The 57,409-nt window shown below is 58.3% G+C and carries 50 protein-coding genes, 1 pseudogene and 1 riboswitch (1 of these 52 cut by a window edge); of the genes and pseudogenes, 26 read left to right on the top strand and 25 right to left on the bottom strand.

All coding sequences use genetic code 11. From position 1 onward, the window contains the following. The 4 genes from EKL29_RS15430 to EKL29_RS15415 all read right to left on the bottom strand — a co-directional run. Positions 1-631 carry the 5' portion of a LacI family DNA-binding transcriptional regulator gene (locus EKL29_RS15430; RefSeq protein WP_120457764.1) on the bottom strand. Its footprint begins 395 nt before the window's first position, so the window shows 631 of its 1,026 coding nt (coding positions 1-631); the start codon lies at positions 629-631; its stop codon lies off the left edge, out of view. Between the two features lie 67 nt (positions 632-698). Further along, positions 699-1,685 carry a LacI family DNA-binding transcriptional regulator gene (locus EKL29_RS15425; protein WP_120457850.1) on the bottom strand — a complete coding sequence of 329 codons (987 nt, stop codon included), beginning with the start codon at positions 1,683-1,685 and terminating at the stop codon, positions 699-701. A 162-nt stretch (positions 1,686-1,847) separates the two neighbouring features. Continuing rightward, a complete protein-coding gene (locus EKL29_RS15420) occupies positions 1,848-2,510 on the bottom strand; it encodes an OmpA family lipoprotein (RefSeq protein ID WP_120457766.1) in 663 nt (220 codons plus the stop codon). Between the two features lie 109 nt (positions 2,511-2,619). Further along, positions 2,620-3,180 (bottom strand): DNA-3-methyladenine glycosylase I, encoded by a 561-nt coding sequence (locus EKL29_RS15415; protein WP_126690130.1) that lies wholly within the window; start codon positions 3,178-3,180, stop codon positions 2,620-2,622. A 139-nt stretch (positions 3,181-3,319) separates the two neighbouring features. Here EKL29_RS15415 and EKL29_RS15410 point away from each other — a divergent pair, with 139 nt between their 5' ends. The 5 genes from EKL29_RS15410 to EKL29_RS15390 all read left to right on the top strand — a co-directional run bounded on the left by EKL29_RS15410 (position 3,320) and on the right by EKL29_RS15390 (position 7,431). Further along, the gene (locus EKL29_RS15410; RefSeq protein WP_120457769.1) at positions 3,320-4,009 is read left to right on the top strand and encodes an autotransporter; all 690 of its coding nucleotides are present in this window, start codon (positions 3,320-3,322) and stop codon (positions 4,007-4,009) included. Positions 4,010-4,085: 76 nt separating this feature from the next. Further along, positions 4,086-4,763, top strand: a complete 678-nt coding sequence (locus EKL29_RS15405) for a hypothetical protein (protein ID WP_126690129.1) — start codon at positions 4,086-4,088, stop codon at positions 4,761-4,763. 103 nt (positions 4,764-4,866) lie between these two features. Next, positions 4,867-5,403, top strand: coding sequence for a primosomal protein DnaT (dnaT, locus tag EKL29_RS15400; protein WP_126690128.1), 537 nt, complete (start codon positions 4,867-4,869; stop codon positions 5,401-5,403). Further along, complete coding sequence (gene dnaC, locus EKL29_RS15395) at positions 5,403-6,143, top strand: DNA replication protein DnaC (RefSeq protein ID WP_120457773.1); 741 nt, start codon at positions 5,403-5,405, stop codon at positions 6,141-6,143. Before dnaT ends, dnaC begins: the two co-directional genes overlap by 1 nt. A gap of 154 nt (positions 6,144-6,297) precedes the next feature. Beyond that, positions 6,298-7,431, top strand: a complete 1,134-nt coding sequence (locus tag EKL29_RS15390) for an ROK family protein (RefSeq protein ID WP_126690153.1) — start codon at positions 6,298-6,300, stop codon at positions 7,429-7,431. Positions 7,432-7,596: 165 nt separating this feature from the next. Here the strand turns inward: EKL29_RS15390 and EKL29_RS15385 are convergent, their stop codons facing one another. The 5 genes from EKL29_RS15385 to xylF form a co-directional block, all read right to left on the bottom strand. Continuing rightward, complete coding sequence (locus EKL29_RS15385) at positions 7,597-9,213, bottom strand: malate:quinone oxidoreductase (RefSeq protein ID WP_126690127.1); 1,617 nt, start codon at positions 9,211-9,213, stop codon at positions 7,597-7,599. Positions 9,214-9,578: 365 nt separating this feature from the next. After that, positions 9,579-10,757: a D-xylose utilization transcriptional activator XylR gene (gene xylR, locus EKL29_RS15380; RefSeq protein WP_120457776.1), complete on the bottom strand. Its 1,179-nt coding sequence runs from the start codon at positions 10,755-10,757 to the stop codon at positions 9,579-9,581. Positions 10,758-10,849: 92 nt separating this feature from the next. Further along, positions 10,850-12,025, bottom strand: coding sequence for a xylose ABC transporter permease XylH (gene xylH, locus EKL29_RS15375; protein WP_120457778.1), 1,176 nt, complete (start codon positions 12,023-12,025; stop codon positions 10,850-10,852). Then, complete coding sequence (locus EKL29_RS15370) at positions 12,018-13,538, bottom strand: xylose ABC transporter ATP-binding protein (RefSeq protein ID WP_120457780.1); 1,521 nt, start codon at positions 13,536-13,538, stop codon at positions 12,018-12,020. Before EKL29_RS15370 ends, xylH begins: the two co-directional genes overlap by 8 nt. A gap of 28 nt (positions 13,539-13,566) precedes the next feature. Continuing rightward, a complete protein-coding gene (gene xylF, locus EKL29_RS15365) occupies positions 13,567-14,559 on the bottom strand; it encodes a D-xylose ABC transporter substrate-binding protein (RefSeq protein ID WP_126690126.1) in 993 nt (330 codons plus the stop codon). A gap of 337 nt (positions 14,560-14,896) precedes the next feature. Between xylF and xylA the strand changes: the two genes are divergently transcribed. The 4 genes from xylA to EKL29_RS15345 all read left to right on the top strand — a co-directional run bounded on the left by xylA (position 14,897) and on the right by EKL29_RS15345 (position 19,269). After that, complete coding sequence (gene xylA, locus EKL29_RS15360) at positions 14,897-16,219, top strand: xylose isomerase (protein WP_120457783.1); 1,323 nt, start codon at positions 14,897-14,899, stop codon at positions 16,217-16,219. Positions 16,220-16,237: 18 nt separating this feature from the next. Continuing rightward, complete coding sequence (gene xylB / locus EKL29_RS15355; protein WP_126690125.1) at positions 16,238-17,680, top strand: xylulokinase; 1,443 nt, start codon at positions 16,238-16,240, stop codon at positions 17,678-17,680. 99 nt (positions 17,681-17,779) lie between these two features. Next, positions 17,780-18,319 (top strand): isochorismatase family protein, encoded by a 540-nt coding sequence (locus EKL29_RS15350; protein ID WP_126690124.1) that lies wholly within the window; start codon positions 17,780-17,782, stop codon positions 18,317-18,319. Between the two features lie 17 nt (positions 18,320-18,336). Continuing rightward, on the top strand, positions 18,337-19,269 hold the full coding sequence (locus EKL29_RS15345) for a GlxA family transcriptional regulator (RefSeq protein WP_120457789.1): 933 nt from the start codon (positions 18,337-18,339) through the stop codon (positions 19,267-19,269). Here the strand turns inward: EKL29_RS15345 and EKL29_RS15340 are convergent. After that, entirely contained in the window at positions 19,254-20,249 is a 996-nt protein-coding gene (locus EKL29_RS15340) for an acyltransferase (RefSeq protein WP_120457791.1), read from the bottom strand. The two genes, EKL29_RS15345 and EKL29_RS15340, sit on opposite strands and share 16 nt — an antisense overlap. Positions 20,250-20,441: 192 nt before the next feature. Between EKL29_RS15340 and glyQ the strand changes: the two genes are divergently transcribed. The 4 genes from glyQ (at position 20,442) to EKL29_RS15320 (ending at position 24,317) form a co-directional block, all read left to right on the top strand. After that, positions 20,442-21,353, top strand: a complete 912-nt coding sequence (gene glyQ, locus EKL29_RS15335; RefSeq protein WP_120457793.1) for a glycine--tRNA ligase subunit alpha — start codon at positions 20,442-20,444, stop codon at positions 21,351-21,353. Positions 21,354-21,362: 9 nt separating this feature from the next. Then, positions 21,363-23,432: a glycine--tRNA ligase subunit beta gene (gene glyS, locus EKL29_RS15330; RefSeq protein WP_126690123.1), complete on the top strand. Its 2,070-nt coding sequence runs from the start codon at positions 21,363-21,365 to the stop codon at positions 23,430-23,432. A gap of 185 nt (positions 23,433-23,617) precedes the next feature. After that, the gene (locus EKL29_RS15325; protein ID WP_126690122.1) at positions 23,618-24,007 is read left to right on the top strand and encodes a type II toxin-antitoxin system RelE/ParE family toxin; all 390 of its coding nucleotides are present in this window, start codon (positions 23,618-23,620) and stop codon (positions 24,005-24,007) included. After that, the gene (locus EKL29_RS15320; RefSeq protein ID WP_126690121.1) at positions 24,000-24,317 is read left to right on the top strand and encodes a DNA-binding transcriptional regulator; all 318 of its coding nucleotides are present in this window, start codon (positions 24,000-24,002) and stop codon (positions 24,315-24,317) included. Before EKL29_RS15325 ends, EKL29_RS15320 begins: the two co-directional genes overlap by 8 nt. Before the next feature lie 184 nt (positions 24,318-24,501). Here EKL29_RS15320 and EKL29_RS15315 read toward each other — a convergent pair whose 3' ends face one another. The 5 genes and pseudogenes from EKL29_RS15315 to fdnG all read right to left on the bottom strand — a co-directional run bounded on the left by EKL29_RS15315 (position 24,502) and on the right by fdnG (position 30,652). Continuing rightward, positions 24,502-25,113 (bottom strand): glutathione S-transferase, encoded by a 612-nt coding sequence (locus tag EKL29_RS15315; RefSeq protein WP_126690120.1) that lies wholly within the window; start codon positions 25,111-25,113, stop codon positions 24,502-24,504. A 26-nt stretch (positions 25,114-25,139) separates the two neighbouring features. Beyond that, positions 25,140-26,066 (bottom strand): formate dehydrogenase accessory protein FdhE, encoded by a 927-nt coding sequence (gene fdhE, locus EKL29_RS15310; protein WP_126690119.1) that lies wholly within the window; start codon positions 26,064-26,066, stop codon positions 25,140-25,142. Continuing rightward, a complete protein-coding gene (fdoI, locus tag EKL29_RS15305) occupies positions 26,066-26,707 on the bottom strand; it encodes a formate dehydrogenase cytochrome b556 subunit (protein ID WP_126690118.1) in 642 nt (213 codons plus the stop codon). Before fdoI ends, fdhE begins: the two co-directional genes overlap by 1 nt. After that, on the bottom strand, positions 26,704-27,588 hold the full coding sequence (gene fdxH, locus EKL29_RS15300) for a formate dehydrogenase subunit beta (RefSeq protein ID WP_126690117.1): 885 nt from the start codon (positions 27,586-27,588) through the stop codon (positions 26,704-26,706). Before fdxH ends, fdoI begins: the two co-directional genes overlap by 4 nt. Positions 27,589-27,600: 12 nt before the next feature. After that, positions 27,601-30,652, bottom strand: a pseudogene (gene fdnG, locus EKL29_RS15295) (formate dehydrogenase-N subunit alpha). Positions 30,653-31,055: 403 nt separating this feature from the next. Here fdnG and fdhD point away from each other — a divergent pair. The 4 genes from fdhD (at position 31,056) to EKL29_RS15280 (ending at position 33,942) form a co-directional block, all read left to right on the top strand. Continuing rightward, on the top strand, positions 31,056-31,871 hold the full coding sequence (fdhD, locus tag EKL29_RS15290; RefSeq protein WP_126690152.1) for a formate dehydrogenase accessory sulfurtransferase FdhD: 816 nt from the start codon (positions 31,056-31,058) through the stop codon (positions 31,869-31,871). A 16-nt stretch (positions 31,872-31,887) separates the two neighbouring features. Beyond that, on the top strand, positions 31,888-32,022 hold the full coding sequence (locus tag EKL29_RS23335) for a hypothetical protein (protein WP_269949709.1): 135 nt from the start codon (positions 31,888-31,890) through the stop codon (positions 32,020-32,022). A 157-nt stretch (positions 32,023-32,179) separates the two neighbouring features. Beyond that, the gene (gene sodA, locus EKL29_RS15285) at positions 32,180-32,797 is read left to right on the top strand and encodes a superoxide dismutase [Mn] (RefSeq protein ID WP_120457808.1); all 618 of its coding nucleotides are present in this window, start codon (positions 32,180-32,182) and stop codon (positions 32,795-32,797) included. A gap of 182 nt (positions 32,798-32,979) precedes the next feature. Then, a complete protein-coding gene (locus tag EKL29_RS15280) occupies positions 32,980-33,942 on the top strand; it encodes a VirK/YbjX family protein (protein WP_126690116.1) in 963 nt (320 codons plus the stop codon). A gap of 8 nt (positions 33,943-33,950) precedes the next feature. Here EKL29_RS15280 and EKL29_RS15275 read toward each other — a convergent pair whose 3' ends face one another. The 7 genes from EKL29_RS15275 to argE all read right to left on the bottom strand — a co-directional run bounded on the left by EKL29_RS15275 (position 33,951) and on the right by argE (position 43,597). Further along, positions 33,951-34,313 (bottom strand): YibL family ribosome-associated protein, encoded by a 363-nt coding sequence (locus EKL29_RS15275; RefSeq protein ID WP_120457812.1) that lies wholly within the window; start codon positions 34,311-34,313, stop codon positions 33,951-33,953. 87 nt (positions 34,314-34,400) lie between these two features. Then, positions 34,401-34,934 (bottom strand): MltR family transcriptional regulator, encoded by a 534-nt coding sequence (locus tag EKL29_RS15270; protein WP_120457814.1) that lies wholly within the window; start codon positions 34,932-34,934, stop codon positions 34,401-34,403. 82 nt (positions 34,935-35,016) lie between these two features. Continuing rightward, on the bottom strand, positions 35,017-36,165 hold the full coding sequence (gene mtlD, locus EKL29_RS15265) for a mannitol-1-phosphate 5-dehydrogenase (RefSeq protein ID WP_120457816.1): 1,149 nt from the start codon (positions 36,163-36,165) through the stop codon (positions 35,017-35,019). A gap of 94 nt (positions 36,166-36,259) precedes the next feature. After that, positions 36,260-38,194, bottom strand: a complete 1,935-nt coding sequence (locus EKL29_RS15260; RefSeq protein ID WP_120457817.1) for a PTS mannitol transporter subunit IICBA — start codon at positions 38,192-38,194, stop codon at positions 36,260-36,262. A gap of 447 nt (positions 38,195-38,641) precedes the next feature. Continuing rightward, positions 38,642-39,358 carry a DUF3053 domain-containing protein gene (locus EKL29_RS15255; RefSeq protein ID WP_120457820.1) on the bottom strand — a complete coding sequence of 239 codons (717 nt, stop codon included), beginning with the start codon at positions 39,356-39,358 and terminating at the stop codon, positions 38,642-38,644. A 153-nt stretch (positions 39,359-39,511) separates the two neighbouring features. After that, entirely contained in the window at positions 39,512-42,163 is a 2,652-nt protein-coding gene (gene ppc / locus EKL29_RS15250) for a phosphoenolpyruvate carboxylase (RefSeq protein WP_126690115.1), read from the bottom strand. Positions 42,164-42,448: 285 nt separating this feature from the next. Continuing rightward, positions 42,449-43,597 (bottom strand): acetylornithine deacetylase, encoded by a 1,149-nt coding sequence (argE, locus tag EKL29_RS15245; protein ID WP_126690114.1) that lies wholly within the window; start codon positions 43,595-43,597, stop codon positions 42,449-42,451. 168 nt (positions 43,598-43,765) lie between these two features. On the opposite strand from argE, the gene argC reads away from it, so the two are divergent. The 4 genes from argC to argH all read left to right on the top strand — a co-directional run bounded on the left by argC (position 43,766) and on the right by argH (position 48,265). Beyond that, complete coding sequence (gene argC / locus EKL29_RS15240) at positions 43,766-44,770, top strand: N-acetyl-gamma-glutamyl-phosphate reductase (RefSeq protein WP_120457825.1); 1,005 nt, start codon at positions 43,766-43,768, stop codon at positions 44,768-44,770. A gap of 15 nt (positions 44,771-44,785) precedes the next feature. Then, positions 44,786-45,562, top strand: coding sequence for an acetylglutamate kinase (argB, locus tag EKL29_RS15235; RefSeq protein WP_120457827.1), 777 nt, complete (start codon positions 44,786-44,788; stop codon positions 45,560-45,562). Positions 45,563-45,585: 23 nt separating this feature from the next. Then, positions 45,586-46,803, top strand: a complete 1,218-nt coding sequence (locus tag EKL29_RS15230; RefSeq protein ID WP_120457829.1) for an argininosuccinate synthase — start codon at positions 45,586-45,588, stop codon at positions 46,801-46,803. A gap of 88 nt (positions 46,804-46,891) precedes the next feature. Further along, complete coding sequence (gene argH, locus EKL29_RS15225) at positions 46,892-48,265, top strand: argininosuccinate lyase (RefSeq protein WP_126690113.1); 1,374 nt, start codon at positions 46,892-46,894, stop codon at positions 48,263-48,265. Between the two features lie 118 nt (positions 48,266-48,383). On the opposite strand, the gene EKL29_RS15220 is transcribed toward argH, so the two are convergent. Beyond that, complete coding sequence (locus tag EKL29_RS15220; RefSeq protein WP_126690112.1) at positions 48,384-49,118, bottom strand: glutathione peroxidase; 735 nt, start codon at positions 49,116-49,118, stop codon at positions 48,384-48,386. A gap of 126 nt (positions 49,119-49,244) precedes the next feature. On the opposite strand from EKL29_RS15220, the gene oxyR reads away from it, so the two are divergent. Continuing rightward, positions 49,245-50,162, top strand: a complete 918-nt coding sequence (gene oxyR, locus EKL29_RS15215) for a DNA-binding transcriptional regulator OxyR (protein WP_120457836.1) — start codon at positions 49,245-49,247, stop codon at positions 50,160-50,162. Here the strand turns inward: oxyR and sthA are convergent. Beyond that, entirely contained in the window at positions 50,145-51,545 is a 1,401-nt protein-coding gene (sthA, locus tag EKL29_RS15210; protein WP_120457837.1) for a Si-specific NAD(P)(+) transhydrogenase, read from the bottom strand. The two genes, oxyR and sthA, sit on opposite strands and share 18 nt — an antisense overlap. Before the next feature lie 191 nt (positions 51,546-51,736). Here sthA and fabR point away from each other — a divergent pair, with 191 nt between their 5' ends. Both fabR and EKL29_RS15200 read left to right on the top strand, forming a co-directional pair. Further along, the gene (gene fabR / locus EKL29_RS15205; protein ID WP_120457839.1) at positions 51,737-52,381 is read left to right on the top strand and encodes an HTH-type transcriptional repressor FabR; all 645 of its coding nucleotides are present in this window, start codon (positions 51,737-51,739) and stop codon (positions 52,379-52,381) included. Between the two features lie 16 nt (positions 52,382-52,397). Continuing rightward, positions 52,398-52,754 carry a YijD family membrane protein gene (locus EKL29_RS15200; RefSeq protein ID WP_081140612.1) on the top strand — a complete coding sequence of 119 codons (357 nt, stop codon included), beginning with the start codon at positions 52,398-52,400 and terminating at the stop codon, positions 52,752-52,754. Between the two features lie 135 nt (positions 52,755-52,889). Here the strand turns inward: EKL29_RS15200 and trmA are convergent, their stop codons facing one another. Next, the gene (trmA, locus tag EKL29_RS15195; protein ID WP_126690111.1) at positions 52,890-53,999 is read right to left on the bottom strand and encodes a tRNA (uridine(54)-C5)-methyltransferase TrmA; all 1,110 of its coding nucleotides are present in this window, start codon (positions 53,997-53,999) and stop codon (positions 52,890-52,892) included. 110 nt (positions 54,000-54,109) lie between these two features. Continuing rightward, a riboswitch (cobalamin riboswitch) is annotated at positions 54,110-54,291 on the top strand. 69 nt (positions 54,292-54,360) lie between these two features. Between trmA and btuB the strand changes: the two genes are divergently transcribed. Next, positions 54,361-56,241 (top strand): TonB-dependent vitamin B12 receptor BtuB, encoded by a 1,881-nt coding sequence (gene btuB, locus EKL29_RS15190; RefSeq protein ID WP_126690110.1) that lies wholly within the window; start codon positions 54,361-54,363, stop codon positions 56,239-56,241. After that, complete coding sequence (gene murI / locus EKL29_RS15185; protein ID WP_120457845.1) at positions 56,186-57,037, top strand: glutamate racemase; 852 nt, start codon at positions 56,186-56,188, stop codon at positions 57,035-57,037. The genes btuB and murI overlap by 56 nt, the downstream gene beginning before the upstream one ends. Positions 57,038-57,409 lie beyond the last annotated feature (372 nt).

The following is a 57,409-nucleotide window of genomic DNA, read 5'->3' as shown; positions in this document are numbered from 1 at the left end:
CGAGCCGCTGGCGGAAAGCCTGCAGGCGTTCGCGGCGCGTGTTGACGCTGCCCAGCGGCTCGCTCAAAAACAGCAGCGCCTCATAGCCGTTGTCGAGCAGATGCTGCGTGGCGATCTCGGCAGCTTCGGCGTTATTCAGGCCGACCACATCGCAGGCGAAGTCGGGGATTTTTCGATCGATCAGCACCATTGGCAGCAGCGACTGCTGCAGACGGCTCAGTGCTTCTTCGCGCATGCCGACGGCATTTACCACCACGCCCTCGACCTGATAGCTGCTCAGCAGCTGAAGATAGTGCTGCTCCAGATCCACTTCATTGTTGGTGTTGCACATCAGCAGCGTAAAGCCGCGTTCGCGGCAGGCGGCCTCGATACCGCACATGACGTCGACCGAATAGGGGTTGGTGATATCCGCGATAATCAGCCCGATCAGACGCGTGCGGCCGCGCTTCAGCCCGCGCGCCATCTGGCTGGGACGGTAGTCGAGCTCGGCTATCGCCTGCTCAATACGGGCTTTTAAATCAGCGGAAAGAAGATGCTGCTCGCCATTGAGATAGCGAGAGACGCTGGTTTTACCGGTTCGCGCGCTGCGAGCGACATCGCTGATGGTGGCGCGAGGCGGTCTGTTCTTCATGTCGATACCTGTAAAAAGAGAAACAGGCAGAGACTAGCACAGCCGCTGGCCGTCGCAAAAAGGGCGATCAGCGCGCCGCGCTGTCCAGCCAGGGCTGACGCAGCAGCTGCAGCTGGTCCAGCGGCGCGCCATTAAGCATCTGCACTACCATATCAGCGAGCTGCTCGCCGGTTTCGCGGTCCGAGGCCTGGCGGATTGCGATGACCGGCGCCTCGACGATCGCTTCGCGCGGCAAGCCCTCCCAGGCATACAGGCGAACCGCCTCACTACCGTAAAGCCGGTTCGCCTGCTGTACCGCCAGCGCCGCGCCTTCCGCCAGCGCGCTGCTGTCGGCGATAATCGCCTGAAGCGGCTTCCCCTGCGCCAGCCAGGCGGCGCACTGCTGATAGCCGGCGCGGCGCGACGGCGGCACAGCCACCATATCGACAGGCGTGACGGTGCCCATGGCGTCGAGAAAGCCCTGGCGGCGGTCGCGGACGAAGGTCGTCGCCTCATCGCTGCCCAGCCAGGCGATACGCGTCAGTCCCTGTTGCAGGCAGGCTTCCACCGCCAGGCGCGAGCCGAGGTGATTATCGACGTCAAGCCAGGCGTAGGGCTGCGGCAGGTCGCTGCGACCGAGCGCCAGAAAGCGAAAGTTTTTTTGCTGCAGGCTCAGCAGGCGTTCATCCTGCGGAAGGGTGTGGGTGACGATCAGCGCATCCAGCACCCGGCTACGCAGCAGTCGGGTCAGGGTGCGCGGCCCGTCCTGGGGCTTATCGACGAGCAGCAGCAGATCGATCTCCAGCTGCGCAAGGCGCTGATCGAACGTCAGCAGCATTTCGCTGAAACGGCAGTCGCTGACAGGCGACGTACTCGCGGGAAAGACTAAACCCACCGCATTGGCGCGGCCGGTCTTCAGACGGCGTGCGGCAGAATTGGGACGATAGCCGCGACGCTGCGCTTCTGCTTCGACACGTTTGCGGGTCTCCTCCGCCACATCCTCATAGCCGTTTAATGCCCGGCTAACCGTGGTGACGGACAACCCTAATTCGCTGGCGATGGCCTTTAGTGACATGCTGGACGACTCGCTGAACACGTTTATTTTCACGCTAACATAAAGTCTGTTTTGGCACTACAGAATGCATGTCGGCTGAGCGCTTTTGTCGAAATAAGCGCGTAAAAATGCCAGAAAAATAGCAGAGTGATAAAAGGCGCCCCATTGCGGGGCGCTTTCGCATCAGCCAGTGGGGCTGAGGGTGATTTCCACGCGGCGGTTTTGCGCCTTGCCTGCCTCGGTGCTGTTGGTGGCAACCGGGTTATCAGGTCCCAGCCCCTGCGTGCGCAGACGGCCCGCCGCGACGCCCTGCGTAATCAACGCGCTGGCGACGCTCTCCGCACGCTGCTGAGAGAGACGCATATTCAGCGCGCGCGAGCCGGTGCTGTCGGTATAGCCCACCACGTTTACCGCGGTTTTCGGATACTCTTTTAGTACCATGGCGACGCCGGTCAGCGTATTGGCGCCCGCCGCTTTCAGGCTGCTGCTGCTGGAGTCGAAGGTGACGTTATTGGGCATATTGAGCACGATATTATCGCCCTGGCGCGTCACGCTGACGCCGGTGCCGCGCATTTTTTCACGCAGCTTGGCTTCCTGCACATCCATGTAGTAGCCGATGCCGCCGCCCAGCGCCGCGCCGGACGCTGCGCCAATCAGGGCGCCCTTGCCGCGATCTTTTTTCGATGAGGAGAGAACGCCGACGCCGGCGCCCATTAACGCGCCGATTCCCGCGCCGATGCCCGATTTACCGGCCTGCGATTCGTTGGTGTATGGATTAACGGTACAACCTGACAGCGCAAGGCTGCCGCTCAGTAACAGGCAAAGCGTAAGTGATTTTTTATACATGCTCATTCCCTAAATCAAATAAAGACATAACGTCTTTAAAGCGGCGAGATTATGCCGCTTATAATCAGAGAAAGGGTGAGGGAAACTCTTATTTTGCTGAGGTTAAGCGTTAAAGGTTGTCAGGATGGCAAAAACAGTCTGTCTGATGATCGCTAATCAACCCGCAGGCCTGCATAAACGAATAGCAGATTGTCGGGCCGACGAATTTAAACCCACGCTGCTTTAACGCCTTCGACAGCGCTATGGCCTGGTCTGACGTCGTAGGCGCTTCTTTATAATGTGCGAAGTGGTGCACAATCGTTTGGTTATCGACAAACCCCCACACGAAACGCGCAAAATCCTCTCCTTTTGCCTCCATTGCCAGGTAAGCGCGCGCATTAGTGATAACAGCGGCGAGTTTGCCGCGATGGCGTATCAGGCCGCTGTCCATCATCAGGCACGCCAGATCGTTTTCATCCATCAAACCCACCGTCTGAGGATCGAAGGCGTGAAAAGCGCGACGATAGTTTTCGCGTTTTTTCAGCACGGTAATCCAGGAAAGGCCGGCCTGCTGACCTTCCAGACAGAGCATCTCAAACAGCGCCTGCTTATCGGTTTGCGCAATGCCCCACTCCCGATCGTGGTAGGCCAGGTAAAGCGGGTCCTGAGTGACCCAGCCGCATCGTTGCATGTTCAGTATCCCGAAGAAGAGAAAATTTTATGGCGACGCTTGATCTTACGTTCAGCCGGTTAATAGTTATACAGCAGGCGCGATAAAACAGCCCCTTAATAGCGCCGAGTGTTCTCTTCAGCGTCGTCTGGAGTTTTTCATGTTGCAGAAAAGTCAGTGTGCCAGCCAGCGCCTTGCGGCGTTGGGGCTGAGTAGTGCGTTGCTTTTTTGTTCTGCAACGCCCCTGTTTGCCTGGAGCAGCGAGACGTTGTCATCAACGGATGACGGCGCGCGCACGCGTCCCGATTACAACACTATCCTTGCTGAAAAAATTTCCCGAAATCACCTGATTGTCGGTAACGATGCCGATATGAATTTCCTGGACGCGGCGCTGAACCCGACTCAGGGGGCGTTCACGCTGCGCGTCGAGCCTGTGCCGACCGGCAAGCGCTATAGCGCGGGCTGGGATATGCCGCTGGGCGCTTCGCTGACCACCGGACCGGTGGCACAGTATGCGACAGCGCTCGCGCCGCTCAGCTGTCCGCAGTGCGATTTTAGCCGCGACGCCGTAGCGACGCTGGGCTGGCGCGTTGATTCCCGGCTGGGCTGGATCGCGCCCTACGCGCAGCTTAGCTATAGCTACCAGCCGGGCGAAAGCTTTACAGGCGAGGCGCGCGATCGCCTGCCGGATGACGCGGCCGCACGCGAAGAGAGCCGGCTGGACGTCAGTGTCGGCGCAAATATACCGTTAAATCAGAATGTTGCAGCCTTTGCGGCCTTTTCGCAAAGCAGCGCCATTAACAATGGGGAGGAGTTGATTTACAGCCTTGGCGTCAGCGCCAGCTTTTAGTCCGGGGCATAAAATGAGAAAGGGCGAGCAGGCAGCGCCATATAATAAGCGCGCTAATCAAAAAAGTGGTGATAAAATGCGCGAAAATCTCTCAATACTTGGCCGTGAATGCGCGGCTTTTTTATTTGCAACACTCTTCATTGTGCTGATGATGTCGGCTATCTATATCGACGTTAACTGGATGAACAATGCCGTGCACGAGACCTCGCTGACGGAGACGCTACAGGAGATCATGCTCGCCTCCATCGCGGTGATGTTCTTCTGGTCGGCGTACAGGCGTCCCGACCTGCGCGGCGCGCTTATCCTGATCGGTGGCTTCTACAGCTGTATGTTGATCCGCGAGCTGGACTTTGTGTTCGACGTGATTAAGCACGGCAGCTGGGTATGGTTCGCGCTGGCGACCACTGCCGCCTGTCTGGCGCTGGCGCTGCGTTCGCCGCGCGGCACGCTGGACGGGCTGGTCGCTTTCATGACGGATCGCTGCTGGCTGATGACCGTCAGCGGCATGCTAATCGTACTGGTGTTCTCCCGCCTGTTCGGCATGCATCAGCTCTGGCAGCACCTGATGCTGGATGGTTACAACCGCGTGGTGAAAAACATCGCGGAAGAGGGCACCGAGCTGCTGGGCTACAGCCTCTGCTGGCTCGCCTCTACGCGCTATCTGTGGCAAACGCGTCCGGCGCGCATCAGGGCAGCGGCTGCTGAGCCGCTGCAGACGCCGCTTTCCACCAGGACCGCTTCATCCTCCTCGTAACATGCGCCTTTTTTGGCGATCCAGGGCGCTAAAAAAGGTACAATAGAGACTTGTGCGCCGGTGCTCTGCCGGCGCAACGTGCAGGTCAACGTCAGGTTTCATCATGTCAGTCAAAATACTTACTTCTACGCTTATTGGCCTGGATGCCTTTCGTCAGGATCCACGCCAGGCGCTGCAGCAGGCGGAAAACGGCACGCTGGCGGTGCTGGATAATTACGTTCCGGCATTTTACGCCGTGACGCCCGAGCGGCTGGCGCATCTGCTGGCGCTGGAGGCGGCGACGCAGCAGCCCAGCGATGTGACGCTGGATGACAGTTTATATGACGACCTGCCAGCCGCCTTGCCGACGCCGGTCGGCAAGTTTGCCATGTATTCAGGCTGGCAGCCCGACGCCGACTTTCAGCGCCAGGCCGCTATCTGGGGCGTGGCGCTGAGCGAGCCGGTCACGCCTGCCGAGCTGGCCGCCTTTGTTGCCTACTGGCAGGCGGAAGGCCGCCTGTTTCACCATGTGCAGTGGCAGCAGAAGCTGGCGCGCAGCGTGCAGATGAACCGCGCCGCCAGCGGCGGCCAGCCAAAACGCGACATTACGCAAATCAGCAATACTGATTACAACATTCCCGATGGGTTCCGAGGTGAGTAATGAAAACGCCGACCGATCTGTTCAGCCGTTTGAAAAAGATGATGCCCGCCAACGTACAGCCGAAGTTCACCAGCGGTGAAGAGCTGCTGGCCTGGAACCAGGAGCAGGGGCGCCTGCGTTCGGAATCTATCGTGCGTGAAAACCGCGCGATGAAAATGCAGCGCGTAATGGGGCGATCCGGCATTCGCGAGCTGCATATGAACTGCTCGTTCGATAACTATCGCGTCGAGAACGAAGGCCAGCGCAGAGCGCTGACAATGGCGCGTCAGTATGCGGACGATTTTGAGGGCAGCATCGCCAGCTTCGTTTTTTCTGGCCGTCCGGGCACCGGCAAAAACCACCTGGCGGCAGCTATCGGCAACGATCTTATCCTGCGCGGTAAAAGCGTGCTGATCGTGACCGTCGCGGACCTGATGTCCAGCATGAAAGGGACCTTTAGCGGCGGCAGCGACATTACCGAAGAGCGACTGCTGCAGGATCTCAGCACCGTCGATCTGCTGGTGATTGACGAGATCGGCATGCAGAGCGAATCGCGCTATGAAAAGGTGATTATCAACCAGATCGTCGATCGCCGCTCATCCTCGAAACGCCCGACCGGTATGCTCTCTAACCTCGATCCCGCAGGCATGAATACCCTGCTGGGCGAACGCGTAATGGACCGCATGCGTCTCGGCAACAGCATGTGGGTGCGCTTCGACTGGGAAAGTTATCGCAGCCGCGTGCGCGGCGACGAATATTAATCTTCTCTTTTTTGTAGAAAACCGGGCGCGACCCGGTTTTTTTACGCCTTTCGCATTGTGCTGCGACTTGTGTGAAACAGCGCGCAAAAGTGCCAGATAAGGCATGACAATGGGCTGTTACACTGAAAGATACGTTGCCTGTCAGATGAGCGCTATAAAGAACATGAGTAAAGGCCCAGCACTACTCAGACTTAACAATCAGAAGCGCGTGATGACGCAGCTCCGCCGGTTGCGCGTTACCTCGCGTCAGGATTTAGCCCATATATTGTCGCTCAGCAAAAATACGGTTTCGCTGATCGTGGATGAACTGCTGGAAAAGTCGCTGCTTCGGGAGATAGGGCCGATCAGCGTGGCTGCCGCCGGACGGCCGAAGATTGAGATCGCTCTCTGTCCGGAAAAGTTAAAAAGCGCAGGCATTATGGTGGAGCGCAACGCGATTTACTGGCGCGTCTGCGACTACTTTTCGCAGGTAATGGTGGAACAGACGCGTCGCGTCGATACCACGAACCCTAAAAAGCTGCTGGATGAGGTGGCGAACCTGTGCAGCGACCTGGCGGAGAAGCATCCGCAACTGCTGGGCATCGGGCTGGGCTTCCCCGGCATTGTTGATCCAGAGCGCGGCTGGATGCATCTTTCAAGCCAGCTAGGTTGGCAGGATGTCGATCTGCTGACGCCGGTCAGACAAAAGGTGGGTTTGCCGCTGCGCGTGATGAATAACGTTAAGGCGTCGGCGCTGCTGGCGGTTCAGCAGCTTGGGTTGAAAACAGAAAGCAGCCACTTCTATTTGCGTATTGCCGAAGGAACAGGCGGCGCGCTGGTGCAGCAGGGCGAGGTAGTGACCGGCCACAGCTGGACCGCGGGCGAGGCGGGGCATCTTAATGTGCAGCCGGACGGCCCGCGCTGTCGCTGTGGACGTCAGGGATGCGTTGAGGCGCTGATTAGCAAGCCGGCAATAGAGCAGCAGCTGGCGCAGCGCCGTCCCGGTTTAAGCTGGCAGACGCGCAATGAGGCGCCAAAGGTCGTGGATGAGGTGATGCAGCAGGCGGGCAGCTTCCTCGCCAGAGCGATCGGCCAGATTATTTTGCTGCTGAACCCGGCCAGCGTCATTATCGACGCGCCCTGGAATACGCACACGATGTTTTGCGACACGGTGCGCAAACGTATCGAAACCAGTACGCCCGCCTTCACCTTCCAGAACACGGCGCTGCATTTTTTGCAGACGCGTCTCGATCCGGCGGTGGGGCTGTCGCTGGCGGTGATTGAGCAGTTTGAACAGAGGCAGGATTAGAGGGCGGAAGAGGCTGACTGCAGGTTTGGATGTAGGTGGCGGGGAGCGATCGCAATGTTACTCAGGGCTTCCTTGCCCGCTCGTCCCGCGACGCTCCTGTCGCGGGACGCTTTGCTCTTCGCTCCCCGTCGCCTGCGTATCGGCTTTGTCAGCCGTTTGCTGCGGTTACTGCGCGGCGGCTACCGGCGTCGCTGCCGGGGCGCTGTTCGCCGCTGGCGTCATCGGCGTGTAGTCGAGCTGCAGTACGCGGCTGGTTTCCGACAGCTCTTTCTCTGTCGCCGCCACGTTGCCGTTCAGCTTCTGACCGTAAGAAGGGATGATCTCCTTCAGCTTGCTCTGCCAGGCGTCAGACGCCACTTTGTCTTTAAAGACTTTTTCCATCAGCGTCAGCATGATAGGCGCAGCGGTTGATGCGCCCGGCGAAGCGCCCAGCAGCGCGGCGATAGAGCCGTCTTTCGATGCGACCACTTCAGTGCCGAGACGCAGCACGCCGCCTTTCTCCGCATCTTTCTTGATGATCTGCACGCGCTGGCCTGCAATCGCCAGACGCCAGTCCTCTTTCTTCGCCTCAGGGAAGTACTCTTTCAGCGCCGCGAAGCGATCGTCGTCCGACAGCATCAGCTGGCCAATCAGGTATTTCACCAGATCGAAGTTATCCAGGCCGACATGCACCATCGGCATGAAGTTGGAGGTAGTGGTCGCGCTGAACATATCCCACAGCGAACCATTTTTCAGGTACTTGGTAGAGAAGGTCGCGAAAGGTCCAAACAGCAGCACGCGCTTGCCGTCGAGCATACGGGTATCAAGGTGCGGCACCGACATCGGCGGCGCGCCAACGGAGGCCTTACCGTACACTTTCGCCAGGTGACGCTGCACCACGGCCGGGTTATCGGTGACGAGGAATTCGCCGCCTACCGGGAAGCCAGCGTAGTTATCCGCTTCCGGAATGCCTGACTTTTGCAGCAGCGGCAGCGCCGCACCGCCTGCGCCGATAAACACGAACTTCGCGTGCACCACATGCTCGGCGTTGTTGTTATGCAGATCGGCGATGGTCACGTTCCAGCCGCCATTATCGGCGCGTTTGATATCGCGCACTTCGTGGCCGGTCTCCAGCGAGAAGCGATCGCTTTTCTGCAGCGAAGCCACCAGCTGACGCGTGATTTCGCCGAAATTCACGTCGGTGCCGATAGGAATACGCGTTGCCGCGACTTTCTGCTTAGGATCGCGGCCTTCCATTACCAACGGGATCCACTTCTCGATCTGCGCGTGGTCTTCTGAATATTCCATGCCGCGGAACAGCGTGCTTTTCTGCAGCGCTTCATAACGCTTATGCAGGAAGTTGACGTTGTCGTCTCCCCATACAAAGCTCATATGTGGCGTGCTGTTAATAAAGCTTTTCGGGTTGGTCAATACGCCGCGATTTACCTGGTAAGTCCAGAACTGGCGGGAAATCTGAAAAGATTCATTAATTTCGACAGCCTTGCTGATATCGATGCTGCCGTCATCTTTTTCCGGGGTGTAGTTCATTTCCGCCAGCGCGGAATGGCCGGTGCCTGCGTTATTCCAGCCGTTGGAGCTCTCTTCAGCGACTTTATCGAGACGCTCAACCATCTCAATATTCCACTGTGGCTCCAGTTCCTGCAAATAGGTTCCCAGTGTGGCACTCATTACGCCGCCGCCAATCAGCATGACGTCGACATTTTTCTGCTCGTCGGCCCAGGCCGCGTGTTGCGCGACCAGCAGCGGCGCGCAGAGAGCCAGAAGTTGTACAATTTTACGCATGAAAAACTTCTCCAACGGCTATCTGTCGATAACCGGCAAGTGACACCGCGCGCCTTCTGCGGAGGCGCTGCGATCTCCATTCAAATTTCAACTCACATCCAGCACGAGCGGTAGTGTGTTAAGTTACAGTTAAAAGCGCGGCGGAATATAACATTCGCAACACATGTTTTAAAAAGAATTACAAATATTGTAACTATTGTAACTTTTGAAAGCGGAAAAAAGCGGAGAAGCAAACGGGCTTATTTAACAGGCAGGGTAAGAGAGAAAAAACAATATTAACCACAAGGCTAAACCGCCCGGCTGCAATAAATAGCCGTTTATTTTATGCTGGTGCGCGGCTTAGCCTTGATAAATCAGCGGTCATTTTACATCACGCTTTCACCATGATGCTGTCGATACTCCTTCGGCGTGGTGGCATAGCTTTTCTTAAATACCGAATAAAAATACTGCAGTGAAGGGTAGCCGCACATCTGAGAAATTTCGTTGATGTTCAGAGAGGAGGAGGCCAGCAGCTCGCGCGCTTTTTCCAGCTTCTCGCGGTGGATCATGGCGTGAATAGTATCGCCGGTTTCATCGCGGAAGCGTTTCTCCAGGTTAGAACGCGACAGGCCGATAGCGTCCAGCACCTGCTCCACCTTGATACCTTTACAGGCGTTGAAGCGAATATAGTGCATGGCCTGAATCACGGCCGGATCGCGCAGCGAGCGGAAGTCGGTGGAGCGGCGGGCAATCACCTTAATCGGCGGCACCAGAATGCGCTGGAGCGGCAGCGGCTGCTTGTCCAGCAGGCGATGCAGCAATTTGGCGGCCTGATAGCCCATCTGCCGCGTGCCCTGCGCCACCGACGAGAGCGCCACGCGCGACAGATAGCGCGTCAGCTCTTCGTTATCGATGCCGATAACGCTTAGCTTTTCCGGCACCGGGATTTTGAGATATTCGCAGGCCTGCAGCAGATGGCGCGCGCGCGCGTCGGTGACGGCGATAATGCCCGTCTGCTGGGGCAGGGTTTGCAGCCAGTCGGCCAGTCGGTTCTGCGCGTGCTGCCAGTTTTCCGGCGCGGTATTCATGCCCTGATAAACCACGCCCTGATAGCGCTCGCGCTGCACCAGCTGACGAAACGCGTGTTCGCGCTCCTGCGCCCAGCGCTTGCCGCTGGAGGCGGGCAGCCCGTAAAAGGCGAAACGGTTAATGCCCTTCTCTTTAAGGTGAAGAAAGGCGCTCTCTACCAGCGCCGCGTTGTCGGTGGCGATATAGTGCACCGGCGGATAATCCTGCTGGCGATGGTAAGAGCCGCCGACGCCGACAATCGGCACCTCGACGTTCGCCAGCAGCCGCTCGATAGAGCTGTCGTCATAGTCGGCGATTACGCCATCGCCCAGCCATTCCCGGATATTGTCGATGCGGCAGCGAAAATCCTCTTCGATAAAAATATCCCAGTCGGTCTGCGACGCCTGTAAATATTCGCCGACCCCCTCCACCACCTGGCGGTCATAGACTTTATTGGCATTGAACAGCAACGTAATGCGATAGCGTTTTTCATGCATAGTGGCGCGCTCTCCTGAATCCCAGCGCAATGCATAGCATGGCCGGATGAACAGCAGAAATTGTTTGCGCCAGGTTGTGATCGTCGACGCGATTACACCCGGCGGCGCGTGGCGGTGTCCATCCACACCGCCAGCAGCAAAATTGCTCCTTTAACGATGTACTGCCAGAAGGTGGGTACATCCATCATGCTCATGCCGTTATCCAGCGAGGCCATAATAAAGGCGCCCATCACCGCGCCCGCGACCGAACCCACGCCGCCCGCCAGACTGGTGCCACCGATCACGCAGGCGGCAATCGCATCCAGTTCGGCGATATTGCCCGCCGATGGCGAGCCCGCGCCGAGGCGCGAACTCAGGATCAAGCCGGCGATCGCCACCATCACGCCGTTAATGGCGAATACCGCCAGCTTGGTGCGCGCCACGTTAATGCCCGACAGTCGCGCGGCGTCCAGGTTGCCGCCGATAGCATAGATACGTCGGCCAAAAGCGGTGCGCGTCGCCATAAACATACCGCCCAGCAGCAGCAAAGCCAGCAGCAGTACCGGCGTCGGCACGCCTCGATAGTCATTCAACAGCCAGATCGCACCCAGCACCAGGACGGCGGTCAGCGCCTGACGCGCCACCGTACTGCCGGCGGCGGACTGGGTCAGTCCGAGCTGCTGACGGCGCAGCCGCAGCCGCCACTGCCACAACATAAAGAGCGCCAGCCCGGCGATGCCGAAACCGAAGCCGACGCCGTCGGAGAGATAGCTCTGCCCGATCTGCGACATCGCAGGCGTGGTCGGCGCAACCGTTGTGCCGTTGGTGATCCCCACCAGAATGCCGCGGAACGCCAGCATTCCGGCCAGCGTGACGATAAACGACGGCACTTTGCGGTAGGCGACCCACCAGCCGTTCCAGGTGCCCAGCAGCAGCCCCATCAGCAGCGTCACCGCTATCGTCAGCGGCAGCGGCCAGCCGAGCCAGACGTCGAAAATCGCCGCCGCGCCGCCCAGCAGGCCCATCATCGATCCAACCGACAGATCGATCTCCGCTGAAATAATCACGAACACCATGCCGACCGCCAGAATTCCGGTGATCGCGGTCTGACGCAGCAGGTTAGAGACATTGCGCGGGCTGAGCCAGGCGCCGTCGGTGGTCCAGGTAAAAAACAGGGCGATAACCACAATTGCGCCCAGCATTACCAGCACCTGTAGATTAGGCAGCGAGAATTTACCCGGCGACGGCGCGCCCGGCAGCGTGCCCTGACGACTTTCGGTTTTAAGCATAATGTTCACTCCGCAGGGCCGCTTCCATAACTTGCTCCTGAGTCAGGTTGTTATTAATCAGATCGGCTTTGATCCGCCCTTCATGCATCACCAGAACACGATCGCTCAGGCCCAGCACTTCAGGGAGTTCAGATGAGATAACGATCACGGCGATCCCCTGCTGCACCAGACTGTTGATCAGCAGATAGATCTCCTGACGCGCGCCCACGTCGATGCCGCGCGTCGGTTCGTCGAGGATAAGAATTTGCGGGTTCAGCAGCAGACATTTGGCGATAATCGCTTTTTGCTGGTTGCCGCCGCTCAGTCGGCCGATCGCCAGCTCCGGCGAAGAGGTTTTGACCCGCAGTCGCGCGATCGACGCGTTAATAACGTGCTGCTCGCGCGTCTCATCAAGCGGCGCAAAGCGGTGGCTGAACTGGTCCAGCGCCGCCAGGGTAATATTTTTCCCGACGCCCATCAGCGGCACGATGCCATCTTTTTTGCGGTCCTCCGGCACCATCGCGATGCCCTGCGCAATCGCCTGCTGGCAGTCGCGGATCTGCACCTTTTTTTCGTTTATCCAGATATCGCCCTGCCAGCGGCCGGGCCAGACGCCAAACAGGCACTGGACTGTTTCGGTGCGGCCCGCGCCGACCAGCCCGGCAATGCCGAGGATTTCGCCACGCTTCAGGCTGAAGGAGACATCGTTGACGCGGCGCACCTGACGGTTAACCGGATGCCAGGCGGTCAGATGTTCGACGCGCAGCACCGTTTCGCCGATAGTGTGTCGCTGATGCGGATAGAGCGCGGTCAGCTCGCGTCCCACCATCATGGTAATGATGTCATCCTCGCTGAGTCCGGCGGCTGGCCGGGTGGCAATATGCTTGCCGTCGCGGATCACGCAGATGGTATCGGAGATCGCTTTGACCTCGTTCAGCTTGTGCGAGATATAGATGCAGGCGATGCCGTGATCGCGCAGGTTGTGAATAATGCTCAGCAGCACTTCGGTTTCACGCTCGGTAAGCGAAGAGGTCGGCTCATCAAGGATCAGCAGCCGCACCTGCTTGTTCAGCGCGCGGGCGATCTCGACCAGCTGCTGCTGTCCCAGCCCCAGGTCGCCGACCCGGGCGTCGGGCGAGACGTCGAGCTTCACCCGCGCCAGCAGCTGCTGGCAGCGCAGCGTCATGGTTTCGTCATCGACAATGCCGAAGCGGCCCAGCTCTGCGCCGAGAAAGATGTTCTCCATCACCGTCAGCTGGCGCACCAGCGCCAGCTCCTGATGGATAATCACAATGCCCTTGCGTTCGGTATCGCGAATGGTCTGCGCCTGAATCTTCTCCCCGGCGAACTGGATCTCTCCGTCGAACTCGCCGTGTGGGTAAAGCCCGCACAGGATTTTCATCAGCGTGGATTTACCCGAGCCGTTTTCGCCGCACAGCGACATGACTTCGCCGCTCTCCAGCCGCAGGCTGACGTTATCCAGCGCCTTCACCGCGCCGAAACGCTTGGTGATATTGTTCATTTCCAGCAGCATCGATCTCTCCTCTTCGCGGCGCGCGCGCTCAGAGCTCGCTCTGTTTATGGAAACCGTCTTTCACCACGGTGCTTTCGATATTCTCTTTATTGACCTGAATCGGCGTCAGCAGGCGAGAGGGCACCTCTTTCAGGCCGTTGTTCAGCTTGCCGTTGCTGGCGGGCGTTTTGCCGTTGCCCAGCTCAATAGCGATATTGGCGGCTTCGGTGGCGAGCTGGGTGATGGGTTTATAGACGGTCATGGTTTGCGTGCCGTTAATAATGCGCTTGATGGCGGCGAGATCGGCGTCCTGGCCGGAGATGGCAACTTTGCCCGCCAGTCCCTGAGCGCTCAGTGCCTGAATCGCGCCGCCTGCGGTGGCGTCGTTGGAGGCGACCACGGCGTCGATATGGTTGCTGTTGGCGGTCAGGGCGTTTTCCATTATTTTCAGCGCGTTTTCCGGCAGCCAGGCGTCGACCCACTGATCGCCCACTATTTTAATGCTGCCGTTGTCGATGTAGGGTTTTAACACCTTCATCTGACCGGCGCGGAACAGGTGCGCGTTATTATCCACCGGCGATCCGCCCATCAGGAAATAGTTTCCTTTCGGCACCTGCTTAACAATACTTTCCGCCTGAAGTTCGCCGACTTTCTCATTATCAAACGATATATAAAAATCGATATCCGCGTTATTTATCATGCGGTCATAGGCCAGCACTTTAATCCCTTCGCGTTTCGCCTCGGCGACGACGTTGCTTAATACCTGGCCGTTATAGGGAATGATCACCAGCACATCGACGCCGCGGTTGATCATATTTTCAATTTGCGACATTTGCGTCTCTTCATTGCCGTTGGCCGACTGCACGAACACTTTCGCGCCCTGCGACTCCGCCTGCCTGACGAAGATGTCGCGGTCTTTTTGCCAGCGCTCAAGGCGCAGGTCGTCAATCGCCATACCGATCTTTACTTCTTTCGCTATGCCGGCATGAGTGAAGAGCGCCAGCGCGGCGCAGGCGGCTAACAGCGTAAGTTTCATTTTCATGATTTTTATCCTGTAGGTAGAGGCTGTTGTCGTTATCGCATTGGTCCAGGCGAATGAATTGTTGACCTGAGCTTCCGCCAACTTCAATTACTGATTTTTATCCGGCGATTACGTTTTTTGGTTTATTTCCATTTTTATGAGCGGGATCGAGATTTAACGTTTTTAAGAGGAACGGAGAGCAGATTTAGCGGAAGTTGTTATTAATTTGCGAGCAGACGCACAAATAATAATTATCTCAATCTGGGTGTGAAATATCGTAATTGAGCCAGCGGAAAAGGCGCAAGCAATATAAAGGCTCACGGCCGACTGTCCGGATTTTCACGCTGAGGAGCGAAACATGCACGCCTATTTCGACCAGATCGAACGCGTTCGTTTTGAAGGGGTAAAAAGCACCAATCCACTGGCTTTTCGTCATTACAATCCTGACGAAGTTATTCTTGGCAAAACCATGGCCGAGCACCTGCGTTTCGCCGCCTGCTACTGGCATACCTTCTGCTGGAACGGCGCGGATATGTTCGGCGTCGGCGCTTTTGACCGCCCGTGGCAAAAGAGCGGCGACGCGCTGCAGCTGGCGAAGCTGAAGGCGGACGTGGCGTTTGAGTTCTTCCACAAGCTGAACGTGCCTTACTACTGCTTTCACGACGTCGACGTCGCGCCTGAAGGGGACTCGCTGCGCAGCTATCAGGAAAATTTTGCGGTGATGACCGACAAGCTGCTGGAAAAACAGCAGGAGAGCGGCGTGAAGCTGCTGTGGGGCACCGCCAACTGCTTTACCCATCCTCGCTACGGCGCGGGCGCGGCGACCAGTCCCGATCCGGAAATCTTCGCCTGGGCGGCGAGCCAGGTTTGCAGCGCCATGCAGGCGACGCAGACGCTGGGCGGCGAAAACTACGTGCTGTGGGGCGGACGCGAAGGCTATGAAACCCTGCTCAATACCGATCTGCGCCAGGAGCGCGAACAGATTGGCCGCTTTATGCAGATGGTGGTGGAGCACAAACATAAAATCGGCTTCCAGGGCACGCTGCTCATCGAGCCGAAACCCCAGGAGCCGACCAAACATCAGTATGATTATGACGTAGCGACGGTTTACGGCTTTCTGAAGCAGTTTGGCCTGGAAAAAGAGATCAAGGTGAACGTCGAGGCGAACCACGCCACGCTGGCGGGCCACTCGTTTCATCATGAGATCGCTACCGCCATCGCGCTGGGTATTTTCGGCTCGGTGGATGCCAACCGCGGCGACATACAGTGCGGCTGGGATACCGACCAGTTCCCGATCAGCGTCGAAGAGAATGCGCTGGTGCTGTACGAAATTATTAAAGCGGGTGGCTTCACTACCGGCGGGCTGAACTTCGACGCCAAAGTGCGTCGCCAGAGCACCGACAAATACGATCTCTTCTACGGCCATATCGGCGCAATGGATACGATGGCGCTGGCGCTGAAGGCAGCGGCGCGCATGGTAGAAGCGGGCGAGCTGGACAAGCGCGTGGCGCAGCGTTACAGCGGCTGGAATGGTGAGTTCGGCCAGCAAATCCTGAAAGGGGAGTTTTCGCTTGCTTCGCTGGCGGCGCATGCTCAACAGCAGCAGTTTAATCCGCAGCATCGCAGCGGTCGCCAGGAGCAGCTGGAAAACCTGGTAAACCACTATCTTTATGATTTCTGAGATAACCGGGAGTAAGGCATGTATATCGGGATCGATTTAGGCACGTCCGGGGTCAAGGTAGCGCTGCTGGACGCGCAGGGGCAGGTGGCGGCGGTAAGCAGCGCGCCGCTGCAGGTGTCGCGTCCGCACGCGCTCTGGAGCGAGCAGGATCCCGAAAGCTGGTGGCTGGCGACCGATCGGGCGATGCAGGCGCTGGCGCAGCAGCACAGCCTGAGCGAGGTCAGAGCCATCGGCCTGAGCGGTCAGATGCACGGCGCGACGCTGCTGGACGCCGGGCATCAGGTACTGCGCCCGGCCATTTTATGGAATGACGGACGCAGCGGCGAACAGTGCCGCGAGCTGGAGCAGCGCGTGCCGGAATCGCGCCAGATCACCGGCAACCTGATGATGCCTGGCTTTACCGCGCCCAAATTGCTGTGGGTGCGGCAGCATGAACCGGAGATTTTTCAACGGGTGGCGAAGGTGCTGCTGCCGAAAGATTATCTGCGCTGGCGGCTGAGCGGCGATTTCGCCAGCGACATGTCCGACGCGGCAGGCACGATGTGGCTGGATGTGGCGCGGCGCGACTGGAGCGACGTTATGCTCGACGCCTGCGGCCTGACGCGCGACCAGATGCCGCAGCTGTTCGAAGGCAACGCCGTAACCGGCTCGCTAAGCCGCGAGATTGCGGCGCGCTGGGGCTTGCCGCCGGTGCCGCTGGTGGCGGGCGGCGGCGACAATGCCGCGGGCGCGGTAGGCGTCGGGATGACCGAGCCTGGGCAGGGCATGCTGTCGCTCGGCACCTCCGGCGTCTATTTCGTGGTAAGCGACGGCTACCTGAGCAACCCGCAGCGTGCGGTGCACAGTTTCTGCCATGCGCTGCCGCAGCGCTGGCATCTGATGTCGGTCATACTCAGCGCCGCCGCCTGCCTCGACTGGGCCGCAGCGCTGACCGGCTGCGCAGACGTGCCGCAGCTGCTGGCGGAAGCGGCGCGCGCCGATGAAAGCGCACCGCCGCTGTGGTTTCTGCCCTATCTTTCCGGCGAGCGCACGCCGCACAACAACCCGCAGGCGACAGGCGTCTTTTTCGGCCTGACGCATCAGCACCGTCGGCCGGAGCTGGCGCGGGCGGTGCTGGAAGGAGTCGGCTATGCGCTGGCGCAGGGCATGGATGCGGTGCACGAGTGCGGCGTCACGCCCTCCAGCATTATGTTGATTGGCGGCGGCGCACGCAGCGCGCTGTGGCGGCAGATGCTGGCCGATATCAGCGGTCAGACGCTCGATTACTGTCAGGGCGGCGAAGTCGGTCCGGCGCTGGGCGCGGCGCGTCTGGCGCAACTGGCGATCGAACCGCGGGCGACGCTGCCCGTCTTAACGCGGGTGCAGCGCCACCAGCCTGATGCGGCGAGCCATCAGCGCTATCAGCCGCTGCGCGACACCTTTGCTCGTCTCTATACGCAGCTTGCGCCGCTGATGCAGTAAGCCTGTCCCGCGCTGTCGCTATCCTGTCCCGATTTGGCCTTCCTGCTGCGCTCCAGGCCCGTCATGATGGGCCTGGGTTCATATCTCAGGAGGCGCAAAATGGCGCAGGCAGCTTTGTTGGTCATTGATGTTCAACACTCTTTTCTACACCGTGATTTCTGGCAGGAAGATGACTTTCCGGCGTTTCAGCGCCATATCAGCACGCTGATCGCAGGCTGCCAGGCGAAAGGGATCCCGGTGGTGGACGTGTTTCACGTCGCGCCGGAAGGCCCCTTCTCGCTGGCGTCCGGCTGGGTGAAGCGAATGGAATTTTTGCAGCACAAGGCGACGCTGAGCGTCCAGAAACGGGTTCACAACGCCCTGACCGAATCGGGTCTGCTGCCCTGGCTGAACGAGCAGGCGATCGATACGTTGATTATCAGCGGCATTCGCAGCGAACAGTGCTGCGAAACCACCGCGCGCGTGGCGTCCGATCTCGGTTTTAAGGTACTGTTTGTCAGCGAAGCGACCCTGACTTTCCCGATGACGCATAACGGCATTACGCTCAGCAGCGCCGAGCTTATTCACCGTACCGAAACCGTGCTGGTCAACCGCTTTGCCGAGATCGTGAGTGTGGAAGCGTGCCTGGCGCGCGTCTGACAACAAGGAATGCCGTAATGCCGCAAACCGTCCTCTTTCTTACCCTGCCCGGCGTGATGGCGCTCGACCTGACCGGACCGGCGGAGACGTTGCGGCTGGCGGGAGATCGCTTCACGCTGCGCTATATCGGTCCGCAGGAAGCCGTTTTAAGCTCCACGCAGATGACCATCGCCGGCATCGAGCCGCTGCCGGAAAGCCTGCCGCCCGACAGCCTGCTGGTGGTGCCGGGGGTTTATGATTCTGCGATTTGGTTCGCTACGCCGCAGGCGGAGATGGCGCGGCGCTGGCTGCAACGACAGCAGCCGCTGCTGCGCGCGCAGCAGTTTTCCCTTATCTGCGTCTGTTCCGGCGCGCTGCTGGCAGCAGAGGCCGGTTTGCTCGACGGCGTGCAGTGCACGACCCATCACGATGTGCTGTCGCGCCTGAAATCTGCCGCGCCCGCCGCGCTGGTAAAGGAGAATCGCGTCTTTGTCGATGACGGCAATATCTGGACCAGCGCAGGTATCACCGCCGGGATCGACCTCTCCCTACACCTGATTAACCGGCTGTGTGGCGCGCAGATCGCGCTGGAGGTCGCGCGTGACATGGTGGTGTGGTTCCGCCGCTCCGGCGACGATCCGCAGCTGTCGCCCTGGCTGCGCTATCGCAATCATCTGCATCCGGCGATACACCGGGCGCAGGACGTGATGATCGCGCATCCCGAACGCGGCTGGTCGCTGGAGGATCTCGCCGCGCGCGTTCACGTCAGCGGCCGCCATCTGGCGCGCCTGTTCCGGCAGCATCTGGGCATCAGCGTGCGTGAATACCACGAGCAGCTGCGGCTGGGCATCGCGCGCCAGCGCCAGCAGCAGGGCGAAGGCGCGGAAAAAGCGGCGCTGGCGGCGGGTTTCTCTTCGGCGCGCCAGCTGCGACGCGCCCGTGACCGCTGGCGCGATCAGCTTACCCAGTGACGCTTATCGAGACGCTGAAGCCCCATCGCCAGCAGCAGACTGCCCGCCAGCGTCACGCCGAACACCCAGGGGAGATCGAGCAGCGGCCGCGACATATCGTCATAGTGGCGGGTGCGCAGGAAGTGGATAAAGAGCGCGTGAAAGCCGTAGATCGGCAGCGAATAGCGAGAAAGCGTGCCGAGCACCGGCAGCGTCCGGGCGTTCAGCGCATTTTTGAACAGCACCAGCAGGCTGATGGCGGCGATAAACACCAGCGGGCCGCAGTAGAGATACCAGCGATCGTTGAACGCGCCGTTGGCAATCAGCGCCTGTTTTGTTCCTAACGTAATGCCGATGACGCAGGCGATGAACAGCCCCGCCGCCAGCGGCGTCACGCCGCGTTTTCCGGTTTCCATGGTGCCGATAGCGCGTCCCAGCAGGGCGTAGAGCAGGTAATAGATACTGTCGCCACTGACGTAGAGATTCACCGGCAGCCAGTGAAAGGGGCCGACCGCCTGATCCACCGTGTTCGGGTTCGCCAGCACCGCCAGCACCAAAACCAGCAGCGTCACATAGCGCGCCTGCACCGCTTTCACCTGAATCAGCGGCGACAGCAGATAGATGCCAATCAGCGCAAAGAAAAACCACAAATGATAGAACACCGGCTTTTGCAGCATTTTCAGCAGCGAGCGCCCCTCGCTGATGGGCGTCAGCCAGGTGATATAGGCCAGCGCGACCGCGCTGTAGAACAGCAGACAGAGCACCAGCCGCAGCAGATGGCGCGGCTGCGCGCTGCGTTCGCCGAAGAACAGGTAGCCGGAGATCATAAAAAAGAGCGGCACGCAGACGCGCGACGCAGAATTAAGCAGGTTGGCGATATCCCACCAGTGACCGGTCACCGCCATCGGGCCGGTGATATACCAGGTGGTGGTATGGATCACGATCACCATCAAACAGGCGACCGCGCGTAAATTGTCGATCCAGCAAATCTTTTGCGACATCGGGTCCTCTTGCGCATCACATTAATGCGAAGAAGGGTAGACAGTCGCGATGCGCGCGACAACTTTTCGCGTCAGGATTCGGAGCCGTCTGGCGACGCGACGCCCGGCAGGATTTCCGGCTGCACATCGCGCGGTCAAAGGGTATACTGTCGCACTCTTTTTTCATCTACCCGACTCGCGTGCGAAATCATCATGCAAAAGTTTGATACCAAAACCTTTCAGGGCCTGATCCTGACATTGCAGGATTACTGGGCGCGTCAGGGCTGCACCATCGTTCAGCCGCTGGACATGGAAGTGGGCGCTGGCACTTCACACCCTATGACCTGCCTGCGCGCACTCGGACCAGAGCCGATTGCCGCAGCCTACGTGCAACCGTCGCGTCGACCTACCGACGGCCGCTACGGCGAAAACCCGAACCGCTTACAGCACTACTACCAGTTCCAGGTGATCATCAAGCCATCGCCGGACAACATTCAGGAGCTGTATCTCGGATCGCTGAAAGAGTTAGGCATCGATCCCACCGTGCATGATATTCGCTTCGTGGAAGATAACTGGGAAAACCCAACGCTGGGCGCCTGGGGCCTCGGCTGGGAAGTGTGGCTCAACGGCATGGAAGTGACGCAGTTCACCTACTTCCAGCAGGTGGGCGGCCTGGAGTGTAAGCCGGTGACCGGCGAGATCACCTACGGCCTCGAGCGTCTGGCGATGTATATCCAGAGCGTCGACAGCGTTTACGATCTGGTCTGGAGCGACGGCCCGCTGGGTAAAACCACCTATGGCGACGTGTTCCATCAGAACGAAGTGGAGCAGTCCACCTACAACTTCGAATATGCCGACGTCGATTTCCTCTTTACCTGCTTCGAGCAGTACGAGAAAGAGGCGCAGCATCTGCTGGCGCTGGAAAAACCGCTGCCGCTGCCGGCCTATGAGCGCATCCTGAAAGCCGCGCACAGTTTTAACCTGCTGGACGCGCGCAAGGCGATCTCCGTGACCGAGCGCCAGCGCTATATTCTGCGCATCCGCACCCTGACCAAAGCCGTGGCTGAAGCCTACTACGCCTCCCGCGAGGCGCTGGGCTTCCCGATGTGCAATAACAACAAGTAAGAGGCAGCCATGACTGAAAAAACGTTTCTGGTGGAAATCGGCACCGAAGAGCTGCCGCCGAAAGCTTTGCGCAGCCTGGCCGAAGCCTTTGCTGCACAGGTCACCGCCGAGCTGGATAGCGCCGGTCTGGCGCACGGCGAAGTGCGCTGGTATGCCGCGCCGCGCCGTCTGGCGCTGAAAGTGGCTAAGCTGAGCGCCGCACAGCCCGATCGCGAAGTCGAAAAACGCGGCCCGGCCGTGTCCGCTGCCTTTGACGCCGAGGGCAATCCGACCAAAGCGGCGGAAGGCTGGGCGCGCGGCAACGGCATCACTGTCGATCAGGCTGAGCGCCTGAGCACCGATAAAGGCGAATGGCTGGTTTACCGCGCGCAGGTGAAAGGCGAATCCGCCCAGTCGCTGCTGCCCGGCATGATTGCTACCGCGCTCGGCAAGCTGCCGATCCCGAAACTGATGCGCTGGGGTGCGAGCGACGTGCAGTTTGTGCGTCCGGTGCACACCGTGACGCTGCTGCTGGACGATGAGCTGATCCCGGCCACGATTCTCGGCATTGAAGCAGGGCGCACTATTCGCGGTCACCGCTTTATGGGCGAGCCTGAGTTCACCATCGACCACGCCGACCAGTATCCTGACATCCTGGAAACGCGCGGCAAAGTCATCGCCGATTACGCGGTGCGTAAGGCGCAGATCAAAGCCGATGCGGAAGCGGCGGCGCGCCAGCTGGGCGGCAATGCCGACCTGAGCGACAGCCTGCTGGAAGAGGTGACCTCGCTGGTCGAGTGGCCGGTCGTGCTGACGGCAACCTTTGAGGAGAAATTCCTCAAGGTGCCGGCGGAAGCGCTGGTCTACACCATGAAGGGCGATCAGAAATATTTCCCGGTCTATGACGACGCGGGCAAGCTGCTGCCGAACTTTATCTTCGTCACCAATATCGAATCGAGCGATCCGCAGCAGATTATCGCCGGTAACGAGAAGGTCGTGCGCCCGCGTCTGGCGGATGCCGAATTCTTCTTTAATACCGACCGTAAAAAGCGTCTGGAAGATCATCTGCCGCGTCTTGAAACCGTGCTGTTCCAGAAAGAGCTGGGTACGCTGCGCGACAAGACCGACCGTATTCAGGCGCTGGCAGGCTGGATCGCCGCGCAAATCGGCGCGGACGTAAATCATGCGACGCGCGCCGGTCTGCTCTCCAAATGCGACCTGATGACCAATATGGTGTTTGAGTTTACCGACACCCAGGGCGTGATGGGGATGCACTACGCGCGTCACGACGGCGAAGCTGAAGATGTGGCGGTAGCGCTCAATGAGCAGTATCAGCCGCGCTACGCCGGCGACGATCTGCCCTCTAATCCGGTGGCCTGCGCGCTGGCGATCGCCGACAAAATGGATACCCTGGCGGGCATCTTCGGCATCGGTCAGCATCCGAAAGGCGACAAGGATCCGTTTGCGCTGCGCCGCGCCGCGCTGGGCGTGCTGCGCATCATCGTAGAGAAGAACCTGCCGCTCGATCTGCAAACCCTGACGGAAGAAGCGGTGCGTCTGTACGGCAGCAAGCTGAGCAACGCCAACGTTGTAGATGACGTCATCGACTTTATGCTGGGCCGTTTCCGCACCTGGTATCAGGAAGAGGGCCACAGCGTCGATACGCTGCAGGCAGTGCTGGCGCGTCGTCCGACCCGCCCGGCTGATTTCGATGCGCGTATGAAGGCGGTGTCGCACTTCCGCACGCTCGACGAAGCGGCGGCGCTGGCGGCGGCGAACAAGCGCGTCTCCAATATTCTGGCGAAATCGACCGAAACGCTGAATGAGAGCGTGCAGGCGTCGCTGCTGAAGGAGAACGAAGAGATCCAGCTGGCGACCTTTGTTACCGCGCTGGGTGACAAACTGCAGCCGTACTTCGCTGAAGGTCGCTATCAGGATGCGCTGATCGAACTGGCGCAGCTGCGCGAAGCAGTCGATAACTTCTTCGACAAAGTGATGGTGAACGCCGACGATCAGGCGGTGCGGGTGAATCGCCTGACGCTGCTGGCGAAGCTGCGCGAGCTGTTCCTGCAGGTGGCGGATATTTCGCTGTTGCAGTAAGCGAGTAATAAATTGAAAAGGCCGACATTACTGTCGGCCTTTTTTTTCTAAAAATTGCCCTGTACTAAAAGATTTCGGGTCGTTTAACTCTGTTTAATCAGCCGACAAAGATTAAGGGATGTTTGATCTGACCCGTAAGGAAGACTATAGTAACGCTTACGGATGAAAGGCAGGCAGAGGGAGCTATGGGCATTTATTTGACGCCTGAGTTCGATGAGGAGCGCAGGCGACTGGGAATTACCGATAAAGTCATTTGCAAAACAGCCCGGAAAGTTTACAGCGGCCTTAAAGGCGATCAACTGGGTAAATTCACTTATAAAAGGCGAATTGCTTTACCAAAAGTGGGCGAAAGAGGTGGAGCACGATCGATCGTTTTCTTTAATGAGGGTGAGCACCTTTACTTTTTTTACCTTTACGCCAAGAGCGAATTGTCTAAAAAGAAAGGTAAAGAAATAGAAGACGCCGAAATAGAAATTTTTTGTGATATCGCGTCGGATTTTATAGAGATGGACGATGCAAGGATAAAACATCTTCTTGAAGAGAAAGAACTATTCGAGGTGAAGTGCGATGAGTGACGATTTGAAAAAAATTTACGCGATGGCCAGACGCTATAACAAGCATGGCGTTGTGAAAGACGAAACCCTTAAAACTATCGAAACTCGTATCAAAGCTGCTGATATTCCTGAAGTTCGCCCTATGACGGGTGAAGAAATTAAGGAAGTTCGTCAACGCTGGAAGTTGTCTCAATCAGCTCTGGCGCGAACGACCGGGATGTCTGTTGAAAGCGTCTCTAAATGGGAGCGTGGCGAAAGTAAGCCGAATCAGGCGGTGCTACGTATCATTAATATGATTTCTGACAAAGGGCCAGAAATATTCATGAGTTAAGGCCGTTTCAGACAATTAAAAAATATTTAAACAGCCTTTTGTTATCTCTGCAAAAATTTATTATCTGAGGTTTTATCAGCAATGATTGCCCCCTTCAGGTCGTATAGCTTTATGCTACAGCGCTAAGATACGGGTTCATATCTTAAGCGCTGAGTATGTTATTGGCAGAACTTGCCACAGACCGCTAGGCAGCCGGCGGCGCGGTGCGCGCAAAGCTCTCGCGCTGGAACAGATTCTCCGCCAGCTTCACCAGCGCCGGGCGAACCACGCACCAGTTCGGCACCACATGGCGGAAGTTGATGTAACCGATCATGCAGCCCGTTGCGATATCGGCCAGATTAAGCGTGCCGCTGTTCAGCAAGCGCCCTTCCGCCGCAAGCGTTTCCAGCTTATCCAGCCCGCGCAGGATCTTTTCCCGGTGGCGCGTCAGCACCTCAGTGGACTGCTGCTCCGGCGCGCGCAGCTTTTCGCGCACGATAATGCTGGCGCAGTCGCTGACGCCGTCCGCCAGCCGCTCTATCTGGTGAATATGCAGCGCCAGCCAGGCGTCGTCCGGCAGCAGCGCGGGCGCATCGCCGCGCAGTTCCAGATACTGTGCGATGACAGAGGAGTCGAACCAGGCGTGCTGCTGATCGTCAATCAACGTCGGCACCTTGCCCAGCGGATTATGGCGCGAGACGTGGCTATCGGGGCTGTAAGGCGCATCGTTAACGAATTCAAATACAATGCCTTTTTCCAGCAGAATGACCGATATTTTTCGTACAAATGGGCTGGTATAGCTGCCGATCAGTTTCATCACTCTTCTCCGCCATCAAAGGTTAGTCAGCTCTCATCGGGAAAAAGAAAGGGGTTCAGGCTACTGCGGGAGAACCCCTCCTGCTCCATGCGCGCATCCAGCACCAGCGAGGCGAGATCGTCCGCCACCGGCTCCAGCGCCGGATCTTTTTCCTGATAGAGCATCTTCAGATAGGTGCCGCAGTCGCCGCAGCTCTCTGCTTTCACCGACGCCTGCTCGCTGTCCAGCGACCAGTAGTGCAGATCGCGCGTCTGTTCGCAGTTGCTGCACTTGCTGCGCGCCACGTACCATTCGCTTTCGCACAGGTTGCAGTGCAGATAGCGTAGCCCTTGCTGCGTGCCGAGATGCACGACGCTTGCGACCGGCATGCTGGCGCATACCGGGCAGAACTGCCGCTGTTCGCCATATTCGGCGCGCGCTTTGCCCGGGATCAGCGCCGCCATCTGCGCCCAGTAAACCGACAGCGCGGCCCAGATAAAGGGCGCTTTATCGCTGCTGACCAGGGCGAACTCGCCCGCCAGCAGCGCGCTGGCCAGGATTTCCAGTTCGCCCGCGGCGGTTTTTTCCAGATTCTCCAGTACTGCCAGCGCCTGGCCGGTCATCTCCGGCTTCAGCTCGGCGATAAGCGAGTGCAGCAGGCGCTGCCAGTGCCCATCGCGCGGCAGCGTGTGGATATCCAGCGGCGGTTTGCCTTCGGCGGCGCTCTGCACCAGACGATCGTAGAGATCCTGGTGCAGCGGATGGTCATACAGCACGATCTCCTGCGCCTGCGCGATCTTGGCGGCGAAACGCAGATAGTCGCCAAGGGGATTTTTCGCCGCCAGCTCGCGCAGTCGCGCGGCGCGGCGGCTATAGAGATTCTTCAGCCGTGGAAAAAGTAACGGCGGAATGGTATCCGCCGTGTTTTTTTCGCTCTTCTCCAGCTGGTCTTGGGGGATGATGCGAATACTCATCAGGGGCGTTTTTCCTGTTGTAGTGAGCGGTTACGCTGCTCGCGGTACCAGCGGGGATGGTGCTTCTTCGCCCATGCGGAGCTTACCCAGCCTTCGACCATCGCCGTAATGGTGCCTTTAACCCACAGCGCCGCATAAATGTGCACCATGATCACCAGAATCAGGCCCACGGCGGAGAGAGAATGTACCAGCAGCGCCGCGCGGATCAGCGGGATGCTGAAGGCGCCAGCAAACCAGGGACGCCAGATCGCTACGCCGCTGAGCAGAAGCAGCACTAAGCTGATGATAGCAGCCCAGAACACACACTTCTGGCCAAAATTATAGCGGCCAGTATCGCCGACCTCTTCATTAAGGGCAATTTTGTAGATATTGCGCGCCCACAGCAGGTCCTCTTTATCCAGCAAATTGTGATGCCAGTAGCGGAAAAACATCAGCATAAAGGCGACGAACATGGTTACGCCGATAAAGGGGTGCAGGATACGCGCCAGCTGCGGCGTGCCCAGCACATTCAGCAGCCAGTTGAAGGAGGGAAAGAGGAAACCCAGTCCGCTCAGGGCCAAAAGCACAAAACAGAAGGCGACAATCCAGTGGTTGATACGCTCCGGCGCGCGGTAACGTATGATGCGATCGCTTTTTTTCATTCTTCCTCTTCCTTATGCTGCTCCTCTTCGACCCGATTCGGGCCTACACCGACATAGTGAAACACCGAGGCGGCGAAGGTGGCGGCAAAACCTATCGCCGCCAGCGGTTTCCAGATCCCTTTCCAGAAGGTTACGGTCGGGCTGATGCCGGGGTTCTCCGGCAGCCCATGATAGAGCTGCGGCTTGTCGGCATGGTGCAGCACATACATGACGTGGGTGCCGCCAACGCCTGCCGGATCGTACAGACCGGCGTTTTCAAAGCCGCGCGACCTGAGGTCGGCGACGCGCTCCGTTGCCAGCTGCTGCATCTCCTCTTTACTGCCGAAGTGGATCGCGCCGGTCGGACAGGTTTTGACGCAGGCCGGTTCCTGACCCACGTTGACCCGATCGACGCAGAGCGTGCACTTATAAGCGCGGTTATCCTCCTGGCTGATACGCGGGACGTTAAACGGGCATCCCGCAATGCAGTAGCCGCAGCCGATGCAGTGATCGGACTGAAAATCGACGATGCCGTTGGCGTACTGCACGATGGCGCCCGCCGACGGGCAGGCTTTCAGACAGCCGGGATCGGCGCAGTGCATACAGCCATCTTTGCGGATCAGCCATTCCAGGCGGCCATTCTCTTCCACTTCCGAGAAGCGCATAACCGTCCAGGCTTTGGCATCAAGATCGGTCGGGTTGTCGTAAATGCCGATATTGTGTCCAACCTCGGCGCGGATATCGTTCCACTCCGAGCAGGCGACCTGACAGCCCTTACAGCCGATACAGGTGGTGACGTCGATCAGCTTGGCGACCTGCTGCCTGTGATCGCGCGCCTGCGGCGCTGGCGTGAGGGAACTGGTCGCGGAGCGACGAATAATGTCCTGTGTGGAGTAATCCATGTTCGTTCTCCGTTACGCCTTTTCCACTTTCACTAAAAAACCTTTATATTCCGGCGTTTGCGAGTTAGCGTCGCCCACTGACGGCGTCAGCGTATTGGCGAGGAAGCCTTTGCGCGTCGTGCCTTCAAAACCCCAGTGACAGGGGATACCGATGGTATCGACCGGTTTGCCGTCAATGTGCAGACGCTGGAGACGTCGCGTTACCACCGCTTTGGCTTTGATATAGCCGCGGCGGGAGGTGACCTTAACGCTGTCGCCCGCCTTGATGCCTTTCTCCGCCGCCAGCTCTGTACCAATCTCCACAAACTGCTCCGGCTGCGCGATGGCGTTCAGCAACGCATGTTTCGTCCAGTGACGGAACAGTTCGGTGATGGAGTAGGTGGTCGCGACGCAGGGATAATCGGCCGCCTCGCCCAGTTGTGCGGCATCGCGCGTAAAGAGGCGCGCTACCGGGCTATGGCTCTGCTGCGGATGGAGCGGATTGGCGGCCAGCGGGCTCTCCATCGGCTCATAGTGCTCAGGAAACGGCCCGTCGGCCATTTTATCGAGCGCGAAGAGATGGCCCAGACCGTCCGGCTGCATGATAAAAGGCCCGGCCTGCTGCTGCGGCGGCATCGTCAGCGGATAGTCCGGCACGTCGATGCCCTGCCAGCGCTGGCCGTCCCACTCGATCAGACGGCGATTCGGGTCCCAGGCTTTGCCCTGTTCGTCGGCGGAGGCGCGGTTGTAGAGAATGCGGCGGTTCGCCGGCCAGGCCCAGGCCCAGCCGGAAACCGCGCCCAGGCCGGAGGGATCGGCGTTATCGCGGCGCGCCATCTGGTTGCCCTGCGGTGTCCAGCTGCCCGCATAGATCCAGCAGCCGCTGGCGGTGCTGCCGTCATTGCGCAGTTCGGCGAACGAGCTAAGCTGCTGACCCTTTTTCAGCAGCAGCTTGCCGCTGGCGTCGTAAACATCCTGTAGGGCGCGGCCGTTGCTCTCCTGTGCCACCTCTTCCGGCGAGGGATCGGCGGGATTGCTGTAGTCCCAGCGCATCGCCATCAGCGGTTCCGGCGCGACGCCGCCTTCCTGACGATAGAGTTCGCGCAGGCGTAAAAAGAGATTGCCGAGAATTTTGCCGTCGTGCAGCGCTTCGCCCGGTGGCTCGGCGGCGGCCCAGTGCCACTGCAGCCAGCGCGACGAGTTGGCGACCGAGCCATCCTCTTCGGCGAAGCAGGAGGAGGGCAGGCGGAACACCTCCGTCGCTATCTGCGCGGGATCGACGTCGTTGAATTCACCGTGTGGCTGCCAGAAGCTGGCGGTTTCGGTGCTGAGCGGATCGATCACGACCATATACTTCAGGCGCGAGAGGGCGCGGCACGCTTTATTTTTGTCGGGGAAAGCGGCCAGCAGGTTAAAGCCCTGAATAAGGGCGCCGTTTATTGCGCCCTGTTCCATCATCTCCGCCTGGGCCATGCAGTCGTAGCTCTTGTCCCACTTGGGTAGCCAGTCGTAGCCCCACTGATTCTCCGCCGTGGCGTTATCACCGTAAAAGCTCTTCATCAGGCTGATAAAGAACTTATCGGTGTTCTGCCAGTAGTTAACCTGGCCCGGCAGCGACGCGACGGGCGTCGCTTTTTGCAGATAGTCCGCCAGCGTCGCCATCTTCTCCGACGGCAGCGGCAAATAGCCCGGCAGACTTTGCGACAGCAGGCCGAGATCGGTATAGCCCTGCACATTAGAGTGGCCGCGCAGCGCGTTAATGCCGCCGCCCGGCATGCCGATATTGCCCAGCAGCAGCTGGATCATCGCGGCGGTGCGGATAATCTGCGAGCCGTTCGTATGGTGCGTCCATCCCAGCGCATAGAGGATGGTGGCGGTGCGGTTGGGCGCGCTGGTGGTAGCAAGCTGCCGACATATGGCGAGGAAGGTCTCATGCGGCGTGCCGCACAGGCGCGTTACCATCTCCGGGGTGTAGCGGCTGGCGTGCGCCTTTAGCAGATTCAGCACGCAGCGCGGGTGGCTAAAGCTGTCGTCGCGGCGCGCGTGGCCGTTCTCATCCAGCTCATAGTGCCAGCCAGCGCGATCGTACTGGCGCGTCGCCGCGTCATAACCGCTGAACAGGCCCTCTTCGAAGCTGTAGCCGTCGCTGACGATCAGCGCGGCGTTGGTAAAGGCGCGCACGTACTGCTGCTGGATCTGATTGTGCTGCAACAGATAGTTGATGACACCCATCAGGAACACCACGTCGCTGCCTGCGCGTACCGGCGCATAGAGGTCCGCCACCGACGCTGAGCGGTTGAAGCGCGGATCCACGACAATCACCTGCGCGTTATTGCTTTTCTTCGCCTCGATTACCCATTTAAAGCCGACCGGGTGTGCTTCCGCTGGATTGCCGCCCATGATCAGCACCACGTCGGCGTTTTTGATGTCGTTCCAGTTATTGGTCATCGCGCCTCGGCCGAAGCTGGGCGCCAGCGCGGCGACCGTCGGGCCGTGGCACAGCCGGGCCTGGTTCTCCAGCGCGACGATGCCGAGCGCGCGGGCGAACTTATGGTCGAGCAGGCCAGTTTCATTACTGGCGGCCGACGAGCAGAACATGGCGGTGGTCGGCCAGCGGTTGACCGTGACGCCCGCGGCGTTGGTCTGCTGGAAGTGAGCGTCACGATCCTGCTTCATCAGGCGAGCGATGCGCTCAAAGGCCTCCTGCCAGCTGATGCGCTGCCATTTGTCGCTGCCTGGCGCGCGATACGCCGGATATTTCAGCCGCTGGTCGCTGTGAATATAGTCGAGCACGCCTGCGCCTTTTGGGCAGAGCGAGCCGCGGCTGACCGGATGATCGGGATCGCCTTCAATATGGTAGATAGCGGCGCTGGCATTTTTAGCGCCGTCGCCGAGGCTGTAGATCAGCATGCCGCAGCCGACGGAACAGTAAGTGCAGTTATTACGCGTCTCTCTGGCGCGAATGAGCTTATATTCCCTGACGCTGGCTAATGCGGTTTCCGGGGCAAAACCCAGCAACGCCGCGCTGGTTCCCGCCATGCCGCCAGCGCAGATTTTGAAAAAAACTCCGTCTGGTAATTTGCATTTATCTTTCTTCTTTTATTGGCTCCATTGCGAAGCTATGCAAAATAACAATCCTGACTGTGCCTTATTTGACTGAGGTCAATAAGTTAGGCTTTAGTAATGCTTTTTTTAAATTCTGTTTAAAGACTTTCAGGGATGAGTCGCTTTATCCGCCTGTTTTCCGGGCGGCGATAATAATATATTCCTTAATTAAAACGGTTGTTAAAGCGCAACGGAAAATCATTCTCATTTCTGCAGCTAAGGTGCGCCGCATCGGCATCGGCTATCTTTTCACCGCATAATTTGTATAGCGGTTTTTTTGCGCTACAGGAGACAACAGGGCAAAATTAGCCGCGTGGCTGCTGCCGGTGCGGCAGCGCGCACTTTAATTTATTGTTAATAACAGGTCGTAATCCTTGAACGTTATCCCGCAATCCACCGGCGAAAATTTAACAACTCAGACCGGTGCCAGCGAAAGGCTGGTGTGGCAGCGCGCCGATCTCACCCTCGCGCAGCCCGACTGGCTGGCAGACGAAGTGCCCGTTGCCCTGGTTTATAACGGCATCTCCCACGTAGTGATGATGACCACGCCGAAAGATTTAGAGGCGTTCGCTATCGGCTTCTCCCTCTCGGAAGGCATTATTGACGCGCCAGGCGATATTTTTGGCCTGGACGTGGTGCCGGGCTGTAACGGTATCGAGGTGCAGATCGAGCTTTCCAGTCGTCGCTTTATGGCACTGAAAGAGCAGCGTCGTGCGCTGGCGGGACGGACGGGCTGCGGCGTATGCGGCGTTGAGCAGCTGGAGCAGATTGGCAAGCCAGTGCAGCCGCTGCCTTTTACCCAGACATATGATCTGGCGCAGCTGGATCGCGGTCTGAGCCAGCTGAAAAATTATCAACCGGTGGGCCAGCAAACCGGCTGCACCCATGCGGCGGCCTGGCTACGCCCGGACGGGGAACTGGCGGGCGGCTGCGAAGATGTGGGCCGCCACGTCGCGCTGGATAAGCTGCTTGGCTATCGCAGCCGCGCGGAGTGGGGCGACGGCGCGGTGCTGGTTTCCAGCCGCGCCAGCTATGAGATGGTGCAGAAGTCCGCCATGTGCGGCGTCGAGATCCTGTTCGCCGTCTCGGCGGCGACGCGTCTTGCTGTCGAAGTAGCGGAACGCTGCAACCTTACGCTGGTGGGCTTTAGCAAGCCGGGGCGCGCCACGGTTTATACCCATCCGCAGCGCCTGCGTTAGCGGGACAAAGCGGTCCGTGTCGCTGCCCTGTGAGGAGAGGGGGACGCTGGCGAGCAAGCGGTTGCTGACCGCGCTTTACGGCGATGAACCGCTGCTCTTCCATGCATTGCCGGTGACGCTGAAGCCGCGCAGCAGTACCGGCGGTCTGTAAAAACAACAGGTTGTTTATAACAGATTTATCAAACCCTTATGTTTAATAGGGCATTGATTACCCTTTTCCGGATCATGAATTTAACTATAATGGTTCGACTGCTTACGCGGCACGCCATCGGGCGCCGCCGCCCAAATATGAAATGGAGAGGAAGAACATGAGTTATTCACTGCCATCATTGCCTTACGCCTACGACGCACTGGAACCGCACTTCGACAAGCAGACGATGGAAATCCATCACACCAAACACCACCAGACCTACGTTAACAACGCTAACGCCGCGCTGGAAGGTACCGAATTCGCTGACCTGCCGGTTGACGAGCTGATCACCAAACTGGATCAGGTTCCGGCAGACAAAAAAACCGTGCTGCGCAACAATGCCGGCGGTCACGCTAACCACAGCCTGTTCTGGAAAGGCCTGAAAATCGGCACCACGCTGCAGGGCGACCTGAAAGCGGCTATCGAAAAAGATTTCGGCAGCTTTGAGAAATTCCAGGAAGAGTTTGAGAAAGCCGCTGCTACCCGCTTTGGTTCAGGCTGGGCGTGGCTGGTGAAAAAAGGCGACAAACTGGCTGTGGTTTCTACCGCTAACCAGGACAACCCGCTGATGGGCGAAGCAATTTCTGGCGCGTCTGGCTACCCGATTCTGGGCCTGGACGTGTGGGAGCACGCCTACTACCTGAAGTATCAGAACAAACGTCCTGACTACATCAAGGCGTTCTGGAACGTGGTGAACTGGGACGAAGCCGCTGCGCGTTTCGCCTCTGCAAAATAAGTTTGTCCGTTTAACAGCAAAAACCGGTGAAGCGATTCGCCGGTTTTTTTATGGTTGTAATAGCGATAATTAAACCGAAGCTAAACATGCGCGCAGTTGTTTTTTAACCTTTCACGATATTAACCTTCCGTTGAATTTCACACAGGTAGGCTAAATAACATTCCACAAGAGAATGTTACATCATGTCTATTATAACTACTCCTGCGCCGGCCCTTGAGTCGTCGGCTTCGCTGTTTTTTCGGTTAATCAGCGGAAAATTTACTCCGAATAAACTGTGGTTGAGTAAACGTTTTCGCCTGAAGTTCGCCCTGAGAACCCTGGCGTTTCCCGCGACGACGCTGCGTTATCTGAATCAGCTGTCGCAGCTGCCCGATTTACACCAGGTCATGAGCGTGCAGGGATTATTGCCCGCTAAACTGCATCGTCCCTATTTACGCGCCGGGATCAGCGTGGCGGCACGTGCGCAGGCGATCCTTGACCACTATCAGCTGGTCGCGGCTTTGCAGAATCCCCGGCTGCGGCAGCTGCTGCAAAGTCCCGGCGATAATTTGCTGGCGACGCTGCACGGCAAAAATGATGAAACCTTCGAGCTTTTCTCCTGCCCGGGACGTTTCGATCGCGAAGGCGAAATTACGCTGGTGCTGCGCTACCAGCATGAGGCGCTCGCCTCGCTCTCTTTTTCGCTGATTAATGAAGCGGGCCAGCGCACCTTGCTGATCGGCGGTTTACAGGGGCCGCGCAAACATATCTCTAACGAGGTGATCCGCGAGGCGACGAAAGCAGCGCACGGGCTGTTCCCCAAACGCATCGTTATGGAAGTGGTGTGTATGCTGGCGCAGCACTGCGCGGCAGAGAACATTGTCGCCGTTGGCGATACCACGCATGTGTTCCGCAGCCTGCGCTATCGTCACAGCAAGAGCGATTATTTCTTTGCCAGCTACAGCGAGTTCTGGACATCGCTCGGCGGCGAAGCGCGCAAAGATGCGCTCTATAAGCTGCCACTCAGTATGCCGCGCAAAGGGCTGGAGGAGATCGCCAGCAAGAAACGGGCAGAGTATCGTCGACGTTACGAATTGCTTGATGCGCTGGCGCAGCAGGTATCAGCTGCCGTCGGCCAGCGCGGAGAGGATCAGGCGGCCGCCTGATCCCGGGCTCAGAACGGCTTCTTCGCGAAGCCGGTCATCACCTTCAGACCCATTTCGCGGCCCAGCGCGGTCATCGGATGCACGACCACCAGGCCGCGTACGCTCTTCTTCAGCGTGCCCATGTCGGCCTGCTCTTTTTTGGTAATCTCGCGGCTGAACGGCAGATTTTGCAGCTTCTGCGCCTCCTGGCTCAGCTTATCGTCGCGCTTGTCGCGCAGACGCTCGATCTCCGTAACCAGCGTCTCTTTCTCTTTCAGCAGCGCGCCCAGCTTCTCGGCGTCGCCTGACTCCAGCAGCTGCGGCTCTTTGCGGTTCAGGGCGTCCAGCTGATCGCTCAGACGTTTAATCTCGGCTTTTTCTTGCTCTTTCATGGCGAAAACTCGTTGTGGAAAACAGGCAAAGGATACACGAAAAGCGGCACAGATTCGCGCGCGTCGATGGAGCGGGGCGCCTGAATCTCAGGCGCCGGGACGTTTGAACGCCTGTTTCAGGCTGATGCGCGAGATGAGTTCAGTCAGAGAGAGCACCATGGTCGAGCGCACCATCTGCAGATAGCGCTGTTGCTGCATGGCACGCAGCTCGGCGTCGTCGGGATGAAAGTCCGGTTTCGGCGGCCACGCAACCACACAGTGCAGCTCGCCGAACGGGCCGAGTATCTCATCGTCAGTAAAACGGTAGTCGCCCTGATCGTGATTCAGCTCTTCGCGCAGCGCCAGCAGCAGCTCGCAATCTTCATACTCATGGCGGTTGATAACGCCCAGACCGTAGATAAGCTTGAGGCGCACCGGCAGCTCGCCGAGCGGACCATCGCCCAGCAGCAGCGGCTCAACCGCATATTTCACCGCGTAGTCGTCCTTGCGAAATACCTGCAGCACCAGCAGATTGACTGCTTCAGCCAACAGTTCGACGGCAGCGATCAGGAAGCTTCTCACCGAACGTCCGGCGTTCAGGCGCTCAAGCACCCGGTTTTCAAAAGCTTGCTTCTCTTCCATTGTCGCCTGCAGAATTCTGATACCCTCAACGGGCGCAGCGTCGCTGCGCCCGTACCGCTTGTGCGTGACCAACACGCGACTGTTATGCCATCGCGTTGTACGCGCTGACCGCCGCCGCCACTACGTCGCTATCGGCATCCAGACCCGATACCTGCGCCAGCGTCGCCTGTGGGCCTTTTTCGTTAATCAGCGCTTCCAGCTCCTGAGCCTGCGGATCCTGTGCGCTGCGGTAGTGCATTGCGGCGGCGATACCCTGCACCAGATTCGCGTTCGGCAGCTGATACTCCAGCGTGCCCAGCGTGGGCTTAATCAGACGATCGCCCGCGCTCAGCTTACGCAGCGGCTGACGGCCTACGCGCTCCACGTCATCCTTCAGATAAGGATTTTCGAAGCGGCCAAGGATTTTCTCGATATAGGCGGCGTGCTTGTCGGCGTCGAAGCCGTAGCGCTTGATCAGTACTGCGCCGCTCTCTTCCATTGCGCCTTTGACTACCGCGCGGATTTTCTCATCCAGAATAGCGTCGCGAATAGTCTGATGTCCGGCGAGCTGGCCAAGATAGGCGGTAATCGCGTGGCCGGTGTTCAGGGTAAAGAGCTTGCGCTCGACGAAAGCCATCAGGTTATCGGTAAGCTCCATACCTGCGATAGTGGGCAGCTCGCCTTTGAACTGGGTTTTATCGACAATCCACTCGCTGAAGGTTTCAACAGTCACTTCCAGCGGATCGTTGCTGCCCGCTTCGGACGGCGGCACGATACGGTCTACGGCAGAGTCGACGAAGCCGACATGCTGCTCGACCCAGGCGTGGTGCTGCTCCGGCAACGCTTTCAGCACATGCTGTTTTAGCTGGCTGGTGCCGCGCACCATGTTTTCACAGGCGATAATATTGAGCGGCCGGTCGTTGCCCGCTTCCTGACGTTTCGCCAGGCCTTTCGCCACGCTGCCCGCGATGCGCTCAAGGATCTGCGGGCCGACTGCGGTAGTCACCAGATCAACGTCCGCCACCAGTGCGATAATATCGTCGCTGGTACTGTTGACGGCGCTGACGCCCTTCACGATTTCCACTTTTGCCTGCTCGCCAACCACATGTACTGGATATTCATGACGCGCGTTCAGTGCATCCAGCACCACCTGGTTGACATCGGCAAACACCAGCTCAATGCCTGCATCCGCCAGCAGTTTGCCGATGAAACCACGACCGATATTACCTGCTCCAAAATGTAACGCTTTCATAATATTGACCCATATCAAATGACGATGGGGCGGGCATGCCCGCCCCGGAAATCGGGACGGGCTTACCCGCCCCAGGGAAAATCACGCAGGACGTTTAGGCGGTCGCCGGGCTGCCCGACAGCAGATCCAGCACTTCCTGCACGCTGTTGGTGTGCGCCAGCTTCTCGATGACGCTTTCGTCGTCCAGCGCATTCGTCAGGCTGGTGATGACCTGGATGTGCTCATTGTTACGCGCCGCGATGCCAATGACCAGACGCGCCACGTCATCCGCATCCTCGCCGAACAGTACGCCCTGCGGATACTGACAGAACACCACGCCCGTTTTCAATACGCGATCTTTCGCTTCCACTGTGCCATGCGGCACCGCAATTGACTCGCCCAGATAGGTTGGGGTGAGCTGTTCACGCGCCAGCATCGCTTCCACATATTCCGGCTGAACGTAGCCGCCTTTCACCAGCTGCTCGCCGGCGAAGCGGATCGCCTGCTCTTTATTGCTGGCGCTCAGGCCGAGGAAGACGTTGTCCGCGCCCAGTTTGAACAGATGGGCGTTGCTGGAGTCGTAGCTGTCCGCCAGCGCGGTCTGTACGGTTTCGCGGTGCGCTACGCTACGGTTCGCCGCAATCAGGCGATCGGTCAGGTTGGTGTAGAGCGCGCTGTCGAGGAAGTTATTCAGCGAGATATGCTGCGCCTGCGGTGCCTGACGCATTGCGCGTTCGGTGAGGTCGCGGTGGGTAATCACCAGATCGACATCGCCCGGCAGCGAGTTAATCGCGCTGTTGGTGACAGAGACATTCGTCAGTCCCGCATCCTGCACTTTCTTACGCAGCACGCCAGCGCCCATCGCGCTGGAACCCATGCCGGCGTCACAGGCGACGATGATTTTACGCACATGACTGACATCAACGCTGTTGGCGTCAGCTACGACCGGCGCGCCCGCTACTGCCTGGCCTTTAGACTGCGCTTTCATCTCCTGCATGCGTTTAGTCGCCGCTTCGATATCGTCTTCTTCTTTAACTTTGCTGGTTTTCAGCAGAATAGAGGAGACGACGAAGGAGACGGCAAAGGCCGCGATAATCGCCGCGATGTTGGCGAAGTAGGCACCTTTCGGCGTCATCGCCAGCACGGCCAGGATTGAGCCTGGAGAAGCCGGAGAGACCAGACCGCCATTAAGCAGCGTCAGGGTAAAGACGCCGGTCATGCCGCCCAGAATTACCGCCAGCAGCAAACGCGGTGCCATCAGCACGTACGGGAAGTAGATTTCGTGAATACCGCCGAGGAAGTGGATGATCGCCGCGCCGCCCGCAGACTGTTTAGCGCTGCCGCGGCCAAAGAGCATATAAGCGACCAGCACGCCCATACCCGGGCCTGGGTTTGCTTCAATCAGGAAGAAGATTGATTTGCCCGCTTCACTTGCCTGCTGGATGCCCAGCGGCGAGAAGATGCCGTGGTTAATGGCGTTATTGAGGAACAGGATTTTCGCCGGCTCAACAAAAATCGAGGTCAGCGGCAGCAGGTTGTGCTGCACCATCAGGTTGACGCCTGCGGCGAGAATATGCGACAGACCTTCTACCAGCGGACCGATAGCCAGAAACGCCAGCAGCGCCAGCAACATGCCGATAATGCCGGCAGAGAAGTTGTTGACCAGCATTTCGAAGCCGCTTTTGATTTTACCGTCAACGGCGCGGTCGAAAGATTTGATCGCCCAGCCGCCCAGCGGACCGGCAATCATTGAGCCAAGGAACATCGGCATATCGGCGCCGACGATCACGCCCATTGTTGTGATCGCGCCGACCACGCCGCCGCGATCGCCACCAACCAGACGACCACCGGTGAAACCGATCAGCAGCGGCAGCAGGTAGGTGATCATCGGGCCGACCAGCTTCGCCAGCGTCGCGTTAGGAATCCATCCGGTTGGGATGAACAGCGCAGTGATGATACCCCATGCGATAAACGCACCGATGTTAGGCATCACCATATTACTCAGAAAGCGACCAAAGCTCTGAACCTTGACCTTGACTGATGAGGACATAAAGCCACCCCTTATCGAGACGCGCTGCAATAAGAGAGCGCGTTTGTTTTTGTTAAGCCAGCACGGCGGCAAGCCGTCGCTATTACTGTATGCACGCGGACTCTATCACGCGAATATGACGCTGCGTAGCGGTTGGCCTAAGTGTGATGCAGATCACCTAATTCGGGTGGGGGCAGGGGGCATTTTAGTGAGTCAGATCACATAATAAACGTGTAAAAAAAACACAATGGCTGTTTTTTCGCCGCAAAGCCGGCCTAAATGTGAAGAACATCACGTTTATGGGGGGTTGGTTTGTTTCATTTATGTGACTACGATCACAAACTATTTTTGGTCAAAAATGCGCCATATCACACTCCTGACGAGGCGCTTATCGGGCTGGCGAAAATCTGAAAGGAAGCGACGGCTGAAGAAGCCGGGGCAAGCCTGAGGCTCGCCCCGGAAGAGGTGTTACTGCAAACCGCTCTGAACGGCGGTCTGTGCCTGCGTTAATGCCTGCGCATTGGCGGAGATGGTGCTCATCAGGGCGTTATATTGCGTTACCTGATCCGGCGTCGGGAACTGAACGGCATTGTTGTTGAAGCTCACGCGCGGTCCCTGCTGCTGCAGGAAGTCGCCCGCCTGCGCCGCACCCTGGCTCAGCGCCTGCAGCTTCGGCAGCAGCGGCACCAGCTGACTGGCTGGCTGCGTCACGACTTTATCGTAAACGGTGTCGTAAACTTTTTTCAGATCCTCTTCCTGCTTAAGCGCGGCTTTGCTGCTGTCAGCCTGCATTTTGGCGCTTTCCAGCTGCTGCGTCACAATGACCAGCGCGCCGTTCGCCTGGCGGAGCGCGTCGCGGCGCGTCAGGTAATCCTGTGGAACGTGGATCGCCGACAGCTCATCGACGACCGGGCGCATGCCCTGATCTATCGCTTTATTCACCTGCTGGGAAAAACCATAAAGAATGGCGTAGTCGCCTGCATATTTACCAAAATTCTGCTTCTGACTTTCGCTCAGGCTTGGCAGATGTTCGCCGCTGCGCATGACGGTATTTTGCAGGAAGTCGATAAAGGCTTTGCGCTGATCGCCCTCTTTGTCGCCGCACGCGGTGAGGTTAAGCACCAGCAACGCGGCGCCGAGCAACATGCCGGTACGCATCCAGATGCGAGAAATTCCTGATGCCATAAGGCAACTCCTGTAAATGAGAATGTGGATAACTGAGGAATGGTCCTAAAGGATAGAGCAAAGTAGCGCCCAGGCACAACGCTCGCAAGCGCGAAACAGGCAGCAGAACAGAGGTTTCCGGGCAGGGGGCCTGCCCGGGAGTGGTCAGGAAGATTAACCGGTGTTGCGCATACCCGCCGCTACGCCCGCGATGGTCACCATCAGCGCCTGCTCGACGCGCGGATCGACCTCTTCGCCGCGCGCTTCCTGGGCGCGTGAACGCTGCAGCAGCTCCGCCTGCAACACGTTGAGCGGATCGGTGTAGACGTTGCGCAGCGCGATCGACTCGGCTATCCACGGCTGATCCGCCATCAGATGCGCGTCGTTGGCGATGGTCAGCACTGCTTTAATATCGGCGTCAAGCTGGTCGCGTAGCTGTTTGCCCAGCGGCCACAATATTTTGTCCACCAGACGCTGATCGTAATATTCCGCCAGCCACAGGTCAGCTTTGGCGAACACCATTTCCAGCATTCCCAGACGCGTAGAGAAAAACGGCCAGTCGCGGCACATCGCTTCCAGCTGATCCTGATGGCCCTCCTCCATCGCTTTTTGCAACGCTGCGCCCGCGCCGAGCCAGGCGGGCAGCATCAGGCGGTTCTGTGTCCAGGCGAAGATCCAGGGAATGGCGCGCAGCGACTCGACGCCGCCGGTCGGGCGACGCTTGGCCGGACGTGAACCGAGCGGCAGTTTGCCCAGCTCCTGCTCCGGCGTGGCGGAGCGGAAATAGGGCACGAAGTCTGGATTTTCGCGTACGTAGCCGCGATACATAGCGCAGGAGTGCGCCGAAAGCTGGTCCATAATGCTGTGCCACTCTTTCTTCGGCTCCGGCGGTGGCAGCAGGTTAGCTTCCAGAATCGCGGCGGTGTAGAGCGACAGGCTGGCGATCGTGACTTCCGGCAGGCCATATTTAAAGCGGATCATTTCGCCCTGTTCGGTCACGCGCAGGCCGCCTTTCAGGCTCCCTGGCGGCTGCGACAGCAGCGCCGCATGGGCAGGCGCGCCGCCGCGACCAATACTGCCGCCGCGTCCGTGGAACAGCGTCAGCGCGATGCCGGCTTTCTCGCAGGTTTTGATAAGCGCATCCTGCGCCTGATACTGCGCCCAGCTGGCGGCCATTACGCCGGCGTCTTTCGCCGAGTCGGAATAGCCAATCATCACCATCTGTTTGCCCTGGATAAAACCGCGATACCAGTCGATGCTCAGCAGCTGGCTCATCACGTCGTTGGCGTTGTTGAGGTCGTCTAGGGTTTCAAACAGCGGCGCGACCGGCATGGCGAAGGTGATGCCCGCTTCTTTCAGCAGCAGATGCACAGCCAGCACGTCGGACGGGGTTTTCGCCATGGAAATTACGTAGGCCGCGATAGAGCCTTGCGGCGCCTCAGCAGCGACGCGGCAGGTCTCCAGCACTTCGCGCGTTTCGTCGCTCGGCTCCCAGTGACGTGGCAGCAGCGGCCGTTTGGAATTCAGCTCGCGCACCAGGAAAGCCTGTTTATCCGCTTCCGACCAGCTTTCATAGTCGCCGAGGCCGAGATAGCGGGTCACTTCAGCAATCGCTTCGGTATGACGCGTACTCTCCTGACGCAGATCGATGCGCACCAGCGGCACGCCGAAGCACTTCACGCGGCGCAGCGTATCCAGCAGCTGACCGTTGGCGATAATGCCCATGTCGCACTGCTGCAGCGACTGATAAATGGCGTAAAGCGGATCCCACAGCTGATCGTTGGAAACCAGCAGATCGGCCGGGCGCGGCAGACGCTCGCCTTTCAGGCGGCGTTCAAGCCAGGATTGCGTCGTAAGCAGCTGGCTGCGCATACGCTTCAGGATGACACGGTAAGGCTCAATCGCCTCTGGATCGCCGCACAGCTCGCGCACCTCTTCGCTGCATTCAGACATTGAAAGCTCAGAGATCAGCACGCCGATATCGCGTAAAAAGAGATCGGCGGCTTTCCAGCGGCTGAGCTGCATGGCGTGGCGCGTCACTGTGGCGGTAACGTTCGGGTTGCCGTCGCGGTCACCGCCCATCCAGGAGGTGAATTTTACCGGCACGAAATCTACCGGCAGTGTGACGCCGAACGCCTCTTCAACCTGTTCGTTCAGCTCGCGCAGAAAAGCAGGCACGCCTTCCCACAGGCTGTTCTCCACCACGGCGAAACCCCATTTAGCTTCGTCGATCGGCGTTGGACGGTATTTACGGATCTCATCGGTGTGCCACGCCTGCGCCACCAGTTGACGCAGGCGGCGCATAATCTGGTTGCGTTCATAGTCTGAGATATCGCTGTGATCGAGCTGCTTCAGGCAGCTGTTTACCTCGACCAGCTTATGGATCAGCGTGCGGCGAGTGATCTCTGTCGGGTGCGCAGTCAGCACCAGCTCCAGCGACAGCGACTCGATCGCTGCGCGAATATCATTCTCGCTGACGTCAGGCTGCTGCTTAAGGCGATCGAAGGTGGTTTTCAGCAGTTCGGGATGGTTCGCGCCATCGCCGCTGCGCGAAATGGTCTGATACTGTTCGGCGACGTTGGTCAGGTTAAGAAACTGGCTAAAAGCGCGCGCGACAGGCAGCAGTTCGTCGTTCGACAGATTTTGCAGCGTGTTAAGCAGTTCCTTGCGATGAGTGTCATTTCCCGCACGGGATGACTTTGAGAGTTTGCGGATAGTTTCCACCCGGTCGAGGATGTTCTCTCCTAGTGCATCCTTGATCGTATCCCCGAGCAGTTTGCCGAGCATACTGACATTACTTCGCATTGCGGAATATTGTTCGTTCATGTGACCCTGACACCCTTATCGTCTTTGTAAACTTCTACACCCACAGCGCGCGGCAAAGCCGGAACTGCATGAGTAATCACCCACCGGGCATAACATCGGCTTTTATCTAGCCACGTAAACCCGGCGGCGTCAATGCGCTTGAACGCCCGGTAACATGCATCTAACTAGCGGAAATTCAAAGATTTTAATTTGACGGGAGCGGGATAAGTTATTCTTATCAACAAATCCCGCGTTTAGACCAGGAAATTTACTTTCTTAACAGTGAATTGCCCTGTTTATTGCGTATCAGTGGCAAAAATGCTGTACAACCTGCGCGATCAGCGATCGAGTCGGCTTAATAAATGCGGTATCGATAAATTCATCAGGCTGGTGCGCCTGGTTGATCGATCCCGGCCCCAGAACCAGCGTCGGACACAGCTCCTGGATAAAAGGCGCTTCGGTGCAGTAGTTGACGACCTCGGTCGGCGTGCCGAGCAGTTTTTCCACCACGGCGACCAGTTCGTGATTGGCCGGACATTCGTAGCCCGGAATCGGCGGGTGCAGCTCGCCGACGGTGAGGCGTCCTGGCCAGCGTGCGCTGACCGGTGCCAGCGACTCGTTCAGCAGCCCTTCCAGATCGCTTAGCGTCAGGCCCGGCAGCGGACGAATATCCATGTGCAGCTCGCAGCATGCGCAGATGCGGTTCGCCGCGTCGCCGCCGTGAATATGGCCGAAGTTCATGGTGGGATAAGGGATCGCGAAACCGTCGTGGTGATAGCGCTCTTTCAGGGTATTGCGCAGCTGCATCAGATGACCGATGGCATCGTGCATCAGCTCGATGGCGTTGACGCCGCGCGCCGGATCGCTGGAGTGGCCCGACTGGCCCTGTACGCGGATAACGTGCGACAGATGGCCTTTGTGCGCGCGTACCGGCTTCAGCGAGGTCGGCTCGCCGATAATGGCGCAGTCGGGGCGAATGTTCGCCGTTTCAGAAAAATATTTCGCGCCCGCCATAGTGGTTTCTTCATCAGCAGTGGCAAGAATATAGAGCGGCTTGCTGAGTTTGCTGACGTCGACATCGCGCAGCGTGTCGAGAATAAAGGCGAAGAAGCCTTTCATATCGGCGGTGCCCAGCCCGTAGAGCTTGTTGTCGTGCTCCGTCAGGGTAAAGGGATCGCGCGTCCAGCGCCCCTCGTCGAAAGGCACCGTGTCGGTATGTCCCGCCAGCAGCAGGCCACCCGCGCCGCTGCCGGTGCGCGCCAGCATATTGAATTTATGGCGCGTGCCTGGCACGGGCTGCACTTCAACGCTGAAGCCCAGGTCGCGAAACCAGCCTGCCAGCAAATTGATTAAAGTTTCATTGCTCTGATCCAGCGCCGCATCGGTCGCGCTGATGGTCGGAGTCGCGATCAGCTGGCGGTAGAGTTCGATAAAAGGCGGTAATTTTGTCTTCACTGTTGACGGTCCTTGAGTTAGGATGTATCAATATTCATGCAGTAATAGTGAATAAAAATACATTAACGCCGGTTGGCTGGGAAGCAGAAATCCTCCGCAAACGGCATCGTGGGCAACGGGGCAAGGCCGCGACCCGGAACGTGTGACTGTAAAAAGGTATACAGCCTGATGTTGAATACGCTGATCGTTGGCGCCAGTGGTTACGCTGGCGTAGAGCTCGCCACCTTCCTCAATCGTCATCCACATATGAACATAACCGCTTTGGCGGTTTCAGCGCAAAGCCCGGATGCCGGAAAGCGTCTGTCGGATCTGCATCCGCAGCTGAAAGGCGTGGTGGATCTGCCGCTGCAGCCGTTGAGCAGCGCGGCCGAGTGGGCGGACAAGGTTGATGTGGTGTTTCTGGCGACCGCGCATGAAGTCAGTCACGATCTGGCGCCAGCCTTCCTCGACGCGGGTTGCGTCGTGTTCGACCTCTCCGGCGCGTTCCGCGTTAACGACAGCGAATTTTATCAGCGCTATTACGGCTTCACTCACCAGCACGGCGACTGGCTCGATAAAGCGGTTTACGGTCTGGCGGAGTGGAACCACGACAAAGTCAAAGAGGCGCAGCTGGTGGCGGTGCCGGGTTGCTATCCCACCGCGGCGCAGCTGGCGCTTAAACCGCTGGTCGACGGCGAGCTGCTTAACGCCGATCAGTGGCCGGTAATCAACGCCACCAGCGGCGTAAGCGGCGCAGGACGCAAGGCGAGCGTTACCACCAGCTTTTGCGAAGTGAGTCTGCAGCCATACGGTCTGTTTACCCATCGTCACCACCCGGAGATTGTCGCGCATCTCGGCGCGCCGGTAATTTTTACGCCGCATCTCGGCAACTTCCCGCGCGGCATTCTGGCGACCATCACCTGTCGCCTGAAGCCGGGCGTCAGCCATGACGACGTCGCGGCGGCGTTCCACCGCGCCTATCACGACAAGCCGCTGGTGCGTGTCTATGAGCAGGGCGTGCCGGCGCTGAAAGCGGTTATCGGCCAGCCGTTCTGCGATATCGGCTTCGCGGTGCAGGGCGAGCATCTGATCGTCGTCGCGGCGGAAGATAATTTGCTGAAAGGCGCCGCCTCGCAGGCGGTGCAGTGTATGAATATTCGCTTCGGCTTCCCTGAAACGCAGTCACTGATTTAACGGACAAGGATGCATATGACAACTCCATTAATTATCAAACTGGGCGGCGTGCTGCTCGACAGCGAAGAAGCGCTGGCGCGGCTGTTCGATGCATTGCTGGCCTGGCGCAGCGCGCATCAGCGCCCGCTGATGATCGTTCACGGCGGCGGCTGCGTGGTTGACGAGCTGATGAAAAAGCTTTCGCTGCCGGTGAAGAAGAAGAACGGCCTGCGCGTAACGCCTGCCGACCAGATCGACATTATTACCGGTGCGCTGGCGGGTACGGCCAATAAAACCCTGCTCGCCTGGGCGAAAAAATATGGCATTAAAGCGGTCGGCCTGAGTCTGGGCGACGCCGATCTGGTCAGCGTGGCGCAGCTTGATGAAGAGCTGGGACACGTCGGCCACGCCGAACCGGGCGATCCAGCGCTGATTAACACGCTGCTGGCCGCAGGCTATATGCCGATCGTCAGCTCTATCGGCATTACCGACGGCGGCGAGCTGATGAACGTCAATGCCGACCAGGCGGCGACCGCGCTGGCGGCCACGCTGGGCGCCGATCTGGTGCTGCTCTCCGACGTGAGCGGCATCCTCGACGGCAAAGGCCAGCGCATCGAAGAGATGACGGCCGCAAAAGCGGAGCAGCTGATCGCGCAAGGCATCATTACTGATGGCATGATTGTAAAAGTAAACGCGGCGCTCGACGCGGCGCGTACGCTGGGCCGCCCGGTGGATATCGCCAGCTGGCGCCACGCGGAGCAACTGCCTGACCTGTTTAACGGCGTGTCGATCGGCACCCGGATCCTCGCTTAACGACTTAGATTTAGGATGACGACATGAGCACGCAAAATATCAAAAAAATCGTACTGGCATATTCCGGCGGCCTGGATACTTCCGCCATTATTCCCTGGCTGAAAGAGAACTACGGCGGCTGTGAAGTGGTGGCGTTCGTGGCGGATATCGGCCAGGAGCGTAGCGATCTGGAAGGCGTGGAGAAGAAAGCGCTGCAGTCTGGCGCGTCTGAGTGCCACGTTGTCGATTTGCGTGAAGAGTTTATCAGCGACTACGTTTACCCGGTGCTGCAGACCGGCGCACTCTATGAAGGCACCTATCTGCTGGGTACCTCAATGGCGCGTCCGATTATCGCCAAAGCCCAGGTCGAACTGGCGCTGAAAGTGGGCGCAGACGCGCTGTGCCACGGCGCGACCGGCAAAGGTAACGACCAGGTGCGTTTCGAGACCACCTACACCGCGCTGGCGCCGCAGCTGAAAGTGGTCGCGCCGTGGCGTGAATGGAACCTGCGTTCGCGTGAAGCACTGCTGGACTATCTGAAAGAACGCAACATTCCGACCACCGCGTCACTGGAAAAAATTTACAGCCGCGACGAGAACGCCTGGCATATCTCTACCGAAGGCGGCGTGCTGGAGAGTCCGTCTAACGCGCCGAACAAAGATTGCTGGGTATGGACCGTCGATCCGCTGGAGGCGCCGGATCAGCCGGAAAACGTCACCGTTACCGTGGAAAAAGGACGCGTTGTGGCGGTGAACGGCGAAAGGCTGAGTCCGTTCCAGTGTCTGGAAGCGCTCAACGCTATTGGCGCGAAGCACGGCGTGGGCCGTATCGACATCGTGGAAAACCGTCTGGTGGGCATCAAGTCGCGCGGCTGCTACGAAACTCCTGGCGGCACCATTATGGTGAACGCGCTGCGCGCGGTTGAGCAGCTGGTGCTGGATCGCGACAGCTTCAAATGGCGCGAGCAGCTGGGTCATGAGATGTCTTACGTTGTCTACGACGGCCGCTGGTTCGCGCCGCTGCGTAAGTCAATCCAGGCCGCCGCCGAGTCGCTGGCTGAAGAGGTAAACGGCGAAGTGGTGCTGCAGCTCTATAAAGGTCAGGCGACGGCGATCCAGAAACGCTCCTCTAACAGCCTCTACTCAGAAGAGTTTGCCACCTTCGGCGAAGACGAGGTTTACGATCACCGTCACGCAGGCGGCTTTATTCGTCTGTTCTCGCTCTCTTCGCGCATCCGCGCCCTGAACGAGCAGAAGAAGTAATAGCTGGCGAGGCGTACGCCTCGCCCAACCAGATTTCGCAGGGGCGGCTTCGGGCCGCCTCTTGTTTAAGGATTGAAAGGAGTTTCACATGGCACTTTGGGGCGGACGTTTTACCCAGGCAGCAGACCAACGTTTCAAACAGTTCAACGATTCGCTGCGCTTCGACTATCGTCTGGCGGAGCAGGATATTGTCGGCTCCATCGCCTGGTCCAAAGCGCTGGTGACGGTCAACGTGCTGAGCGGCGCCGAGCAGCAGCAGCTGGAGCAGGCGCTGAATGCGCTGCTGGCCGAGGTGCAGGCGAATCCGGAGCAGATTCTGCAAAGCGACGCCGAAGATATTCACAGCTGGGTTGAAGGCCAGCTGATCGAAAAAGTCGGCGCGCTGGGCAAAAAGCTCCATACCGGCCGCAGCCGTAACGATCAGGTCGCGACCGATCTGAAACTCTGGTGCAAAGTCCAGGTTGAGGCGCTGCTGGGCGCCACGCGCGAACTGCAGCAGGCGCTGGTGGCGACCGCCGAAGCGAATCAGGATGCGGTCATGCCGGGCTACACGCATCTGCAGCGCGCGCAGCCGGTTACCTTCGCGCACTGGTGCCTGGCCTATGTTGAGATGCTGGCCCGTGACGAAAGCCGTCTGCAGGATACCCTGAAGCGCCTCGACGTCAGCCCGCTCGGCTGCGGCGCGCTGGCGGGCACCGCCTACGAGATCGATCGCGAGCAGCTGGCTGGCTGGCTGGGCTTCGCCTCTGCGACGCGCAACAGTCTGGACACCGTTTCCGATCGCGACCATGTGCTGGAGTTGCTGTCTGACGCCTCTATCGGCATGGTGCATCTGTCGCGCTTCGCAGAAGATTTAATTTTCTTCAATACCGGCGAGGCGGGCTTCGTGGAGCTGTCTGACAAGGTAACATCCGGCTCGTCGCTGATGCCGCAGAAGAAAAACCCGGACGCGCTGGAGCTGATCCGCGGCAAATGCGGCCGCGTGCAGGGCGCGCTGACCGGCATGATGATGACGCTGAAAGGACTGCCGCTCGCCTACAATAAAGATATGCAGGAAGACAAAGAGGGGCTGTTCGACGCGCTCGATACCTGGCTGGACTGCCTGCATATGTCGGCGCTGGTGCTGGACGGCATTCAGGTGAAACGCCCGCGCTGCCAGGAAGCGGCAGAGCAGGGCTACGCCAACTCGACCGAGCTGGCCGACTATCTGGTGGCGAAGGGCGTGCCCTTCCGTGAAGCGCACCATATCGTGGGCGAAGCGGTAGTCGAAGCGATCAAACAGGGCGTGGCGCTGGAAGCGCTGTCGCTGGCGCAGCTAAAGCAGTTCAGTGCGACCATCGAAGAGGACGTTTATGCCATTCTGGCGCTACGCTCTTGTCTGGAAAAACGGAATGCGAAAGGAGGCGTCGCGCCGCAACAGGTCGCGTCCGCCATCGCCGAGGCGAAACAGCGTCTCGCCTGATCGACAGGCAAAAAAAAGGCGGGCAACAATTGCCCGCTAACCTCTAGCTTCGGAATTTCATTTTTTATTTTAGGCACATCATCAGAGGGCCAGCGCTCCGGCTGACACTATGATTCTTTTACGCTGACAGCAGGTACTGCTCCAGATCGTCGCTGCCGCCGATATGACGACCGCCGATAAAGACCTGCGGCACCGTGGCGCGGCCTGAAACGGCGCGCAGGCTGACGGTGGTAGCATCCTGACCCAGCACAATCTCTTCGAACGGCATGTTGTTATCGATCAGCATCTGTTTCGCTTTAGTGCAGAACGGACAGCCTGGTTTGGTAAAGAGCGAGACGGACTCCTGCATTTTGAATTCTGGCGCCAGATAGCGCAGCAGGGTGTCGGCGTCAGAGACCTCAAAGGGATCGCCCGGCTTGTTCGGCTCAACGAACATCTTCTCAATTACGCCGTTACGCACCAGCATCGAATAACGCCATGAGCGCGCGCCAAAACCAACGTCTGATTTCTCGACCAGCATCTCCATCCCGCGCGTAAACTCGCCGTTGCCGTCCGGAATAAAGGTAATGTTTTCCGCACGCTGCTCTGCTTTCCATGCGTTCATCACAAAGGTGTCGTTAACCGACACGCACAGGATGCTGTCAACGCCATGCTGCGCAAATACGCTGTAGAGCTCGTTATAGCGCGGCAAATGACTTGAAGAGCAGGTGGGCGTAAAGGCGCCCGGCAGCGAAAAAACGATAACCGTCTTGTCTTTGAACAGCTCATCTGTAGTGACGTCTACCCAGCGATCGCCCTGGCGGGTGTGAAATACGACCTGCGGAACGGCTTTACCTTCCTGAGTTGCAAACATATTTTCTCCTTAAGAGCGAATCGCCTGAATTTGCTGCGTGCATTATTCTCATCATTGCTTGATAGGGCTAATCGTTCATTGCTATCCTATCTATCGCCACGGGCTATCGTGGTCTGGAGGATAACAATGAACATTCGCGATCTTGAATATCTGGTTTCGCTTGCTGAGCATCGCCATTTCCGCCGTGCGGCGGACGCATGCCACGTCAGCCAGCCAACGCTGAGCGGACAGATCCGCAAGCTGGAAGATGAGCTGGGCGTTATGCTGCTGGAGCGAACCAGCCGTAAAGTGTTGTTCACCCAGGCGGGCATGCTGCTGGTCGATCAGGCGCGCACCGTGCTGCGGGAAGTTAAAGTATTAAAAGAGATGGCGAGCCAGCAGGGCGAAGCCATGTCCGGCCCACTGCATATCGGGCTGATCCCTACCACAGGTCCCTATCTGCTGCCGCAAATTATTCCTATGCTGCACCAGACTTTCCCCAAGCTTGAGATGTATCTGCACGAGGCCCAGACGCAGCAGCTGCTGGCGCAGCTCGACAGCGGCAAGCTCGACTGCGCGATTCTGGCGCTGGTCAAAGAGAGCGAGGCCTTTATTGAGGTGCCGCTGTTCGACGAGCCGATGAGGCTGGCAGTTTATCAGGATCACCCGTGGCACGATCGCGATCGCGTCCCGATGTCCGATTTGGCGGGCGAAAAGCTGCTTATGCTGGAAGATGGCCACTGCCTGCGCGATCAGGCGATGGGCTTTTGCTTTGAAGCGGGCGCTGACGAGGATACGCATTTCCGCGCCACCAGCCTGGAGACGCTGCGTAATATGGTCGCGGCCGGAAGTGGCATCACGCTGCTGCCCGCGCTGGCGGTGCCGCAGGAGCGCGTGCGCGACGGCGTATGCTATTTGCCGTGTTATAAGCCTGTGCCGCAGCGCACTATCGCGCTGGTCTATCGTCCCGGTTCGCCTCTGCGCAGCCGCTATGAGCAACTGGCAGAAGCGATTCGCACGCACATGCAAGGCTATCTCAACACCACGTTAAAACAGGCGGTTTAAGCCGTTCAACGCGGCCACGCGATAGGCTTCGGCCATGGTGGGGTAGTTAAAGGTGGTATTTACGAAGTACTCAATCGTATTGCCGCCGTTTTTCTGCTCCATAATCGCCTGTCCGATGTGAATGATTTCGGCCGCGCGCTCGCCAAAGCAGTGAATGCCCAGGATCTCTTTGGTTTCGCGGTGGAACAGAATTTTCAGGCTGCCCACGTTCATGCCGACAATCTGCGCGCGCGCCAGATGCTTAAACTGCGCGCGGCCCACTTCATAAGGCACTTTCATCGCCGTCAGCTGCTGCTCGGTTTTGCCCACGGAGCTGATTTCCGGAATGGTATAGATACCGGTCGGGATATCTTCCACCAGGTGCGCGCTGGCTTCGCCTTTGATAATCGCCTGTGCGGCGATGCGGCCCTGATCGTAGGCGGCTGACGCCAGGCTCGGGTAGCCGATCACGTCGCCCACCGCATAGATATGCGGCTGCGCAGTCTGATACATGCTGTTTACCTTTAGCAGGCCGCGTCCGTCCGCCTCCAGCCCGACATTCTCCAGCGCCAGCGAATCGGTGTTGCCGGTACGGCCGTTAGCGTAGAGCAGGCAGTCAGCTTTCACTTTTTTGCCTGACTTCAGGTGCATAATAACGCCGTCGTCAACGCCTTCGATTTTCTCAAACTCTTCGTTATGGCGGATCACGACGCCGCTGTTCCAGAAGTGGTAAGAGAGCGAATCTGACATCTCCTGATCGAGAAACGCCAGCAAACGGTCGCGGGTGTTGATGAGATCGACCTTGACGTTCAGCCCGCGGAAAATCGATGCATATTCACAGCCGATCACACCCGCGCCGTAGATAATGACGTGGCCCGGTTCGTGATGCAGATTAAGGATAGAGTCGGAGTCGTAAATGCGCGGGTGGGTAAAATCGACATCTGCCGGATGATAAGGACGGGAGCCGCAGGCAATAACGAATTTCTCCGCCGTCAGGCGCTCGCGCGTGCCGTCATAGTGCTCGACTTCAATTGTATTGGCATCGATAAAGTGGGCGTTGCCCTGAAAGAGTTCGCAGCGATTGCGCTCGTAAAAGCCCTGACGCATCGCGGTCTGCTGGCTGATGACGTTTTCCGTATGGTTAAGGATATCAGCGAACGAGGAGCGCAGCAGTCGGGTGTGATCGCTGTAGAGCGGGTTTTGGTTGAATTCGATAATGCGACTGACTGCATGGCGAAGCGCTTTGGAGGGAATGGTGCCCCAGTGGGTACAACCGCCGCCGATGTTATGGTAGCGTTCGATCACTGCAATGCGCGCTCCCTGCTTCACCAGGCCCATGGCTGCACCTTCACCTCCAGGACCGGAGCCAATCACGATGGCATCGTAATCGTAAGACTTTTGCATACCAGTACGTCCTATTTTCTATACATTTTTACAACGAGATTCTAACATCTCGCCGCGCACTTCTGAATTCTAACAGCGAAATTCCCCTCCGTTTGACAAAGAGTGAGGTTAACAGGCGGTCACAAACTTTGCCCTTATGTACGCTGAAATTTTGTTATAGTGCCTCTTCAACTCGTCACAAGGCAGAGAGAATGGGCGTCAGAGCGCAACAAAAAGAACGTACAAGACGTACGCTGATCGAAGCGGCATTTAGCCAGCTTAGCGCCGAACGCAGTTTTGCCAGTTTAAGTTTGCGTGAGGTTGCCAGGGAGGCCGGTATCGCGCCCACCTCTTTTTATCGTCATTTTAAGGATGTCGATGAGCTTGGTTTGACGATGGTCGATGAGAGCGGTTTGATGCTGCGCCAGCTGATGCGTCAGGCGCGTCAGCGTATTGCTAAAGGCGGCAGCATAATTAAAACCTCGGTCTCCACCTTTATGGAGTTTATCGGCAACAATCCCAACGCGTTTCGGCTGCTGCTGCGTGAGCGTTCCGGCACTTCCGCCGCGTTTCGTGCCGCCGTCGCGCGTGAAATTCAGCATTTTATCGCCGAACTGGCGGACTACCTTGAGGTGGAAAACCGCATGCCGCGCAGCTTTACCGAGGCGCAGGCGGAAGCGATGGTGACTATTGTCTTTAGCGCAGGCGCGGAAGCGCTGGATGTCGATATCGAACAGCGACGCAAGCTGGAAGATCGCCTGGTGCTGCAGCTGCGCATGATCGCTAAGGGCGCTTATTACTGGTATCGCCGTGAGCAGGAGCGGCTGGCGGTTACCCTGGAAAAAACCGAAGAGTAAACGATAAGGATAAGCCATGACACAACCGACCTCCCGCGATAAAGGCACCCTGCTGCTGGCTTTTATTACCGGCTTAGCGATTAACGGCTCATTTTCCGTGCTGTTTAGCGCCTTTGTTCCTTTTTCTATCTTTCCGATTATCGCGTTAGGCCTTGCGGTCTGGAGCCTGCACCAGCGTTATCTGAACCGCAATATGCCGGACGGCATGCCGGGTCTGGCAGCGGCGTTTTTCCTGCTGGGCATTCTGGTGTATAGCGCGCTGGTGCGCGCCGAGTATCCGGATATCGGCTCTAACTTTATTCCGACGCTGCTGATGGTGGCGCTGGTGTTCTGGATCGGCGTTAAGATGAAGCGTCGTAAGAACAACGACTGACAGATAAACGGGAACCTGAGGTTCCCGTTTTATTTGGTGGTCGATCGCGCCAGCGCCATGCGTTTTTGTCGCTGGCGCGGGCCGCTTTGCTCTTCCGCCCGCACCACCTGCGTTTTGCGTGAGTCTGCGCGTACTTTACTTATCGTTTTTACGCGTCAGCCACACGCCGCACTCCATATGGTGCGTATAGGGGAACTGATCGAACAGCGCCAGACGGGATACCTCATGCGTCTGCGCCAGCGTTTGCAGGTTGTCGCACAGCGTCTCGGGATTGCAGGAGATATAAAGGATACGCGGATAGGCCTGCACCATCTTCACCGTCTCCTCATCCAGACCGCTGCGCGGCGGATCGACAAAGATGGTTTCGCATTCATAGCTCTTCAGGTCGATGCCCTGTAAGCGATTAAAGCTGCGTACGCCGTTCATCGCCTGGGTAAACTCTTCCGCCGCCATGCGGATAATCTGCACGTTATCGATCTGGTTGGCTTCGATATTAAACTGCGCCGCCGCGACCGAAGGCTTGGCGATCTCCGTCGCCAGCACGCGGCGGAAATTGCGCGCCAGCGCCAGCGAAAAGTTGCCGTTGCCGCAGTAGAGCTCCAGCAAATCGCCGCGCGATCCCTGGGTCACGTCCAGCGCCCACTCCAGCATCTGAATATTCATCGCCGCATTGGGCTGCGTGAAGCTGTTCTCTACCTGTCGGTAGATCATTTCGCGGCCCGCCACCGGCAACCGCTCGTCGATAAAATCGCGGTCGAGACAAATTTTGGTTTTCGTGGCGCGGCCGATCAGCTGCACCCCATAGCCCTGTGCGCGCAGCGCGTCGCGCAGGGCGCTCGCCGCCTCAATCCAGTCCGCTTCCAGCTTACGGTGGTAAAGCAGCGAGATAACAATCTCATTGCTCATCGTCGAGAGATAGTCGATCTGAAACAGCTTGTGGCGCAATACGCGGTTATCGCGGATCGCCGCGATCATTTCCGGCATCAGCGCGTTAATCAGTTCGCTGGCGGCGGGAAAACGATCGACGCGAATACGCTGCCGCGTCGCCTGATCGAAGATGATGTGATAAATATCGTCGCCATCGTGCCAGAGGCGAAACTCCGCGCGCATCCGGTAGTGGCTGACCGGCGAGCGAAACACCTCCACTTCAGGCGCGGCGAACGGCGTCATCATCGTCTGTAAACGGCTGACTTTCTCGGCCAGTTGCGCGTCGTACTGTTCGGTCGGGAGATGTTCGGGTGTCATGAGCGATCCTGGTTAATAGCAAACTTGCCGGGCGATTGTAGGCATTCACCTGGCGTTGTCCAGTCCTGCGCGCACCAGGAGGATGGAAGTCTGGACTTCCATTAAGACTCCTGTAGACTGCGTGCGCCGGCCTCAGCCTGAGTTAATAGGGAATCCAGTGCGAATCTGGAGCTGACGCGCAGCGGTAAGGAATGTCGTGGCGATCGCCTTGCAGACACTGTCCAGCTGGATGGGAAGTCTTCGCCATTTATGGTTCCCAGCCCGAAGACCTGCCGGTGTGACGTCGCAACTCGTACGGTCATCGCGTGCTATCGATCGTATGCCTGCGGCATCCTGCTTCGTCTTTTGGATGCTCATAAAAATGAAAAAACATTCCGCTTCGCTGTTCGCGTTTAGCGCAACGGCGCTTGCTCTCTGGGCGCAACCTGGTTTCGCTCAGAATGATGATGATACACAAGTTGTCACCGCTAACCGTTTCGCCCAGCCGGTATCCTCGGTGCTGGCACCAGCGACAGTAGTCACGCGCGCTGAGATTGACCGCTGGCAGGCGAAAAGCCTGACCGATGTGATGCGCCGTTTGCCTGGCGTCGATGTCGCGCAGAACGGCGGTATCGGGCAGAGCAGTTCGCTGTTTATTCGCGGCACCAATTCCAGCCATGTCCTGATCCTGATTGACGGCATTCGCCTCAACCAGGCGGGTATCTCTGGCTCTTCCGATCTCAGCCAGATTCCGCTTTCGCTGGTGCAGCGTATCGAATATATCCGCGGCGCGCGCTCGGCGGTCTATGGTTCGGACGCTATCGGTGGTGTGGTGAATATTATTACCGGCCGCGCGCAGCCTGGCACCACGCTGACCGCAGGCGTCGGCTCAAAAGGCTATCAGTCTTATGACGGCTCGACGCAGCAGATGCTGGGCGACGCCACAACGCTGACGCTGGCTGGCAACTACACCTATACCCGCGGCTTTGACGTCGGCGCGGGCTACCCTAACGACTATGGTCCGGCGCAGGGCGACAGAGATGGTTTTATGAGTAAGACCCTCTATGGCAACCTTGAGCATCAGTTCAGCGATGAGCTGAGCGGCTTTGTGCGCGGCTATGGTTTCGACAACCGCACCGCCTATGACGGCTCCTACAGCTACGACAGCAGCTATACCCATATCGTCGGTCTCGCAGATACGCGCCAGCTTTATAGCCAGACCTGGGATACCGGTCTGCGTTTCAGTCGGGATATCTATTCGACGCAGCTGATCGCCAGCTACAGCCGCACCAAAGATATCAATTACGATCCGCGCAATGGCCGTTATGGCGACGCCTCTACCTTTGACGACGTTACGCAGTACAACCTGCAGTGGGGCAATACCGTACAGGTTGGGCAGGGCGCGATTAGCGGCGGCGTCGACTGGCAAAAAGAGACTACCGAACCGGGCACCAACTATCTGGCGGATGGGTATGAGCAGCGCAACACCGGCGTCTATCTGACCGGGCAGCAGCAGTTCGGCAGCGTCACCCTGGAAGGGGCGGTGCGCGGCGACGACAATAACCAGTTCGGCTGGCACAACACCTGGCAAACCGCCGCCTCCTGGGAGTTTATTTCAGGCTACCGCGTCTTCGCCTCCTACGGCACCGCCTTTAAGGCGCCGAACCTGTCCCAGGTGTATAGCCCAGGCTATGGCAACCCCGATCTCGATCCGGAAAAGAGCAAGCAGTGGGAAGGGGGCTTCGAAGGGCTGACCGGACCGGTTAACTGGCGAGTATCGGGTTACCGTAATGACATTGATAACCTTATCGACAGCGACCCGACCACCTATCGCTACTACAACATCAATAAAGCGCGTATTAAAGGCATTGAGGCGACCGCTTCGTTCGATACCGGCCCGCTAGGCCATCAGATCTCCTACGACTACGTCGATGCGCGCGACGGCGAGACCGATGAACAGCTGGTGCGCCGCGCAAAACAGCAGGTTAAGTATCAGCTCGACTGGACGATTTATAACCTTGACTGGTCGGTTACCTACCATTATCTGGGCGATCGGTTTGATAATGACTTCAACAGCTATCCAACCCGCCGCGTAAAACTGGGCGGCGTGAGCCTCTGGGATCTCGCGGTGTCGTATCCGGTCACATCTCAGCTGACGGTTCGTGGTAGAATTGCCAACCTGTTTGATAAAGATTACGAGACAGTGTATGGCTATCAAACTCCAGGAACGGAGTATTACCTCAGCGCCAGCTACAGCTTCTGATCTGCGTCCTACCGTGCTGGTGTTTGACTCCGGCGTGGGTGGGCTCTCTGTCTATGATGAGGTCCGGCAGCTGCTGCCGGACCTGCATTATCTCTACGCTTTCGATAACGCTGGCTTTCCTTATGGGGAGAAGAGCGAAGAGTATATTGTCGAGCGCGTCGTTGATATCGTCGGCGCGATTGCCAGTCGTCATCCGCTTTCTCTTTGCATTATCGCCTGCAATACCGCCAGTACGGTCTCCTTGCCGGCGCTGCGCGCGCGCTTCGACTTTCCCGTCGTCGGCGTCGTGCCCGCGATTAAACCGGCGGCGCGTCTGACGCGTAACGGCGTGGTGGGTCTGCTGGCGACGCGCGCGACGGTGCGTCGTCCTTATACGCACGATCTCGTGGCGCAGTTTGCCACCTCTTGCCGAATTGCCATGCTGGGTTCGGCGGAGCTGGTGGAGCTGGCAGAACAGAAGCTTCATGGGCAGGCTATTGCCCTGCAGGATGTACGGCAGGTTGTTCAACCCTGGCTGCGGATGGCGGAGCCGCCGGATACGGTCGTGCTGGGCTGCACGCATTTTCCTTTACTGCGTGAAGAACTCCAGCAGGTCTTGCCTGAAGGCACGCGTCTGATCGATTCAGGCGCGGCGATAGCCCGTCGAACGGCCTGGCTGCTGGAGCATGAGGCGCCTGGCGTGCGCTCTTCGCAGGCAAACTGCGCATTTTGCACCGAGCTTGACAGCGAAGCGCTGCAATTATCGCCGGTTCTACAGCGTTATGGCTTTCCTTCGCTGGAAAAAGTGGCGGTTTAAGGCTGTTTTGCTGAAAAAAACGACACTCGGAAATTAATTTGAAATTAGCACTTGTCAGCCGGAAAGAACTCCCTATAATGCGCCTCCACTGACACGGCACAACGGCTTACGGAATGCGGTGTTAAGTAAGATTCGGCAAGGTACGAATCGTCAGACAAGCAAAAATAAATGCTTGACTGATAAAGCGGAAAGCGTAATATACGCAGCCCGCGCCGCTGAATAATCGCGGCATGCTCTTTAACAATTTATCAGACAATCTGTGTGGGCACTCGCAGGACAGATATCAAAAAGTCTGCGGACTTTAAAAATATCAAGTCTCAAGAGTGAACACGTAATTCATTACGAAGTTTAATTCTTTGAGCATCAAACTTA

The organism is Pantoea sp. YU22, from assembly GCF_003970755.1.
GTDB lineage: Bacteria > Pseudomonadota > Gammaproteobacteria > Enterobacterales > Enterobacteriaceae > Pantoea > Pantoea piersonii.
This window is presented reverse-complemented; position numbering and strand designations above follow the sequence as displayed.

What these genes read in the sequence shown, in the direction of transcription:
- EKL29_RS15275 (WP_120457812.1), bottom strand. Translation starts at nt 34,313, where the DNA reads ATGAAAGAGCAAGAAAAAGCCGAGATTAAACGTCTGAGCGATCAGCTG.
- mtlD (WP_120457816.1), bottom strand. Translation starts at nt 36,165, where the DNA reads ATGAAAGCGTTACATTTTGGAGCAGGTAATATCGGTCGTGGTTTCATC.
- btuB (WP_126690110.1), top strand. Translation starts at nt 54,361, where the DNA reads ATGAAAAAACATTCCGCTTCGCTGTTCGCGTTTAGCGCAACGGCGCTT.
- argB (WP_120457827.1), top strand. Translation starts at nt 44,786, where the DNA reads ATGACAACTCCATTAATTATCAAACTGGGCGGCGTGCTGCTCGACAGC.
- glyS (WP_126690123.1), top strand. Translation starts at nt 21,363, where the DNA reads ATGACTGAAAAAACGTTTCTGGTGGAAATCGGCACCGAAGAGCTGCCG.
- fdoI (WP_126690118.1), bottom strand. Translation starts at nt 26,707, where the DNA reads ATGAAAAAAAGCGATCGCATCATACGTTACCGCGCGCCGGAGCGTATC.
- EKL29_RS15270 (WP_120457814.1), bottom strand. Translation starts at nt 34,934, where the DNA reads ATGGAAGAGAAGCAAGCTTTTGAAAACCGGGTGCTTGAGCGCCTGAAC.
- xylR (WP_120457776.1), bottom strand. Translation starts at nt 10,757, where the DNA reads ATGCATGAAAAACGCTATCGCATTACGTTGCTGTTCAATGCCAATAAA.
- EKL29_RS15220 (WP_126690112.1), bottom strand. Translation starts at nt 49,118, where the DNA reads ATGTTTGCAACTCAGGAAGGTAAAGCCGTTCCGCAGGTCGTATTTCAC.
- murI (WP_120457845.1), top strand. Translation starts at nt 56,186, where the DNA reads ATGGCTATCAAACTCCAGGAACGGAGTATTACCTCAGCGCCAGCTACA.
- fabR (WP_120457839.1), top strand. Translation starts at nt 51,737, where the DNA reads ATGGGCGTCAGAGCGCAACAAAAAGAACGTACAAGACGTACGCTGATC.
- EKL29_RS15345 (WP_120457789.1), top strand. Translation starts at nt 18,337, where the DNA reads ATGCCGCAAACCGTCCTCTTTCTTACCCTGCCCGGCGTGATGGCGCTC.
- EKL29_RS15415 (WP_126690130.1), bottom strand. Translation starts at nt 3,180, where the DNA reads ATGCAACGATGCGGCTGGGTCACTCAGGACCCGCTTTACCTGGCCTAC.
- sthA (WP_120457837.1), bottom strand. Translation starts at nt 51,545, where the DNA reads ATGCAAAAGTCTTACGATTACGATGCCATCGTGATTGGCTCCGGTCCT.
- fdxH (WP_126690117.1), bottom strand. Translation starts at nt 27,588, where the DNA reads ATGGATTACTCCACACAGGACATTATTCGTCGCTCCGCGACCAGTTCC.
- dnaC (WP_120457773.1), top strand. Translation starts at nt 5,403, where the DNA reads ATGAAAACGCCGACCGATCTGTTCAGCCGTTTGAAAAAGATGATGCCC.
- xylB (WP_126690125.1), top strand. Translation starts at nt 16,238, where the DNA reads ATGTATATCGGGATCGATTTAGGCACGTCCGGGGTCAAGGTAGCGCTG.
- fdhE (WP_126690119.1), bottom strand. Translation starts at nt 26,066, where the DNA reads ATGAGTATTCGCATCATCCCCCAAGACCAGCTGGAGAAGAGCGAAAAA.
- dnaT (WP_126690128.1), top strand. Translation starts at nt 4,867, where the DNA reads ATGTCAGTCAAAATACTTACTTCTACGCTTATTGGCCTGGATGCCTTT.
- EKL29_RS15405 (WP_126690129.1), top strand. Translation starts at nt 4,086, where the DNA reads ATGCGCGAAAATCTCTCAATACTTGGCCGTGAATGCGCGGCTTTTTTA.
- argC (WP_120457825.1), top strand. Translation starts at nt 43,766, where the DNA reads ATGTTGAATACGCTGATCGTTGGCGCCAGTGGTTACGCTGGCGTAGAG.
- EKL29_RS15340 (WP_120457791.1), bottom strand. Translation starts at nt 20,249, where the DNA reads ATGTCGCAAAAGATTTGCTGGATCGACAATTTACGCGCGGTCGCCTGT.
- EKL29_RS15385 (WP_126690127.1), bottom strand. Translation starts at nt 9,213, where the DNA reads ATGCGTAAAATTGTACAACTTCTGGCTCTCTGCGCGCCGCTGCTGGTC.
- EKL29_RS15350 (WP_126690124.1), top strand. Translation starts at nt 17,780, where the DNA reads ATGGCGCAGGCAGCTTTGTTGGTCATTGATGTTCAACACTCTTTTCTA.
- sodA (WP_120457808.1), top strand. Translation starts at nt 32,180, where the DNA reads ATGAGTTATTCACTGCCATCATTGCCTTACGCCTACGACGCACTGGAA.
- EKL29_RS15420 (WP_120457766.1), bottom strand. Translation starts at nt 2,510, where the DNA reads ATGTATAAAAAATCACTTACGCTTTGCCTGTTACTGAGCGGCAGCCTT.
- oxyR (WP_120457836.1), top strand. Translation starts at nt 49,245, where the DNA reads ATGAACATTCGCGATCTTGAATATCTGGTTTCGCTTGCTGAGCATCGC.
- EKL29_RS15315 (WP_126690120.1), bottom strand. Translation starts at nt 25,113, where the DNA reads ATGAAACTGATCGGCAGCTATACCAGCCCATTTGTACGAAAAATATCG.
- xylH (WP_120457778.1), bottom strand. Translation starts at nt 12,025, where the DNA reads ATGCTTAAAACCGAAAGTCGTCAGGGCACGCTGCCGGGCGCGCCGTCG.
- EKL29_RS15230 (WP_120457829.1), top strand. Translation starts at nt 45,586, where the DNA reads ATGAGCACGCAAAATATCAAAAAAATCGTACTGGCATATTCCGGCGGC.
- EKL29_RS15410 (WP_120457769.1), top strand. Translation starts at nt 3,320, where the DNA reads ATGTTGCAGAAAAGTCAGTGTGCCAGCCAGCGCCTTGCGGCGTTGGGG.
- xylA (WP_120457783.1), top strand. Translation starts at nt 14,897, where the DNA reads ATGCACGCCTATTTCGACCAGATCGAACGCGTTCGTTTTGAAGGGGTA.
- glyQ (WP_120457793.1), top strand. Translation starts at nt 20,442, where the DNA reads ATGCAAAAGTTTGATACCAAAACCTTTCAGGGCCTGATCCTGACATTG.
- argH (WP_126690113.1), top strand. Translation starts at nt 46,892, where the DNA reads ATGGCACTTTGGGGCGGACGTTTTACCCAGGCAGCAGACCAACGTTTC.
- EKL29_RS15325 (WP_126690122.1), top strand. Translation starts at nt 23,618, where the DNA reads ATGGGCATTTATTTGACGCCTGAGTTCGATGAGGAGCGCAGGCGACTG.
- EKL29_RS15370 (WP_120457780.1), bottom strand. Translation starts at nt 13,538, where the DNA reads ATGCTGCTGGAAATGAACAATATCACCAAGCGTTTCGGCGCGGTGAAG.
- xylF (WP_126690126.1), bottom strand. Translation starts at nt 14,559, where the DNA reads ATGAAAATGAAACTTACGCTGTTAGCCGCCTGCGCCGCGCTGGCGCTC.
- ppc (WP_126690115.1), bottom strand. Translation starts at nt 42,163, where the DNA reads ATGAACGAACAATATTCCGCAATGCGAAGTAATGTCAGTATGCTCGGC.
- trmA (WP_126690111.1), bottom strand. Translation starts at nt 53,999, where the DNA reads ATGACACCCGAACATCTCCCGACCGAACAGTACGACGCGCAACTGGCC.
- EKL29_RS15260 (WP_120457817.1), bottom strand. Translation starts at nt 38,194, where the DNA reads ATGTCCTCATCAGTCAAGGTCAAGGTTCAGAGCTTTGGTCGCTTTCTG.
- EKL29_RS15320 (WP_126690121.1), top strand. Translation starts at nt 24,000, where the DNA reads ATGAGTGACGATTTGAAAAAAATTTACGCGATGGCCAGACGCTATAAC.
- EKL29_RS15280 (WP_126690116.1), top strand. Translation starts at nt 32,980, where the DNA reads ATGTCTATTATAACTACTCCTGCGCCGGCCCTTGAGTCGTCGGCTTCG.
- EKL29_RS15200 (WP_081140612.1), top strand. Translation starts at nt 52,398, where the DNA reads ATGACACAACCGACCTCCCGCGATAAAGGCACCCTGCTGCTGGCTTTT.
- EKL29_RS15425 (WP_120457850.1), bottom strand. Translation starts at nt 1,685, where the DNA reads ATGTCACTAAAGGCCATCGCCAGCGAATTAGGGTTGTCCGTCACCACG.
- EKL29_RS15255 (WP_120457820.1), bottom strand. Translation starts at nt 39,358, where the DNA reads ATGGCATCAGGAATTTCTCGCATCTGGATGCGTACCGGCATGTTGCTC.